The organism is Merdimonas faecis (assembly GCF_001754075.1).
GTDB lineage: Bacteria > Bacillota > Clostridia > Lachnospirales > Lachnospiraceae > Merdimonas > Merdimonas faecis.
The window spans coordinates 1-57,671 of sequence record NZ_MIEH01000009.1 but is presented as its reverse complement, the minus strand read 5'-3'; the positions used below and the strand labels follow the sequence as shown (position 1 = coordinate 57,671).

General features: G+C 47.5%; 56 protein-coding genes, 2 tRNA genes and 3 pseudogenes (1 of these 61 running past the window's edge). 50 read left to right on the top strand and 11 right to left on the bottom strand.

All coding sequences use genetic code 11. From position 1 onward, the window contains the following. From BKD12_RS04540 to BKD12_RS04475, 14 genes are all read left to right on the top strand, one after another. On the top strand, window positions 1–1,484 hold the 3' portion of the coding sequence (locus tag BKD12_RS04540; protein WP_070088142.1) for a penicillin-binding transpeptidase domain-containing protein. The gene continues 589 nt to the left of window position 1, outside the view; 1,484 of the gene's 2,073 nt are visible here — the last part of the coding sequence; its start codon lies beyond the left edge, outside the window; it ends in the stop codon at window positions 1,482–1,484. Continuing rightward, window positions 1,465–2,655 carry a DUF6070 family protein gene (locus BKD12_RS04535; protein ID WP_070088141.1) on the top strand — a complete coding sequence of 397 codons (1,191 nt, stop codon included), beginning with the start codon at window positions 1,465–1,467 and terminating at the stop codon, window positions 2,653–2,655. The genes BKD12_RS04540 and BKD12_RS04535 overlap by 20 nt, the downstream gene beginning before the upstream one ends. A 122-nt stretch (window positions 2,656–2,777) precedes the next feature. Further along, window positions 2,778–4,283 carry an amino acid adenylation domain-containing protein gene (locus BKD12_RS04530; protein WP_242872705.1) on the top strand — a complete coding sequence of 502 codons (1,506 nt, stop codon included), beginning with the start codon at window positions 2,778–2,780 and terminating at the stop codon, window positions 4,281–4,283. Then, entirely contained in the window at window positions 4,280–5,482 is a 1,203-nt protein-coding gene (locus tag BKD12_RS04525; protein WP_070088139.1) for a diaminopimelate decarboxylase family protein, read from the top strand. Before BKD12_RS04530 ends, BKD12_RS04525 begins: the two co-directional genes overlap by 4 nt. Next, the gene (locus BKD12_RS04520) at window positions 5,482–5,721 is read left to right on the top strand and encodes an acyl carrier protein (protein ID WP_070088138.1); all 240 of its coding nucleotides are present in this window, start codon (window positions 5,482–5,484) and stop codon (window positions 5,719–5,721) included. The genes BKD12_RS04525 and BKD12_RS04520 overlap by 1 nt, the downstream gene beginning before the upstream one ends. 1 nt (window position 5,722) lies before the next feature. Next, window positions 5,723–7,231, top strand: a complete 1,509-nt coding sequence (locus tag BKD12_RS04515; RefSeq protein ID WP_070088137.1) for an MBOAT family O-acyltransferase — start codon at window positions 5,723–5,725, stop codon at window positions 7,229–7,231. Window positions 7,232–7,265: 34 nt separating this feature from the next. Next, window positions 7,266–8,180, top strand: a complete 915-nt coding sequence (locus BKD12_RS04510; RefSeq protein WP_242872704.1) for an SGNH/GDSL hydrolase family protein — start codon at window positions 7,266–7,268, stop codon at window positions 8,178–8,180. Window positions 8,181–8,246: 66 nt separating this feature from the next. Continuing rightward, on the top strand, window positions 8,247–9,203 hold the full coding sequence (locus BKD12_RS04505) for a serine hydrolase (RefSeq protein ID WP_070088135.1): 957 nt from the start codon (window positions 8,247–8,249) through the stop codon (window positions 9,201–9,203). A gap of 130 nt (window positions 9,204–9,333) precedes the next feature. Further along, window positions 9,334–10,203, top strand: a complete 870-nt coding sequence (locus BKD12_RS04500) for a MurR/RpiR family transcriptional regulator (protein ID WP_070088134.1) — start codon at window positions 9,334–9,336, stop codon at window positions 10,201–10,203. Between the two features lie 170 nt (window positions 10,204–10,373). Continuing rightward, on the top strand, window positions 10,374–11,144 hold the full coding sequence (locus tag BKD12_RS04495) for an ABC transporter ATP-binding protein (protein ID WP_070088133.1): 771 nt from the start codon (window positions 10,374–10,376) through the stop codon (window positions 11,142–11,144). A gap of 12 nt (window positions 11,145–11,156) precedes the next feature. Continuing rightward, window positions 11,157–13,808: an extracellular solute-binding protein gene (locus tag BKD12_RS04490; RefSeq protein ID WP_070088132.1), complete on the top strand. Its 2,652-nt coding sequence runs from the start codon at window positions 11,157–11,159 to the stop codon at window positions 13,806–13,808. A 50-nt stretch (window positions 13,809–13,858) separates the two neighbouring features. After that, window positions 13,859–14,971: a 2-aminoethylphosphonate--pyruvate transaminase gene (locus BKD12_RS04485; protein ID WP_070088131.1), complete on the top strand. Its 1,113-nt coding sequence runs from the start codon at window positions 13,859–13,861 to the stop codon at window positions 14,969–14,971. Beyond that, a complete protein-coding gene (gene phnX, locus BKD12_RS04480) occupies window positions 14,952–15,737 on the top strand; it encodes a phosphonoacetaldehyde hydrolase (protein WP_070088130.1) in 786 nt (261 codons plus the stop codon). The genes BKD12_RS04485 and phnX overlap by 20 nt, the downstream gene beginning before the upstream one ends. Before the next feature lie 150 nt (window positions 15,738–15,887). Beyond that, entirely contained in the window at window positions 15,888–16,676 is a 789-nt protein-coding gene (locus BKD12_RS04475; protein WP_070088129.1) for a Uma2 family endonuclease, read from the top strand. Between the two features lie 42 nt (window positions 16,677–16,718). On the opposite strand, the gene BKD12_RS04470 is transcribed toward BKD12_RS04475, so the two are convergent. From BKD12_RS04470 to BKD12_RS04450, 5 genes are all read right to left on the bottom strand, one after another. Beyond that, window positions 16,719–16,806: transfer RNA gene (locus tag BKD12_RS04470), tRNA-Ser, on the bottom strand. A 301-nt stretch (window positions 16,807–17,107) separates the two neighbouring features. Then, window positions 17,108–18,505 (bottom strand): CotH kinase family protein, encoded by a 1,398-nt coding sequence (locus BKD12_RS04465; protein ID WP_070088128.1) that lies wholly within the window; start codon window positions 18,503–18,505, stop codon window positions 17,108–17,110. Window positions 18,506–18,510: 5 nt separating this feature from the next. Then, window positions 18,511–19,182 carry a DUF4956 domain-containing protein gene (locus tag BKD12_RS04460; protein WP_070088127.1) on the bottom strand — a complete coding sequence of 224 codons (672 nt, stop codon included), beginning with the start codon at window positions 19,180–19,182 and terminating at the stop codon, window positions 18,511–18,513. A gap of 48 nt (window positions 19,183–19,230) precedes the next feature. Beyond that, the gene (locus BKD12_RS04455; RefSeq protein WP_070088126.1) at window positions 19,231–19,926 is read right to left on the bottom strand and encodes a polyphosphate polymerase domain-containing protein; all 696 of its coding nucleotides are present in this window, start codon (window positions 19,924–19,926) and stop codon (window positions 19,231–19,233) included. Beyond that, window positions 19,916–20,662, bottom strand: coding sequence for an anti-sigma-I factor RsgI family protein (locus tag BKD12_RS04450; RefSeq protein WP_070088125.1), 747 nt, complete (start codon window positions 20,660–20,662; stop codon window positions 19,916–19,918). The genes BKD12_RS04455 and BKD12_RS04450 overlap by 11 nt, the downstream gene beginning before the upstream one ends. Before the next feature lie 255 nt (window positions 20,663–20,917). On the opposite strand from BKD12_RS04450, the gene BKD12_RS04445 reads away from it, so the two are divergent. The 3 genes from BKD12_RS04445 (at window position 20,918) to BKD12_RS04435 (ending at window position 22,640) form a co-directional block, all read left to right on the top strand. After that, on the top strand, window positions 20,918–21,703 hold the full coding sequence (locus BKD12_RS04445) for a sigma factor (protein WP_070088124.1): 786 nt from the start codon (window positions 20,918–20,920) through the stop codon (window positions 21,701–21,703). Continuing rightward, window positions 21,703–22,500, top strand: a complete 798-nt coding sequence (locus tag BKD12_RS04440) for an anti-sigma-I factor RsgI family protein (RefSeq protein WP_070088123.1) — start codon at window positions 21,703–21,705, stop codon at window positions 22,498–22,500. Before BKD12_RS04445 ends, BKD12_RS04440 begins: the two co-directional genes overlap by 1 nt. 66 nt (window positions 22,501–22,566) lie before the next feature. Continuing rightward, window positions 22,567–22,640: transfer RNA gene (locus BKD12_RS04435), tRNA-Arg, on the top strand. 128 nt (window positions 22,641–22,768) lie between these two features. Here BKD12_RS04435 and BKD12_RS04430 read toward each other — a convergent pair. Beyond that, the gene (locus BKD12_RS04430) at window positions 22,769–23,644 is read right to left on the bottom strand and encodes a DegV family protein (RefSeq protein WP_070088122.1); all 876 of its coding nucleotides are present in this window, start codon (window positions 23,642–23,644) and stop codon (window positions 22,769–22,771) included. 191 nt (window positions 23,645–23,835) lie between these two features. Between BKD12_RS04430 and BKD12_RS04425 the strand changes: the two genes are divergently transcribed. The 12 genes and pseudogenes from BKD12_RS04425 to BKD12_RS04375 all read left to right on the top strand — a co-directional run bounded on the left by BKD12_RS04425 (window position 23,836) and on the right by BKD12_RS04375 (window position 36,276). Further along, entirely contained in the window at window positions 23,836–24,393 is a 558-nt protein-coding gene (locus tag BKD12_RS04425; RefSeq protein WP_330385536.1) for a TetR/AcrR family transcriptional regulator, read from the top strand. Between the two features lie 78 nt (window positions 24,394–24,471). Continuing rightward, window positions 24,472–27,183, top strand: a complete 2,712-nt coding sequence (locus tag BKD12_RS04420) for a translation factor GTPase family protein (protein ID WP_070088120.1) — start codon at window positions 24,472–24,474, stop codon at window positions 27,181–27,183. A gap of 82 nt (window positions 27,184–27,265) precedes the next feature. Continuing rightward, window positions 27,266–28,501 carry an MFS transporter gene (locus tag BKD12_RS04415; protein ID WP_070088150.1) on the top strand — a complete coding sequence of 412 codons (1,236 nt, stop codon included), beginning with the start codon at window positions 27,266–27,268 and terminating at the stop codon, window positions 28,499–28,501. A gap of 37 nt (window positions 28,502–28,538) precedes the next feature. After that, window positions 28,539–29,330 (top strand): zinc dependent phospholipase C family protein, encoded by a 792-nt coding sequence (locus tag BKD12_RS04410; RefSeq protein ID WP_070088119.1) that lies wholly within the window; start codon window positions 28,539–28,541, stop codon window positions 29,328–29,330. Beyond that, the gene (locus BKD12_RS04405) at window positions 29,302–30,243 is read left to right on the top strand and encodes a DNA/RNA non-specific endonuclease (RefSeq protein WP_070088118.1); all 942 of its coding nucleotides are present in this window, start codon (window positions 29,302–29,304) and stop codon (window positions 30,241–30,243) included. The genes BKD12_RS04410 and BKD12_RS04405 overlap by 29 nt, the downstream gene beginning before the upstream one ends. A gap of 364 nt (window positions 30,244–30,607) precedes the next feature. Next, window positions 30,608–30,946 carry a TIGR04076 family protein gene (locus BKD12_RS04400; RefSeq protein ID WP_070088149.1) on the top strand — a complete coding sequence of 113 codons (339 nt, stop codon included), beginning with the start codon at window positions 30,608–30,610 and terminating at the stop codon, window positions 30,944–30,946. 15 nt (window positions 30,947–30,961) lie between these two features. After that, a complete protein-coding gene (locus BKD12_RS04395) occupies window positions 30,962–32,011 on the top strand; it encodes an aldo/keto reductase (protein ID WP_070088117.1) in 1,050 nt (349 codons plus the stop codon). A 45-nt stretch (window positions 32,012–32,056) separates the two neighbouring features. Next, complete coding sequence (locus BKD12_RS04390; RefSeq protein WP_070088116.1) at window positions 32,057–33,505, top strand: Na+/H+ antiporter NhaC family protein; 1,449 nt, start codon at window positions 32,057–32,059, stop codon at window positions 33,503–33,505. Between the two features lie 12 nt (window positions 33,506–33,517). Next, window positions 33,518–34,000 (top strand): annotated as a pseudogene (locus tag BKD12_RS17545) (methylated-DNA--[protein]-cysteine S-methyltransferase); the annotation flags it as partial. Then, window positions 34,001–34,579, top strand: coding sequence for a DNA-3-methyladenine glycosylase I (locus BKD12_RS17540; protein WP_070088148.1), 579 nt, complete (start codon window positions 34,001–34,003; stop codon window positions 34,577–34,579). A 19-nt stretch (window positions 34,580–34,598) separates the two neighbouring features. Then, a complete protein-coding gene (locus BKD12_RS04380; protein WP_070088115.1) occupies window positions 34,599–35,465 on the top strand; it encodes a LysR family transcriptional regulator in 867 nt (288 codons plus the stop codon). 112 nt (window positions 35,466–35,577) lie between these two features. Continuing rightward, complete coding sequence (locus BKD12_RS04375) at window positions 35,578–36,276, top strand: carboxymuconolactone decarboxylase family protein (RefSeq protein ID WP_070088114.1); 699 nt, start codon at window positions 35,578–35,580, stop codon at window positions 36,274–36,276. 19 nt (window positions 36,277–36,295) lie between these two features. Here BKD12_RS04375 and BKD12_RS17100 read toward each other — a convergent pair whose 3' ends face one another. Together BKD12_RS17100 and BKD12_RS17095 are read right to left on the bottom strand one after the other, a co-directional pair. Further along, a complete protein-coding gene (locus BKD12_RS17100; protein WP_070088113.1) occupies window positions 36,296–36,583 on the bottom strand; it encodes a hypothetical protein in 288 nt (95 codons plus the stop codon). Window positions 36,584–36,591: 8 nt separating this feature from the next. Then, window positions 36,592–37,044 carry an MFS transporter gene (locus BKD12_RS17095; protein ID WP_278308586.1) on the bottom strand — a complete coding sequence of 151 codons (453 nt, stop codon included), beginning with the start codon at window positions 37,042–37,044 and terminating at the stop codon, window positions 36,592–36,594. A gap of 63 nt (window positions 37,045–37,107) precedes the next feature. Between BKD12_RS17095 and BKD12_RS16850 the strand changes: the two genes are divergently transcribed. Beyond that, window positions 37,108–37,263, top strand: coding sequence for a hypothetical protein (locus tag BKD12_RS16850; protein ID WP_176730925.1), 156 nt, complete (start codon window positions 37,108–37,110; stop codon window positions 37,261–37,263). A 37-nt stretch (window positions 37,264–37,300) separates the two neighbouring features. Here the strand turns inward: BKD12_RS16850 and fliB are convergent, their stop codons facing one another. Beyond that, window positions 37,301–38,461: a flagellin lysine-N-methylase gene (fliB, locus tag BKD12_RS04360; protein ID WP_070088111.1), complete on the bottom strand. Its 1,161-nt coding sequence runs from the start codon at window positions 38,459–38,461 to the stop codon at window positions 37,301–37,303. Window positions 38,462–38,632: 171 nt separating this feature from the next. Here fliB and BKD12_RS04355 point away from each other — a divergent pair, with 171 nt between their 5' ends. The 3 genes from BKD12_RS04355 to BKD12_RS04345 are packed head-to-tail and all read left to right on the top strand — an operon-like array spanning window position 38,633 to window position 40,464. After that, window positions 38,633–39,139: an O-acetyl-ADP-ribose deacetylase gene (locus BKD12_RS04355; RefSeq protein ID WP_070088147.1), complete on the top strand. Its 507-nt coding sequence runs from the start codon at window positions 38,633–38,635 to the stop codon at window positions 39,137–39,139. Window positions 39,140–39,171: 32 nt separating this feature from the next. Further along, window positions 39,172–39,456, top strand: a complete 285-nt coding sequence (locus BKD12_RS04350) for a hypothetical protein (protein WP_070088110.1) — start codon at window positions 39,172–39,174, stop codon at window positions 39,454–39,456. 30 nt (window positions 39,457–39,486) lie between these two features. After that, window positions 39,487–40,464: a P1 family peptidase gene (locus tag BKD12_RS04345; RefSeq protein ID WP_070088109.1), complete on the top strand. Its 978-nt coding sequence runs from the start codon at window positions 39,487–39,489 to the stop codon at window positions 40,462–40,464. A gap of 62 nt (window positions 40,465–40,526) precedes the next feature. Here BKD12_RS04345 and BKD12_RS04340 read toward each other — a convergent pair whose 3' ends face one another. Continuing rightward, complete coding sequence (locus tag BKD12_RS04340; RefSeq protein WP_070088108.1) at window positions 40,527–42,665, bottom strand: CocE/NonD family hydrolase; 2,139 nt, start codon at window positions 42,663–42,665, stop codon at window positions 40,527–40,529. Window positions 42,666–42,968: 303 nt separating this feature from the next. Here BKD12_RS04340 and BKD12_RS04335 point away from each other — a divergent pair, with 303 nt between their 5' ends. The 9 genes from BKD12_RS04335 to BKD12_RS04295 all read left to right on the top strand — a co-directional run bounded on the left by BKD12_RS04335 (window position 42,969) and on the right by BKD12_RS04295 (window position 51,826). After that, a complete protein-coding gene (locus BKD12_RS04335) occupies window positions 42,969–44,018 on the top strand; it encodes a glycosyltransferase family 2 protein (protein WP_070088107.1) in 1,050 nt (349 codons plus the stop codon). Continuing rightward, window positions 43,909–46,470: a YfhO family protein gene (locus BKD12_RS04330; protein ID WP_083262830.1), complete on the top strand. Its 2,562-nt coding sequence runs from the start codon at window positions 43,909–43,911 to the stop codon at window positions 46,468–46,470. The genes BKD12_RS04335 and BKD12_RS04330 overlap by 110 nt, the downstream gene beginning before the upstream one ends. A gap of 65 nt (window positions 46,471–46,535) precedes the next feature. Beyond that, complete coding sequence (locus BKD12_RS04325) at window positions 46,536–48,020, top strand: AAA family ATPase (RefSeq protein WP_070088105.1); 1,485 nt, start codon at window positions 46,536–46,538, stop codon at window positions 48,018–48,020. Window positions 48,021–48,077: 57 nt separating this feature from the next. Next, a complete protein-coding gene (locus BKD12_RS04320) occupies window positions 48,078–48,335 on the top strand; it encodes a DUF1294 domain-containing protein (RefSeq protein ID WP_070088104.1) in 258 nt (85 codons plus the stop codon). A 20-nt stretch (window positions 48,336–48,355) separates the two neighbouring features. Continuing rightward, on the top strand, window positions 48,356–49,210 hold the full coding sequence (locus BKD12_RS04315; RefSeq protein WP_070088103.1) for a TrmH family RNA methyltransferase: 855 nt from the start codon (window positions 48,356–48,358) through the stop codon (window positions 49,208–49,210). Window positions 49,211–49,215: 5 nt separating this feature from the next. Further along, window positions 49,216–49,821 carry a class I SAM-dependent methyltransferase gene (locus BKD12_RS04310; RefSeq protein ID WP_070088102.1) on the top strand — a complete coding sequence of 202 codons (606 nt, stop codon included), beginning with the start codon at window positions 49,216–49,218 and terminating at the stop codon, window positions 49,819–49,821. A 3-nt stretch (window positions 49,822–49,824) separates the two neighbouring features. Then, on the top strand, window positions 49,825–50,097 hold the full coding sequence (locus BKD12_RS04305) for a hypothetical protein (protein ID WP_070088101.1): 273 nt from the start codon (window positions 49,825–49,827) through the stop codon (window positions 50,095–50,097). 14 nt (window positions 50,098–50,111) lie between these two features. Further along, complete coding sequence (locus BKD12_RS04300) at window positions 50,112–50,852, top strand: metallophosphoesterase (protein ID WP_070088100.1); 741 nt, start codon at window positions 50,112–50,114, stop codon at window positions 50,850–50,852. Window positions 50,853–50,938: 86 nt separating this feature from the next. Beyond that, a complete protein-coding gene (locus tag BKD12_RS04295; RefSeq protein ID WP_070088099.1) occupies window positions 50,939–51,826 on the top strand; it encodes a NifB/NifX family molybdenum-iron cluster-binding protein in 888 nt (295 codons plus the stop codon). Window positions 51,827–51,915: 89 nt separating this feature from the next. Here BKD12_RS04295 and BKD12_RS04290 read toward each other — a convergent pair whose 3' ends face one another. Beyond that, on the bottom strand, window positions 51,916–52,806 hold the full coding sequence (locus BKD12_RS04290) for a carbon-nitrogen hydrolase family protein (protein WP_070088098.1): 891 nt from the start codon (window positions 52,804–52,806) through the stop codon (window positions 51,916–51,918). Window positions 52,807–53,258: 452 nt separating this feature from the next. Between BKD12_RS04290 and BKD12_RS04285 the strand changes: the two genes are divergently transcribed. From BKD12_RS04285 to BKD12_RS04255, 8 genes and pseudogenes are all read left to right on the top strand, one after another. Next, window positions 53,259–53,864, top strand: a complete 606-nt coding sequence (locus tag BKD12_RS04285; protein ID WP_070088097.1) for a type IV toxin-antitoxin system AbiEi family antitoxin domain-containing protein — start codon at window positions 53,259–53,261, stop codon at window positions 53,862–53,864. Continuing rightward, window positions 53,857–54,774 (top strand): nucleotidyl transferase AbiEii/AbiGii toxin family protein, encoded by a 918-nt coding sequence (locus BKD12_RS04280; RefSeq protein WP_070088096.1) that lies wholly within the window; start codon window positions 53,857–53,859, stop codon window positions 54,772–54,774. Before BKD12_RS04285 ends, BKD12_RS04280 begins: the two co-directional genes overlap by 8 nt. After that, window positions 54,767–54,969 (top strand): annotated as a pseudogene (locus tag BKD12_RS04275) (cell filamentation protein Fic); the annotation flags it as partial. The gene BKD12_RS04280 and the pseudogene BKD12_RS04275, both read left to right, overlap by 8 nt. Beyond that, window positions 54,965–55,624, top strand: a complete 660-nt coding sequence (locus BKD12_RS04270; protein WP_070088095.1) for a GIY-YIG nuclease family protein — start codon at window positions 54,965–54,967, stop codon at window positions 55,622–55,624. The pseudogene BKD12_RS04275 and the gene BKD12_RS04270, both read left to right, overlap by 5 nt. 90 nt (window positions 55,625–55,714) lie before the next feature. Further along, on the top strand, window positions 55,715–55,897 hold the full coding sequence (locus BKD12_RS17650; RefSeq protein WP_070088094.1) for a DUF7695 domain-containing protein: 183 nt from the start codon (window positions 55,715–55,717) through the stop codon (window positions 55,895–55,897). Between the two features lie 53 nt (window positions 55,898–55,950). Further along, entirely contained in the window at window positions 55,951–56,100 is a 150-nt protein-coding gene (locus BKD12_RS17090) for a hypothetical protein (protein WP_207645171.1), read from the top strand. Between the two features lie 69 nt (window positions 56,101–56,169). Then, window positions 56,170–56,535, top strand: a pseudogene (locus BKD12_RS04260) (TnpV protein). Window positions 56,536–56,690: 155 nt separating this feature from the next. Continuing rightward, the gene (locus BKD12_RS04255) at window positions 56,691–57,659 is read left to right on the top strand and encodes an Abi family protein (RefSeq protein ID WP_070088093.1); all 969 of its coding nucleotides are present in this window, start codon (window positions 56,691–56,693) and stop codon (window positions 57,657–57,659) included. Window positions 57,660–57,671: the final 12 nt, after the last annotated feature.

Below are 57,671 nucleotides of genomic sequence, written 5' to 3'. Positions count from 1 at the left end.
TTGAAATGGACCAGGAGCAGATAGAAGAAATGTTGGCGGAGGACTGGGTGACAGAGGCCACCTTTGTTCCCCTGAAGACGCTTCCCAAGGTCCAGGAGCTTGAGCTTGGAGCTCTGGAGCCGGAGGAAGATGTGGTAAGAGAAAAGGGCCGGCAGCAGCGCCTGCTGGAAATTCCGGGAGTCATGATCTCGGACAAGGAAGCCCGGACGTACCCGCTGGGAGAAGCGGCCGCGCATCTGGTAGGGTATGTGCAGAGCGTAACAGCGGAGGATTTAGAAGAACATGAAGGAGAGGGATACCGTACGGACAGCGTGATCGGAAAGATCGGAATAGAAGCCCTCTATGAGAAGGAGTTAAAAGGCCGGGACGGATGCCGTATCTGCGTGGTGGATGACCAGGGAAATGAAAAAACAGTTTTGGCGCAGACTCCAAAGGAGGCCGGGACGGATATCCGGCTGACGATTGATGCCGGACTGCAGAAGTCCTGTTATGAACAGTTTCAGCAGGATCCGGGATGCTCCGTGGCGATGGATCCAATGACGGGAGAAGTGCTGGCGCTGGTGAGCACCCCCTCCTATGACAGCAATGATTTTATCCTGGGGCTTACAGATGAACAGTGGACTGCATTAAATGAGGATACAGGGAAGCCATTATACAACCGGTTCCGGGAGGCCTGGTGTCCGGGATCTTCCATCAAACCGATCATTGCGGCAGTCGGGCTGAAAACGGGAACGCTGGATCCGGCGGAGGATTTTGGAAATGTGGGGCTGTCCTGGCAAAAGGACGCCTCCTGGGGAGACTTTTATGTAACGACGCTGCATGCCTATGAGCCGGTGACAATGAAAAATGCGCTGATTTATTCGGATAATATTTATTTTGCCAAGGCAGCCCTGAAAATTGGTGCGGAAAATCTGGAAAATTCCCTGGATGAGCTGGGATTCGGGCAGGAGATTCCGTTTGAGATCCTTATGACGCCCTCCAGCTATTCGAATACCGGGAAGATCGAGTCCGAAGTCCAGCTGGCGGACAGTGGATACGGACAGGGAGAGCTTCTTATGAATCCGCTGCATCTGGCAAGTCTGTACACTGCTTTTCTGAATGATGGGAATGTGCTCCGGCCTCGTCTTCAATATGAGGAGAAAGCGGAAGGGGAGATCTGGCTGGAGGGGGCATTTTCACCGGAACATGTGGCACAGGTACTGGAAGGCATGGATGGGGTAGTCAACGATCCGAACGGAACCGGCTACGGCGCGCACCGGACGGATATCCGCCTGGCCGGCAAGACCGGGACTGCAGAGCTTAAGGAATCCCAGGAAGACACCTCCGGGACAGAGATCGGATGGTTTGCCGTATTTACAGAAGAAGTGGAAGCAGAGCGGCCGCTCCTTTTAGTCAGCATGGTGGAGGATGTGAAACAGATGGGCGGAAGCGGCTATGTAGTTGCAAAGGATAAGGTGATATTAGATGAATATCTTGGAAGGTAATCGAAAGAAGATGCTGCTCCTTTTTCTGTGTCTTCTCCTTATTTTCGCCGGATGCAGCCAGAAGGGGCAAAAGGGAGAAGAAATGGCAGAAGAAAGGACACAGGAGACAGAAATCGAAAAAGAGTCCGAAAAACTGGCGGAAGGATACCGGGAGATCTACGAAGCAGCAGCAGAAGAAGGAACTCTGGATACATTGGAAACAAAACAGCAGATCCTGAGTTGCCTGGAAAAGGAGGGATATGCGGCTGTAGACCGGGAGGACCAGCTGGATATGGTAAATAGTGACAAGATGGAGGCCTTTTGTCTGGATGCACAGGCCGGGAAACAGGCAGAAGTGGTGCTGTTATCCCTCATCGAAGAGGGTGGTTTTGTGCGTTATGATCTGACAGCGGAGGATGGAAAGATCCAGGTGCACTTAAGCACACTGGGCTGGAAGAACCAGGAACCGAAAGTTTATTATCACCATGCGTTTACCGCTCATTCCTGGAAGTACACGGACAAGGGCTATTTTTTCCTGGAAGAATATCAGCCTTCCGGCTATGATAGTGCACCGGGCCAGATTGGTTTTCGGGTAAAGCCGCTTGATGAGACTTGCCGCGAGTTGAACCGAAAATATGTCTGCCCTGTGGGATACGAGGGAAATAACCTGCTGATCACAGACTGGAGTGAGCAGGATTATACAGGAGTGGACTTCTATGATCTGTATGAGGACCTGTACTACGAAAAATATGGGGAAAGTGTGCCCTACGAACGGGGAGAAGGCGTGGAATATCAAGTGCCGGCGGAAGAGATAGAGGATGTGCTTAAGGATTATTTTCGGATCAGCAGTGAGCAGATCCGGGTAAATATGGTGTACGATCCGCAGCAGCAGACATACCGATACCGTCCCAGGGGCATGAATGACGGAACGCTGCCTTATGGGCCTTATCCGGAGGTGACGGGCTATGAAGAACAGGAGGATGGAACGCTGAAGCTTTATGTGGAAGCAGTCTGGGAAAGGAAGATGAATGACCGGGTTGTTTCCAGTGAATTAGTGGTGCGCCTGCTGGCGGACGGAAGCTTTCAGTATGTGTCCAATCATGTGACCTCTTTTGATGAAGCACTGGCATTTTCCTGGTATGAACCAAGGCTTACGGAAGAGGAGTGGCAGTACTATTACGGGGACAGTTAAGAAGAATTAAGCTATCATTTATATCTGTGTAAGATTTTGCTTTCAGAATAATACCTGTAAGATCAAAGGTCCCGTGGGGATCGAAAAGAAAGTGCAGGTGTAGAATGAAAGAGAAAAATATATTGGAATTTTTAGAGAGGACGGTGGACAGATATCCGGATCAGGTGGCTGTAGATGACGGGCAGATCATTCTGACCTGGAAAGAGCTAAAGGAGCTTTCCATGAGATTTGGAACTGCGTTTTCCAGGACTGTGAAAGAGGGAAAGCCAATCGTGTTTTTAATGGAAAAAAGCGGACCTGTCCTTGCGGCAATGTATGGAGCGGTATATGCAGGATGCTTTTATGTGATCATAGATCCGTCCCAGCCGGCTGCCCGGATCCGGGACATCCTTCAGGTATTGGAACCGTCGCTGGTGGTAACGGAGGAAGGAAATCTTCCGCTGCTTAACGAAGCAGGATACGGAGGCGGCTGTGAGCTTTTGAAGGATTTGTTCCAGGAAAAGATCCAGGAGGAGAAGCTTAGGCGTATAAGGGAGAACAGCTGTGGAAGTGATCTTTTGTATGGAATTTTTACCTCAGGGTCTACGGGAAAGCCAAAAGGAATTACCGTAAGCCATCAGGCGGTGATTCGGTTTATTACACATTTTACCAGAATGTTTGAGATCATGGATCAGGATCGGATTGCGAATCAGGCGCCTTTTGATTTTGATGTATCTGTAAAGGATATTTATTCCAGTATGATGACCGGAGCCAGACTGGTGCTGATCCCAAGAAAAATGTTTATGACTCCGTCAGTACTGCTGGATCACCTCTGCGAGAAAAAGATTACAATCATGACTTGGGCGGTATCCGCACTCTGTCTTTTGTCTTCGCTGAAAGGACTGGATTACAAGAAACCGGAGACCGTGAGAAAAATCCTGTTTAGTGGAGAGGTTATGCCTGAAGGACAGCTGAAACGATGGATGGAGGCACTGCCGGACACGGAATTTATCAACCTGTACGGCCCCTCAGAGATTACCTGTAACTGTACTTATTACCGGATACCGGGGCAGAGACAGCAGGAAGGGAAACTTCCGATCGGGCATCCGTTCCCGGGCAGAGAGGTGTTTCTGCTGGATGAGAAGGGGAAAGAAATCAGGGAAACGAAAGCAATGGGAGAAATCTGCGTTGCGGGAGAATCATTGTCAGAGGGCTATTATCATAATCAGGAAGAGACGGATAAACGATTTTTTATTTATACGGCAAAGAACGGTGAAAAAAAGCGCTGTTACAGGACCGGAGATCTGGGCTGTTACGGAGAAGAAGGAGAACTGTATTTTGGAGGCAGAAAGGACTTCCAGATCAAGCATATGGGACACCGTATAGAATTGGAAGAAATAGAAAGGAGACTGGAAAAAATACGGGGACTTGTAAGGAGTTGCTGTGTTTTAGATGAAAAAAAGAGCCGGATCGTGGCATTCTACGTGGGAAATGTAGAACCGGCAGATATCCGGCGCGGTGTTAAGACAGAACTGCCGGTCTACATGTCTCCGGGACGGATCGTCCGGGTAAGAGAGATTCCGCTGAATAAAAACGGTAAGCTGAACCGGGAGTATTTCCGGAACTGGATCAGGGAGGAACGGGCATGAAAAAAGAATTATTAGAATCCTGCGCGGCAATGTACCGGACGCCGGCCTATATCTTCGATACAGATTGTTTCAGGCAGACGATCAGAAATCTCAGAGACTCTTTTGGAAAAGACGTGGGGCTTTGCTATGCGATGAAAGCCAATCCCTTTCTGGCAGACCGGGCGGAGAAAGAAGCGGACCGGATCGAGATATGTTCCATGGGAGAATTTCAGATTTGCCGCGAGAAACGGATCGAGCCGAAGAAGATGCTGATCTCCGGGGTGATGAAAAGCCCGGAGGACCTGGCTGAGATCCTGGGATACTGTGGAGAAGACAGTCTTTATACGGTAGAATCCATGCGGCAGGCCGATTACCTGGAATCCTGGAGCAGACAGAGGGAAAAAAAGATCCGGATTTTACTGAGGCTTAGCAGTGGGAATCAGTTTGGCATGGATGAGGATACGCTTATACATCTCCTGCAGAAGATTCAGAATCATCCTTACCTGAAGATCCAGGGAATCCATTATTTTTCCGGGACGCAGAAGCAGATTGCAAAAACGGTGGGAGAACTGAGAAAGCTGGATGATCTGTTAAAGAGATTGGAAAAAGAGTATGGGATACAGCTAGAGGAACTGGAGTTTGGCCCCGGTCTTGCCGTTGCCTACTTTGACGGGCAAAAAGATTGTATCCGGGAAGAGATCCGGGAATTGTCCCGGGCTATCGGAGAGCTTCGCTGGAAGGGAAAGGTGACCCTGGAAATGGGAAGAGCCATGGCGGCCTCCTGTGGAACCTACCTGACTACCGTGAAAGATACGAAACAAAACGGAGGAAGAAACTACTGTATCGTGGACGGCGGGATTCATCAGATCCATTACGACGGCCAGATCCGGGGCATGTATCCTCCGAGCCTGCAGGTGCTGGGCGAAATGAACGGGCACCGGCAGGCGGAAGATGGAGAAGATCCTGCAAAAGAGTGGTGCGTCTGCGGGGCATTGTGTACAGTCAATGATATTCTGGTACAAAAGATAAAACTCAGGAATTTGAAAGAAGGAAGTATCCTGGCTTTTGAAAAAACCGGTGCCTATGCTATGACAGAAGGAATGGGGCTGTTTTTGAGCCATGCGCTTCCAAGGATCATTTTTTACAGCAAAAAAGAAGGCTATACGCTGGCAAGAGATAGTCAGCCGACTTATATATGGAATATGGAGAGGAGATTATAATGAACACAAAAGATACATTGTTAGATATTTTAAATGACATTGATGACAGCATAGACTGGAAGGAGCAAAAAGGGCTTGTGGATGAACGTATCCTGGATTCTTTCTGTGTGATCACGCTGATCAGTGACCTGGAAGATGCATACGGGGTAGAAATCGAAGCAGCAGAGATGATCCCGGAGAATTTTAACAGCGTAGATGCAATCTGGGATATGATAACCAGGCTGCAGGAGAAACTGTAAGATGGCATACCATAAACCTACATACCTGTTTCTGTTTCTGCCGATCCTCCTTTTGATCTATCAGATCGCGCCAAGGAAATTCCGGCGGGGAGTACTCTTAGGGGCCGGATATCTTTTTTTCTGGTCTATCAGCGGGAAGCTTGTGCTCTATTTGATCGGAACCACGATATTTACTCATTATATCGGGATCTGTCTGGAACTTCAGGAAAGCAGAAAGAAAAAGCGTCTGGTGCTGGCTGGCGGAGTCCTGCTGCTTCTGGGAGTCCTGGGATATCTGAAATACTATAACTTTTTTGCAGAGAATATAAGCCGTATGCTGGAGGCAGCAGGAAGTGGAATGATAATCCCGGCACGGCATCTGCTGCTCCCGATAGGAATATCATTTTATACGCTGCAGGCAATAAGCTATATAGCCGACGTATACTGGAAAAAAATCCCGGCAGAGAAGAATCTGATGAAACTTGCATTATTTCTGGGCTTTTTTCCACAGATCATGGAAGGACCGATCAGCACTTATGGACAGACAGCAGAGGCAATCTTTAGATGCGATCCTCTGAGGCTTGAGAATCTGTCATCTGGCGCTGTAAGAATCCTCTGGGGACTATTTAAGAAGATTGTCATTGCAGACCGTCTGTATACATTGGTGCAGGCTGTGTTTGATAACCACGAAAATTTCGGAGGCGTGATCGTGTTCATAGCGGCAACAGCATATACAGCACAGCTGTATATGGAATTTTCAGGATGTATTGATATTGTGATCGGAAGCGCCAGAATGTTTGGAGTAAAGCTTCCGGAAAACTTCCGTCAGCCCTTTGCCTCCAGAAATGCCGCCGAGTTCTGGCGGCGGTGGCACATTACGCTTGGAGAATGGTTCAAGGCGTATGTGTTTTTCCCGGTATCTGTATCCGGACCCGTTAAAAAGTGGAACCGGTACGGCAGGAAAAAATTCGGGAAATATATCACAAAAGCAGGTGCCTCTGCGATGGCATTATTTCCGGTATGGCTGGGAAATGGATTATGGCATGGCGCAAGGTGGAGTTATATCTTCTTTGGCATGTATTATTTTGCGGTCCTGATGGCCGGTATTATGGCAGAGCCAGTAAGAAATAAGATCATAAAGACACTCCACATTAACGAAGATGCCAGTTGGTTCAAAGCCCTGCAGATTGGAAAAACATGGATCATCATTATCATCGGCGAGATGTTTTTCCGTGCAAATGGACTGCGGGCGGGCATACAGATGTTCCAGAGTATGTTTGGCAGGCCGTCGGGCAATCTTATGACCCTGGGGCTTGACACGGCGGACTATGTAGTGATTTTGTACGGCTGTGCCGTCGTAGGACTGGTGGGAATTTTAAGAGAAAGGAATCTGCTGGATGGACACATGCTTCGGAACTTAAAGCTTCCGGTCAGATGGGCTATTTATTACGGCCTGATCCTGGCGGTGCTTATCTTTGGCGCTTATGGCGTGGGCTATCAGCAGGTGGATTTGATATATGCGGGCTTTTAGAAGATGTGTGTTGTTTTTTGTTATACTGATATTGATGCTTTATGGTTTGTCCCAGATCGTGAATGTGCTTGTAAAATCCGGGAGCGACCTGATCCAGAGCAGGAACAAAAGTATTGCCGGAATCCAGAATGAGAAGGAGGATTCGGTTGATGTTCTGGTGCTTGGAGACAGTGAGAGCTATACTTCTGTCTCTACCGTAAAACTGTGGAACCAGTACGGAACAGCGGCATACATCGGAGGACAGGCAGGTCAGAACATCCAGGAGACTTACTATATGCTGCGGACCGCACTTCAGAACCAGTCGCCAAAGATCGTAGTATTGGAGACCAATGTATTGTTTCGGGAGCAGAAAGGAGTGAAGGGAATACAGGAAGGCCTGATCCAGAAAGCAAACTATTATTTTCCGATCTTCCGGTACCATGATTTCTGGAAGCCGGTATTGTTTGGAAAAGAATATGCCGAAGAGAGCTTTAAAGGATTTATGCTTCGGGAGACGGTGGAGTCCTATAAGGGCGGAGAATATATGAAGGAAACCAAGGAAAAAGACAGGATTTCAGAAATGGTGAAGCATTATATGGACGAAATCCTGGAACTGTGCAAGGAAAAGGAGGTATCATTTTTCTTATACAGTGCCCCGTCTCCGGTAAATTATAATTATCGACGGCATAATGCATTGAAGGAGTATGCCCGAGAAATTGGGGTTCCCTATGAAGATCTGAACCTGAAGGCAAAAAAGATAGGGATTGACTGGGAGATGGATACGATGGACCGGGGGGATCATCTGAACCTCGCAGGAGCGGATAAGGTGACAGAGTACCTGGGCAGAATCTGGAAGGAGACGTTTGATCTGCCGGACCGGCGGGAGGATCCGGAATATTCACAGTGGCAGAAGGAGGCCCGGGAATATACGCAGAGAGCAGAATATAAGCTGCAAAGGATGCATAAGTAAGCGGGACTTGTTTGAAAATAGAAAAAATAGTATAATAGTCAGCAGTGATTTTACAGGAGGAAAGCCATGTCAAAGTCTGCTGACAGATACAATGGAGACAGTCTGATATCGCTGCAGAAACGTTTGGTTTCTGCAGCTTTCATACTGCTGCTCTTTTTTTTATGCCTTGCACAGGCGTTAACAGAAGAAGATCCGAAGGCGAGGGCAGAGGTTCAGAAGGTGATAGAATATCCCGGGGATTCGGGGATGACGGAGGAACTCTATCCTTTGAGGATCATGCTGGAACAACTGCTTTATGGACAGGAGGGGACCTGGAGCATTTACATAAAGGATCTGGAAACAGATGAGGAGCTCTCCATGAATCATCAGGAGATGTATGCGGCCAGCCTGATCAAGCTGTTCGTCATGGAGAAAACTTATGAAGATTATGACACGGTCCTGGAAAATGATATGCGGTATACCGGAGATCTGGCACAGAGTCAGGAGAAGATTGTAGATGTGCTGACAGATATGATCCAGGTGTCGGATAATGAAGCCTTTAATGAGCTGGTACGCATTCAGAATGAAGGACGATCTTTTTCAGAAGGCTGTGTGGATCTCAATGACTGGCTGGAGGAGGAAGGATATGAGGATACCGGTATCTATCATACGCTGGAACCTTCGCCGACAGAGGAAGAAAGAATTTCAGAGGAGAAGAACCATACATCCGCCAGAGACTGCGGGCAGCTTCTGGAAGCTATTTATCGGGGCGAGGCTGTGTCGGAGACAGCATCCCAGGATATGCTCATGCTGCTGCTGGGGCAGGAACGGGATTATAAAATTCCGGCCGGAGTACCGGAACATGTAACCGTGGCAAATAAGACCGGGGAGACGGACACCTGTCAGCATGATGCGGCTATCGTGTTCGGAGAGTCGGGCGACTATATCCTGTGTGTAATGTCAGAAGGACTTACGGATACAGAGGCGGCCGCGGCACTGATCCAGGAGATATCAGCCGGGGTCTACGCCTGGATGGAGCAGTAAAAGGAGCTGCTTTTACAAAGATTTAACAAAAACCAGGGGAGACGGACGGAAGCGTTTTCTGCTAGAATGAAGGAAGAAGGACGAAGGTCCAAAAGCAGAAAATGTGTAGAAAATCTACAAGGAGTTTGTTATGCAGAAGACGATAGAACAGAGGATCCGCAGCGGCTACGGAGACATGCGGAAATCGGAGCAGAGGGCGGCGGATTATATTCTGGATCATCTGAATCACGTGCGGGAGCTGTCGCTGGACCGCCTGGCAAATGAGGCTGAGGTCAGCCAGCCTACGGTAATCCGCATGTTAAAGGCACTGGGGTTTAAAGGATACCGGGAGTTCCGCGACCAGTTGTTAAGAGAGTATGCCAGGGATGAAGAAGGAGAGGGGAGAACTACACCTCTTTACGGTTATCCGCTGCACAAGGGTGAAAGACTGGAGGATATTCCGCGGAATATGACGGCTATGACAGAGCGGATGCTTCAGGAGACGCTGAAAAATTTTTCGGTAAAGACATATAAGCAGATCGTAGAAGTGCTCAAGCATGCCCGGATCATTGATATTTACAGTGTGGAAAATTCTGAGGTCACGGCTCAGGATTTTGTGGCCAAGCTGCTCTATCTGGGATTCTCCTGCCGGCATTTTGGAGATCATTACTACCAGAGGATTGCAGCAGGAAGCCTTACCAGTGAAGACGTGGCGGTGGGAATCTCCTATTCCGGGTCATCAAAGGATACGGTGGACGTGATGAAAACGGCAAAAAAAGCGGGGGCTACCACGATCGTGCTGACAAATTTCAAGGATTCCCCCATCAGCAGATATGCAGATTATCTGATCTGTACCAGCCAGGAGCAGCTGTTCTATGGAGATGCCATATTTTCCAGAGCCAGCCAGCTCTTGATCGTAGATATGATCTATATGGGGATCATTGCATCGGACTATGACTATTATGTCCGGCAGCTGGATTCCTGCGAGAAGGTAGTGCGGGAGCATGCGTACGAGACGTAGAATTTCTACAAATAACAGAATGTTAAGCCTGTGTAAAGTTTACAATCTCTTTACACAGGCTTTCTTTTTTTATGATGGAAAAGACGAAAATCAGATTGCTATAATCCGGGGTGTCCAGACGAGAGAAACTGTGAATGATGTATTGTGAAAAAGGAGAAGGAGATTAGATCATGCTTGAACTTAAAGATGTGAAAAAGAGTTTTGACGGTGTAACAGTTCTGGAAAATATGAGTCTGGAGATCGAAGACGGAGAGATCGTTTCAATCTTAGGACCATCCGGATGTGGAAAGACTACTTTATTAAATCTGATCCTGGGAATCCTTGATGCGGATTCAGGCTCCATTATCTACAATGGAGAGGACATGACCAGAGTTCCGATGGAGAAAAGAGGGTTTAACATTGTGTTCCAGGACTATGCATTATTTCCGAACTTAAATGTTTACCAGAATATTACATACGGCCTGCGGAACAATCCGAAGATTTCCACAGAAGAAGAGGTAAAAGACCTGATTCATCTGCTGGGGCTGGAGGAGCATCTAAATAAGAGGATCGGCCAGCTGTCCGGAGGACAGAAGCAGAGAGTGGCGCTGGCAAGGACCATGGTGATGAAGCCGAAGATCCTGCTGCTCGACGAGCCTTTAAGCGCTCTCGACGGAGTGATCAAAGAGTCTATTAAAGACCGGATCAAGACAATCGCCAAGGAATTTCACCTGACTACGATTATCGTAACCCATGATCCGGAAGAGGCGCTGACTCTTTCTGACCGGGTCATGATTATTAATGAAGGAAAGATCGCACAGTTTGGAAAGCCGGAAGAAATCATTAATACACCGGAAGATAATTTTGTAAAGAAATTTATCTTAAATCAGCTGGAAATTAAGAAAAATAACATTTATACCCTGTTTGCCTCCCAGTTTCAGGAGCAGGTCCAGGTATCATAGAGGAGAAGAGCCATGCCAAGAAGAAATAGAGAGATCAAACTGATATTTACTGTGCTGGCAGTTTTCTTTGTGGCCTTCCTCGCGGTGCCGATGATCCAGGTACTGATGAAATCTGTCATGACAGACAGCGGGGCGGGGATGACGCTGGCAAACTATGCAGAAGTCCTTACCGGAGAAGATTTTTTAAAGGCACTGGGAAACAGCTTTGTGATCTCCACATGCAGTGCGGTGCTGACAACAACCCTGGCATTTATCCTGGCATACACGGTGCATTACACCAATACCGGAAAGGGTTATAAAGGACTGATCACAAGAGCGGCTGTAATTCCGATGCTGATCCCGACGATCACTTATGGATTTGCGATCATTTATACATTTGGGAAGCAGGGACTGCTGACCCGGCTTGTGGGGACGCAGTTTTTTGATATCTACGGATTCAATGGACTTCTGATCGGATATGTGATCTATACACTTCCCATATCCTTTATGCTGATCCACAATACCATGGGATACATAGATAAGAAGTTTATGATCGTGTCCAGACTGATGGGGGATTCGCCTTTCCAGACCTTTAAGATCACGATCCTGAGGCCGCTGCTCGGGACCCTGGCAACTTCCTTTATCCAGACATTCTTCCTGTGCTTTACTGATTTCGGTATCCCGGCGTCGGTAGGGGGAAGCTATGAGGTTGTAGCAAGCGTTCTGTATACGGAAATGCTGGGAAGCGTACCGGATTTTGGAAACGGGGCCGTGGTAGCGTTAGTAATGCTGGTGCCTTCTATTGTCAGCATAACGGTGCTCACGATCCTGGAGCGTTACAATGTGCGCTATAACAAGATCTCCCAGATCGAACTGAAGAAAAGCCCGGCAAGAGACTGGATCTTCAGTATCGTAAGCGGAGGTATCCTGGTCAGTGTGCTGTCAGTGTTCGTAGTAATCTTTGTAGTGCCTTTTGTGGACGAGTGGCCCTACCGTATGAACTTTACAACAGAGCATCTTGGAGAAGTGTTCTCAGATTATACATTATCCAGCGTCTATACCAACTCTTTGCTGGTGGCACTGGTAACGGCGCTTGTCGGAACGCTGATGTCTTATGGAGCAGCCCTGGTTACCGCAAGAAGTACAGTAAACGCAAAGCTGAAGGGTGTGATTGAGAGTATTGCTCTGGTTACGAATACAATTCCGGGTATGGTGATCGGTCTTGCATATTTGTTCTGCTTTTCCGGTACCTCCCTTCAGAATACATTTGCGATTCTGATCATCTGTAATATGGTGCATTTCTTCTCGACGCCATATCTGATGATGAAGAATTCGCTGTCTAAGATGAATGCCTCCTGGGAGACGACAGCCATGCTCATGGGAGACAACTGGGCAAAAACTATCGTTCGTGTGGTAACGCCAAATGCGATGGCTACACTGATCGAAGTGTTCAGCTATTACTTTGTAAATGCTATGGTAACGGTCAGTGCCGTGATCTTCCTGGCAGGAACCCGGACCATGGTTATCACAACAAAGATCAAAGAGCTTCAGTATTTCAATAAGTATAACGAGATTTTCATCTTGTCGCTTTTGATCTTATTTACGAATGTAATCGCAAAATTTGTATTTCAGAAATTGGCCAATAGAAGCCAGAGGAAGGAGAATTTAGTAGACATGAAAAAAATCAGAAAAATGGGATTAAAGAGAGTAGCAGCATTTTCACTTGCGGCAGTAACAGGCATCAGCGCACTGGGACTGACCGGATGCGGCGGCGGAGCTTCCGCGGAGGATCAGGTGATCATTTACTCCAATGCGGACGATGAGGCCGTAGAAGCGATGAAGAATACGCTGGATGAGAATGGATATGAGGGACAGTATGTGTTCCAGACCTTTGGAACCTCTGAACTTGGAGGAAAGCTTCTGGCAGAAGGAACGAATATCGAGGCAGATATGGTAACTATGAGTACCTTCTATGTAGACAGCGCTCAGGAGCAGAACGAAATGTTTAAGGATCTGGAATTCGATGTAGATACGATTGATGAATTCCCGTCCTACTGTGCACCGATCACGGCACAGGAAGGAACGATCATTGTAAATACGGAAGTTCTGGAGGAGAATGGCCTTCCGATGCCTGCGTCCTTGAAGGATCTGGCAAATCCGGAATATGAAGGGTTCATCTCCGTTACTGATATAGCTTCTTCTTCTACAGCATGGCTGTTGATCCAGGGTCTGATCTCCGAGTATGGAGAGGACGGAGCAAAAGAAGTCCTGACCGGCATTTACAAAAATGCAGGCGACCACATTGAGGACTCTGGATCTACGCCGCTGGAAAAAGTCCGTGCAGGAGAAGTGGCGCTTGGATTTGGTTTGAGACAGCAGGCAGTAGCCGATAAAGCGGATGGACTGCCGATCGACTATGTGGATCCGGCAGAAGGAACCTTTAGTTTAACGGAATCTGTAGCAGTAGTAGATAAGGGTGATGAGAGCAAAGATAAGGCCATGGAAATGGCACAGTGCATCATCGAAAACGGAAGAGAAGAGCTTCAGTCCTACTATCCGCTGGCACTTTACAACGGAGAAGAGACAGATGCGGAAAACAAATCTGCAAATCCGAAGGTATTCTCAGAGCCTCTGACGGTAGATCTTCTGGAGCAGCATCAGGCACTGTCTGAGGAATGTAAGTAAAAATACAATTTTCGATACAAGAAAATAATAGAGAGGAAGTAAGTAACAAAATGAAAAATTATAAACTGTTGACACCGGGACCTCTGACCACAACGGACACGGTAAAAAAAGAAATGATGTTTGACCACTGTACCTGGGATGATGATTACAAAAAGATCACTCAGGAGATCCGGAAAGGCCTTCTGGAGCTGGCCCACGTATCAGAGGAAGATTATACGGTTGTCCTGATGCAGGGCAGCGGAACATTTGGGGTAGAGTCTGTACTGACCAGCATCCCGGGAGAAAATGACAAGGTACTGATCTGTGCAAACGGTGCATACGGAGAGCGTATGGAGGATATGGTCAGGCATGCGAAAATGTCCTATGCGATCTATCATGAGCCGTGTAATAAGATCCCGGATCCGGCAAAGGTAAAGGAAATCCTCGAACAGGATCCTGCAATCACTCATGTGGCGATGGTACACAGCGAGACTACGTCTGGAATTCTGAATGATATCCAGTCTGTGGCCAAAGTAGCAAAGGAAGCAGGCAAGGTATTTATCGTAGATGCCATGAGCAGCTTTGCAGGCGTAGATATTCCCGTAGGGGACTGGGGCATTGATTTCCTGGTGAGCAGCGCCAACAAATGTATCCAGGGCGTTCCGGGATTTACCTTTATCATTGCAAGGAAGGATCTTCTGATCGCGAGCGCCGGAAATGCAAGAAGCCTGTCTCTGGATCTCTATGACCAGTGGAAGACTATGGATGTAGACGGCAAATGGCGTTTTACTTCTCCGACTCACGTGGTACTGGCATTTTATCAGGCTATGAAGGAGCTGGAGGAAGAAGGCGGCATTGAAGCAAGAAGCAGAAGATATTATGAGAATAATCGCCTGCTGATTCAGAGGATGGAAGAAATGGGAATCCATTCCTATGTGGATAAAGAATGGCAGGGACCGATCATTACCACCTTCTTCTATCCGGAAAACTGCCACTTTACATTCTCACAGATGTATGAGTACATCAAAGAGAGAGGCTATGCCATCTACCCGGGCAAGCTGACAGAGGGCGAGACCTTCCGGATCGGAAATATCGGTGAGATTTATGAGGAAGATATTGAGAAGGTGTGCAGTATTATTAAAGAATTTTTGGAGGCGTATAATCATGAATCATCTGTCGCTTAAGCAGATTGAAGCAGTCGTATTTGACTGGGCAGGCACCACAGTTGATTTCGGATGTTTTGCACCGGTGCAGGCATTCGTAGAAGTGTTTAAACAGTATGGCGTGGAGCCTACAATGGAAGAAGTCAGGGAACCTATGGGTATGCTGAAGATCGATCATATCCGTACCATGCTGAAGATGCCCCGCATCCATCAGTGCTGGGTGGAAAAATATGGGAAAGAGCCGGGAGAGGAAGAAGCACAGCAGCTGTTCTCCATCTTTGAAGAGAAGCTTTTAAGCATCCTTCACCTGTATGCGGATCCGAAGCCGGGCGTAGTAGAGACGGTAAATGCACTGAAGGAAAAGGGAATCCGCATTGGTTCTACCACCGGATATACGGATAAGATGATGGAGATCATCATTCCGATCGCCAGAGAAAAGGGCTACGAACCGGAATGCTGGTTCAGTCCGGACTCCACCGGACAGAAAGGACGTCCTTATCCTTATATGATATTCCGGAATATGGAGACTCTTGGAATTGATGATGTTAGAAAGGTGCTGAAAGTAGGCGATACCGCGTCCGATATCAAAGAAGGAAAGCATGCAGGCGTGTGGTCTGCAGGCGTTATCGTGGGAAGCTCTGAGATGGGACTGACAGAAGAGGAGTACGAAGTACTTTCGCCGGAAGAAAAAGAGGCGAAATGTAAAGAGACAGAAGAAAAGTTCCGGAAAGCCGGAGCAGACATTGTCTTCCGCACATTAGAGGAACTGAAAGAGGCTCTGATATAGATACGTTGCTGAAATATCCAGAATTTATCTGTTTTTCATGTGTATACATGAAACGGATAAAATCTGGATATTTTTTGCGTTATAATCAAATGATAAGGTTGAAAAATGGGTAAAATCAGGATATAATATGGATAGAAAGGGGATGGGGATATGACAATTCAAGAGATGCAGGAGAGAAAAAGAGAACTGGGATATACCTATGCACAGATCGCGGATCTGTCGGGGCTGCCCCTTGGAACCGTGCAGAAGGTCCTGGGAGGTATTACGCTGACGCCAAGGTATGAGACCATCATGGCGCTGGAGCGGGTGCTGGGGGAACAGCCATCCACCATGCGGGAATCAGCGGCACCCTATTTTGTCAAGAAGCAGGGGGAATATACCCTGGAGGATTATTATAAGATTCCGGATGATATTCGTGTGGAACTGATCGATGGGGTCATCTACGATATGTCATCCCCGACCTCTGCACACCAGATTATCGGAGGATTTATACATAGCAAAATGCTGCAGCATGTACTGGATAAAAAAGGAACATGCCTGCCAATGATCGCACCTATTGATGTACAGCTGGACGGCGATGACAAGACCATGGTGGAGCCGGACGTGGTCATTGTCTGCGACAGGGACAAGATTATCAACCGATGTATCTATGGGGCCCCGGATTTTATCATTGAGGTGCTGTCGAAGTCCACAAAAAAGAAAGATTCTGTGATCAAGCTCAATAAGTATCTGAATGCAGGGGTGCGGGAATATTGGATGATAGATCCCATGAAAAAGAAGGTCATCGTCTATGATTTTGAACATGAGGAATATCCGGTGATCTATGGCTTTGATGCGAAGATTCCGGTAGGGATATGGGACGGAGAGCTTGTAATTGATTTTGCAGAGGTCTATGAGCATGTGAGATTTCTTTATGAGAGAGGAATAGCGGACATATGAAAAACTCCCGGGACAGTCAAAGCCCCGGGAGTTTTATATAAGCGGAGACGGTGGGATTCGAACCCACGTGCCGGTTACCCGACAACTTGATTTCGAGTCAAGCTCGTTATGACCACTTCGATACGTCTCCAAGCCACGCATTTCATTATAGCACAGACCTGGAGGAAAAGGGAAGTACCAATTTGCGAAAAAAAGCCGGTGCAAACAAGCACCGGCTGGAAGAGGGATGAAAAAATAAATCTATATAAATGTTAGTTATTGTTAGGCGAAGTCCGGTAATCATACAAAAGTTTTAATGGTTAAGTACGACTACCGTCTTCTGTAATTGATGATTTTATTATAGCGGAGAATTGTGGCGGAAGTATGTCAGAATCTGGAAGAGTTTCTAAAATTTCTTAAGAAAATCTGTACTTCTTGAAAAGATTTTTGATTTAATCTGCCAGATCCGCTATTTCTCCCATATCGGGAAGCCATATGTTCTGTGGATCGATATATTCACCGCTAAAGCTTTCCTGCTCCAGATGTGTGGACGGGAGTGTGCCGTCCAGCTGCCCGCGGATGCTCTGGGCACGCAGCAAGCAGAAATTACGGAAGGTTTCTGCACCTTTCTGGAAGTCTTCATAAGAGCAGAAGGCAGAGGGGTCTTTTTTGACGTAAGGCGCAATCATTTTTATAGCCCGGGCGGTTTTTTCTTCGAACATCCCGCTTTCGAAATATTCACGGATCAGCTTATCAAAGTAAGCATGATACTGATTAAAATATTGTTCATTTTGCATCAGGTTATGGTAAAGGGGCCGCTTGACCATGACGTCCCGGGAGGAGGGGGTGTCAATGGGATAGTTGATATATAGCCCGGCGTCATTGATTGGTTCGGGCATGCCCAGCGAGTAGGTGGCAAAGGCCAGGTTGTAATCCCAGGGAAGGATCTGCAGAAGCCCGTTTTCTTCGTAAAGGAAGTAATTGTGCCCGGTACGTCCCAGATAGCTGTCCAGATTCACACAAAAGACCTGGACAGTGAAGTAGCGGAGTACCTCATCTGTGCAGATGGCAGTTCCCAGATCTTCCCCGGTGTCAAGGATTTTCAGCGCCTGTATAAGCCGGGACTTGTCACGGTCGTCGGGCTGGAATTTGGCATTGCGGAAGATATTGTCATAATCGGCAGGATCCTCCGAAATGTATTGGAGAGCCACATCGGCATTTTCATCGCTCAATGATTTATAGTCCGGCTTGTAGAGCTGGCCGTATCCGGGACCGAAATTTCTTTTGGCAAAGGCTTCTTCCGGTTCTTCGACAGCAAGAAACAGCCCATGCGGCTTTCCATTTACCGTAACCCATGCGTAACTGCAGAGAGGGGACGGCACCTCCATGTATTCCATCATATCGTATGCAATATAATTTTTCAGGTAGCTGTTGTCCTGAAAGGAGGCGTCCAGAGACAATTTGTCCAGTCCATAATAGGAATTGCCTTTCTGAAAATGGTCAAACTCCAGCTTCAGGCTGTATCTTTCCAGTCCATATTCCTCTACCAGACGCCGGGAATTATTTCCCTTTGCACGGAGACCTGTATCAGGAAACCATTCTCCGTCTATGACAACATCACATTGAAAGTAAGTTTCCAAGGGAGCAGCTTCAAGAAATGTATTCCAGTCATCAATCTGCAGGTCAATGGTATGTACCCTGCTGTCGTCAAAAAGGCGGCTCTCATATTCGGGAGAGGAACTCACAGGCTGTATGCCAAGTGATTCACCCTGCATAAACAGGGCCGTCAGTATGACAGCCGCAATCATGGCAGATATGCAGATTTTATGGATATATCTGTGACGGATCATAGTATTTACCCCATATAATCGCCGTTATAGGAAACAAGTACCGCATGGCTGACGCCTTCCATACGGGCAAGGTCGTTGACAAAAGAGGCGGCGCCTTCAGTCAGGCGGATTTCATAGTTCAGTTCAATACAGCCAGAAGATACGCTCTTGCTTTTGAGAACGCAGGCTTTCGTTTGTTCCTTGATCATTGAGAGCGCCTGCCCTTCTGCTTCATCGCTGGCACAGTGTACCACAAGAATATAGGGAGTGTCTGTGTCCTTCCTGCTGGAAAAAACCAGAAGAACCAGACCGATAAACATGCTGCCAAATACTGCAAGAGGAAGAAATCCGGCCGCAAGGACGATTCCGGCTGCAATACTCCAGAAGAGAAAGGCAATATCCATAGGCTCCTTAATGGCTGTACGGAACCGTACGATGGACAGGGCTCCAACCATACCAAGCGACAGGATAATATTGCTTGTAACAGCCAGGATCAGGAGAGTTGTGATCAGGGTAAGGGCGATCAGAGTGACTCCAAATCCGGCAGAATACATGATCCCGCAATAAGTTTTTTTATAAATATAGAAGATAAAAAGCCCCAGGGCAAAAGCCAGCAGTATGGAAAGTGCCATATCCAAAACAGAAATGGCGCTTACATTTTCCAGAAAACTGGATCTGAAGATATCCTGAAATGTCATAGTGTACTCCGTTCCGCCGCCTGCCGGGCGGCATTTTTAAACAATTCGTTAATCACAGCGGCGGCACGCTGCATATTTTGAGTAGGCGCCGGCGGCACGCCCCGGAACCTGTACTGCCATTCGGACGATATCCGGAAGGAAAGCATCGTATTTGACCTCCAATATGGTATGTCCGGGATCGGCGGGGATTTCCCGGCTTTGGGGAAAGAGGAATCTTTCCGGGGACAGCCCTCTGCGGATATGGCGGTCCAGTGTGACCCGTACATTTCCGGGAGGATATACAAAAGCTTCTCTTTCGTAGCTGACCACTGTACGGGGAGTCAGAAGCTGGCCCTTCAGTTTGCTGTAAAACTCAACAAGCAGTCCATTCGGGCTTTCCAGAAGAAAATCATGCCTCCCCTCGAGGATCATCTGCACCTCTTCTTCGGTGAGGCTCGCAGATCGTTTGGCACATAAGGTGTTTTTCTTTATTTTCTTCTCCAGCCGGAAAAAATCTGCAGAATCTCCATAATATCTGATCCGGAACTTTTCCCGGTTGTCTGTGCCGTTAAGTTTTTGGCGCAGCGCGCGGTCATCGGGAGTATCAAAATACAGGCTGCATACCCGGTAAGTGCCGGAGGGCCCGGCATGGCTGTCCCTGGGGAAAAGCCTGCCGAGCCTGCCGGAGAGGACTGCGTCTTCAGAAGGGGAGATCAAATGCTTATATTCATGTCGGAATCTAAGGGGAGGCCTGTTAATCGTCATAGCCGGAGTCCCCGTCGTATCCTGAGTCTGAGTCGGAATCATAGCCAGAATCCCCCCCGGAGGGAGCTGCCGGCGCTGATGTCTGGGGAGCTGCCGGTGTTTGGGAAGCTGCCGGTGCAGAATAATCGGTAACGCCATCATTATTGGTTCCATAGTCTGTGTCGTTGTAGTCGGTGTCATTGTAATCGGTGACGCCGTCATTGTCCGGGCCGTAGTCCGTATCGCCGTAGTCTGACCATCCGTAGTTGCTCTCGCCATTAACATTTACCGGGGAGGTCAAATTTTGTGCGGAGGTGTACTCCTGTATACCGGCTACGATGTTTTTAAGAAAGTTTTCTTCCGGCAGTACAGAACCTGCTTCTATCTCCAGGGTGATTTCCCTTGCCGAGCCATCGGTCTCTTCAACGAAATATCCGGCCTCATTGATCTTGGCTACCAGGTCGCTGACTACCTGACGGCAATCCTTTCCGCTATAATCTGCATATTCTGCAACAATCGTATTTCCATCATCATTTTTACCTTCCACCTTTGTGACAAGTCCTTCGTCGTCATAGGAAATGTCAATCTCTGGATTAACCTTTAAGGTAAGAACTCCGCCGTCTGCCTGCTGTGAGTTTTCAGTGGATGTGCCGGTGCTGGCAGAGGCCTGCTTTGTGCTGCATCCTGTGAGGATACCGCCGATGAGGCTGATTGATAATAAGGCTGCTAAGGTCAGGGTTATACTTTTTTTCTTCATAATCATTCGCTCCTTTAGAATTTTTTTGTTTGGTTATGGTGGAGAATACGGAGGCAGGGATGAAAAAAACGGGGTCTGAGCAAAAAAATTAAGATATTTTTTCACGAATAGCTAGGATGAGATAATTTACGCCGTTTTTACAAAGACATAATGCAGATTTAACAAGAAAACGATATATTTACAAATAATTGTGCATTTTAACCCCGAAAAGAAGAACATGCTTTTCGTATTCTATATAATGAGGAGGGCAAACGAATGAGGGAAGGGCATGAGATCATAGACAAGGTATATGCAGCTAAATCTGATCCTGATGCAGCGGACAGCCTGATACGGCAGTATATGGGCTTTATACGGTCGGAGACGGCAAAATTTCTTCATCGTCCGCCGGAAGAAGGCAGAGATGAGGAGTTCAGTATAGCGATGCTGGCTTTTTATGAATCTATTCTTGGATACGAAAAAGGAAGAGGGGTATTTTTATCCTATGCAGCAAGAGGAATCAGGAACCGTCTGATAGACCATTACCGGAAAGAGAAAAGACATGCGAATCTGTCCTCTCTGCATGAACCGGTGGAAGACGATGCGGAAACATTGAAGATCGACCGGCTGGAAGATTCAAAAAACCATATCCAGGATCTGCACGACAGAAATGCAGCCAGGGAAGAGATTGATGAGTTTGAAAAAAAGCTGTTGGAGTTTGGCCTTTCTTTTTCTGATGTGGCAGACAACTGTCCGCGTCAGTCCAGAACCTTTGCCGCCTGTCAGAAAGTGCTGGCAGCTGCCAGATTGGAACCGGAGCTTTTGCAGGAAATGATAAACAGCAAAAAGCTTCCGATGACAGCGCTGGCAGCGGCATCCGGAGTGGAGAAAAAGACGTTAGAAAGACATCGGAAGTATCTGGTGGCGGTGCTGCTGGCCTTTACGAACGGATATGAGATCATCAGAGGTCATTTATATCAGATGTCATCCTCTGAGGGGGCAGACAAAAGAGAAGGAAACCGCCGTGGGAAATCGAAACAGGGCAGAAAGAATGGTGAAGAATAATGGAAAAGAAGACAACCTATTTAGTTATGGAAACACATCCTGCCTACGCGATTCTCTTAGATAATGAAGGAAGGTTTGTGAAGGCGGCTAATTGTGGATATGAAAGAGGTGACCGGCTGGAGTCGGCGGTACTGCTCCGGTACCCGCAGGATGCAAGAGCAAAAAGAAGGCGTAGGATCCGGATGGCAGTCAGTCTGGCAGCCTGCATTTGTCTGGCCATCTTTGGGGTGGAACAGTACAGGTATGTGTTTGTTCCCTATGGTAAAATACAGATGGAGATTAATCCCGGGGTGGAGATGGAAGTCAGCAGATCTGGCCGGGTTGTGGAACTGAACGGGACAAATGCCGATGGGAAAAGCTTGATAGATGGATATGAATATGAGGGAAAAGACAGATATGAAGTAGCGGATGAACTGGCGGACCGGGCGATTGAGATGGACTATTTGGCAAACGGAGGAGAGATTGTTATTACGGCTGATGCACAGAGTGCCAAGTGGGTGCAGGTTTCCGAACGGGAAATACAGGAGGAACTGGAAGGACACCTGGCAGAGTATGATATCAGTATCGTAATTTCTACGGCCTCGGAAAAGATGATACAAGAAGAAACGGAATCTATTACAATCCCAGGGCCGGCTCAGGAAACACAGCAAAGCGTACAGCCGTCCGGAGAAGTCGATGATGGCGACAGCGGCTATGGAGATGACAGCTATGGGGATAATGGGTACAGCGGCGATTCGGGTTATAGCGACGGAGATGACGCTGGAGACAGTGGTTATGATGATGACGGAGATGATTAAAAAAGTTGTTGACAAATAGAGAAAATTGGAATATAATTTATTTTGCTGTGAATGAGTCACAGCTTTGTGGGCGTAGCTCAGCTGGATAGAGCGTTTGGCTACGGACCAAAAGGTCGGGGGTTCGAATCCTCTCGCCCACGTATAGAAGAGACTGTCCTGAATAATATTCAGAGGCAGTCTTTTTTTTGTGTAAAATTGGATAGAAAGTTAAAGCGCCCCTGCACTTCCACGCTGGAAGAACAGGGGCGTTAACTGTACTTTATTTAATTTACACATGCGCCCGGAATACTCCGATTCCAAGGGCTCCAGGGCCGGTGTGGCACCCGATGCTCATAGTCAGTGGAGCGGAAAGAAGCTCCATATCCGGGAAATGATTTCGCATTTCTTCCTGGAAGTAGGAAAGCTTTTCCGGATCTGTAAAGGTAGTAGCGATACCCGTTTTCAGCAGCCCCTGGCTGTGAAGATCCGCAAAACGGGTCTGGATGTCTTTTTCAACAGCCTTGCACATGGCTTTGAAGGCGGCCTTCATTCCACGGGTTTTGGTACAGGCATCCAGCTTGTCTCCCTGGATGGTGAGGACCGGCTTTAAGTTCAGGACGGTACCTACAGCAGCGGCGGCAGGAGTGATACGTCCGCCTTTCTTTAAATATTCCAGGGTATCTACCGCAATATAGATGCTGGCATCCAGGCTTTCTTTTTCGAGAATTTCTTTGATTTCTCTACCGTTCTCGATGGTTTCAGCAAGAACCTTTGCATCATAGACGGACTGTGCCTGCGGGACAGAGATCCGGTGGTTGTCTACTACATGAACTTTTCCGGCAAATTCATCCTCCTGTGAAAGCATGACAGCCGTCTGGCAGGTATTGCTAAGGCCGCTGGACATCGGAATGTACAGGACTTCATTGTAGGATTTCAGGAGAGTTTTCCATGCTTCAATGATAATGCCTGGAGACGGCTGGGAAGTGGTTGCCGAAACTCCCTGAGAAAGTCTTTCATAAAATTCTTCCGGAGTAATATCCTGACCCTCATAATAAGTTTGCTCGTCTATCAGGATCGGCATAGGGATTACATGGATTCCAGCCTCTTTTCCGGCGGCAGGCATAATCCCGCTGTTGCTGTCGGTCATAATCGCAATTTTTGACATTTCAATTTCCCCTTCTGTGCAAAATATCGCAATTTTTCTTACATGTTGATTGTTATTTTAACAGGTGTTAAAATTATAGCAAACGTATACATGAATAACAAGAAACAATAAATGGAATGTGTAAGTTAATTATACAAAGAAGGAAAAATGTAAAAATGGAAGACAAGCGTATTCGCAAAACAAAGAAAAATTTGAAATCAACGTTAATCAAAATGCTTTCCGAACTGTCTTTTTCGCAGATTTCGATCACAGAATTATGCAAAAGGGCAGATACAAGCCGTATTACCTTCTATTCTCATTACAGCGATAAATATGCATTGGTAGATGAGATTTTCGAAGATATGCTGGAGATCGGTACAAAAGACTATTATCGGAGACAGAAGGAAAATAACCCACAGGGAGGACTGGTACAGGGATATGTGAATATGCTGGACAGTATTCTGGCTGTATATTATGATCAGTTTGAGTTTTTCCGGCATACGGATCCGGATAAAAATCCCTATCTGGCATTTGCTTTCTATAATATTGTATTGGATACGGTAGAGCAGCATACGAGCCATATTCAGAAAGGGAGCCTGAAGCTGAAGTATTCCGCCAGAAAAATTGCCGGCTTTGTTTGTTTTGGACTGCTGGGATTTATTAATGAGTGCCATCAGGAAAAGACGCCGCTGGAGCAGCTGAAGAAGGAGTGTAAGAATCTGTTGACGGATATTTTGAGGTCAGATGTAGTGGTGGAGCAGAAAGGGTAATCAGAAATCCTTCATCGACTTCTCCCCCTTTCTGTGATATGATAAAAATTGTATTATCGAACAGAAAGGGGTATTTTCATGGAAAATACGTCTGAAAATAAAGAAATTACAAATGGAAAAGAGCGGGTAAAAAGGATTTCTCTTGGCGTCCTGGCCCATGTGGATGCCGGGAAAACGACCCTTTCCGAGGCGCTTCTCTACTTAAGCGGAGCCATTCGTAAGGCCGGCAGGGTGGACAGCCAGGATGCGTTCCTGGACACCTACGAGCTGGAAAAGAAGCGTGGGATCACCATCTTTTCCAAGCAGGCACAGATGGAGTGGAAGGACAGTAAGATTACGCTTCTGGATACTCCGGGGCATGTGGACTTTTCAGCAGAGATGGAGCGTGTCCTGCAGGTACTGGACTATGCGGTTCTGGTAATCAGCGGGGCGGATGGCGTGCAGGGGCATACCAGGACGCTTTGGAAGCTGCTGGAGCGCTACAATATCCCGGCTTTTTTATTTGTCAATAAGATGGATCAGGCCGGAACGGACCGGGAGAAGCTGATGAACGGACTAAAAAACCAGCTTGGTGAAGGCTTCGTGGACTTTGGCCGGGATCAGGACCGGGAAACGTTTTTGGAGGAGCTGGCCGTCTGCGATGAAAATGTGCTGGAGCATTATCTGCAGGAAGGAGAGGTCAGATCAGAAGAGATCCGGCGGATGATCCGGGAGCGGAAGGTGTTCCCCTGCTATTTCGGCTCAGCGCTTAAGATCAATGGAGTGGAAGCGCTGCTGGATGGAATAGCGGCCTATACGGAAGAAAAAGAGTACCCGGGGGATTTCCGGGCGAAGGTATATAAAATTTCCAGGGATAGCCAGGGAACCCGGCTGACTCACATCAAAGTTACCGGCGGAAAGCTGAAGGTCAAGGATCTTTTGGACGGCATGGATCAAAAGGAAGAGCCATGGGAAGAAAAAGTAGATCAGATCCGCCTGTATTCCGGAGAAAAGTATGAGATGCTCCAGGAGGCGCAGGCGGGAATGGTCTGTGCGCTTACAGGGCTTACTCATACCTGGCCGGGGGAAGGCCTGAGCGGGGAGGAAGATGCGGAAGATCCGGCTCTGGAGCCGGTGCTGGAATATAAGGTACAGCTTCCGTACGGGTGTGATGTTCACCAGATGCTTCAGAACCTAAGAAGGCTGGAGGAAGAAGAGCCCATGCTCCGGGTAGTCTGGGAAGAAGAGCTAGGTGAAATCTACGTACGACTGATGGGAGAAGTCCAGATTGAGATCCTGAAAAGCCTGATTCAGGAGCGATTTGGCGTAAATGTCACCTTTGATGCCGGGCGTGTGGTGTATAAAGAGACCATCCAGAATACGGTGGAGGGCGTGGGGCATTTCGAGCCGCTGCGTCACTATGCGGAAGTCCATCTGTTGATGGAGCCGGGAGAGAGGGGCAGTGGTCTGGTGCTTGAAAGCGCCTGCAGTGAGGATGAACTGAACCTGAACTGGCAGCGGCTGATCCTGACCCATCTGGGAGAGAAGGTTCACCGGGGTGTACTGACCGGATCCGCGGTTACAGATATGAAGATCACGCTGATGTCCGGCAAGGCCCACCTGAAGCATACGGAAGGCGGGGACTTCAGACAGGCGACCTACCGGGCGGTCCGGCAGGGACTGATGCAGGCGGAGAGTATCCTGCTGGAGCCTTACTATGAATTTTTGCTGGAGGTGCCAACGGAAATGACCGGACGAGCCCTGACCGATATCCAGAATATGGGCGGTGAATGTGGACTGCCGGAACAGGAGCAGGAGATGACAGTTTTAAAAGGCCGGGCTCCGGTGGCGGCCATGCGGGAGTATCCCCGGGAAGTGGCGGCTTACACCAGAGGAATGGGGCACCTGACCTGTACCTTCTGGGGATATGATCAGTGTCAGAGCCAGGAAGAAGTAATCAAGGCGGCAGCCTATGATCCGGACCGGGATGAGGAAAATCCGTCCGGTTCTGTCTTCTGCTCTCATGGTGCAGGATACTACGTGCCATGGCAGGAGGTACCGGAGCATATGCATCTGCCAAGCTGTCTTGGGAGGGAACCGAAGGGGCCGGAAGAAGGCCGGACGATAGAGAGACGAAAGACCGCTGCCTGGGGTGCGGAAGAAAAAGAGCTGGAAGAAATCTTTATCCGTACCTACGGAAAAGTGGAGCGTAAACGGCAGGATGGCTGGAAACGGCAGGTTCGGAGCCTGGATGATGGAGAAAAGAAAAAGAAGGATCCGGCGGAGACAGAATATCTGCTGGTCGATGGTTATAATGTAATTTTTGCCTGGGAAGACTTAAAAGAACTGGCAAAGGTTAATATCGAGGGGGCCAGGCACAAGCTGATGGATGTGCTCTGCAACTATCAGGGATACCGGGGCTGCCAGGTGATCCTGGTGTATGATGCCTATCAGGTGGAAGGAGAACACCTGGAGATCATGAAATACCACAATATCCATGTGGTCTATACGAAAGAGGCGGAGACGGCGGACCAGTACATTGAGAAGGTGGTCCATCAGATCGGGCGGAAATACCATGTTACGGTTGTGACCTCTGATGGTGTGGAGCAGGTGGTCACTCTGGGGCAGGGGGGAACCCTGATCTCGGCAAGGGAGTTCCGGGAGGATGTAAAGATCATGGAACAGCAGCTGCGGGAAGAGTATCTGGAGCGGCATGGCAGCAGCCGTAATTTCCTGTTCGACCATCTGGATGAGGAGCTTGCAGCCCATATGGAGGATGTACGGCTGGGGAGAAAGGATCTGGAAAATTAACTCGTATTTTACAAGAAAATGATCCTGCATTTACAGGACAGAGGTATGATTGGAAAAAAGTCTGAAGGAAGAGGAAGTATCTATGGGAAATGATAAATTGACAAAAATGGAAAAATACTGGATTTTGTATGATGTGGGAAATTCAGCATTTACGCTGCTGGTCTCCACCATTATCCCTATCTATTTTAATGCACTGGCGGGAAATGCAGGGATTTCTGAAGTGGATTATCTGGCATACTGGGGGTATGCGGCGTCTATTTCTACAGTGATCGTAGCCATTTTGGGCCCGACCATGGGAACGGTGGCAGATACCAGGAATTATAAGAAGCCATTGTTTGTATTTTTCATGATGATCGGCGTAATTGGCTGTGCGGCGCTCTCTGTTCCCACGTCATGGATCGTATTTTTAGTAGTCTTTGTGATCGCGAAGGTGGGGTATAATGCCAGCCTGATCTTCTATGATTCGATGCTGGTGGATGTGACAACGCCGGAGCGGATGGATAAGGTGTCTTCCCACGGTTATGCGTGGGGATACATCGGAAGCTGTATTCCTTTTATCATTTCTCTGGTGTTTGTGTTGATGTATGAGAGTATTGGGATTACAATGAATACAGCGATGATGCTGGCGTTCCTGATCAATGCGGTGTGGTGGGTCTTAATGACTTTGCCGCTTCTTAAAAACTACAGGCAGAAAAATTTTGCGGCGCCGCCGGAGCATCCGATTAAGGACAGCTTTATAAGGCTGGGTCATACACTGCGGGATATCAAAAAGGAGAAAAAGATATTTTTATATCTGCTTGCGTTTTTCTTCTTTATTGACGGTGTATACACGATCATCGAGATGGCAACCGCATACGGAAGCGCCCTGGGACTGGATACGACAGGGCTTCTGCTGGCGCTTCTGGTAACACAGATCGTAGCATTTCCGTGTGCGCTGATCTTTTCCAGGTTTTCCAAACGGTATGAGACCACGAAACTGATCAAGGTCTGTATCGCAGCCTACACTTTGATCGCTTTATTTGCCATTCAGCTGGATAAACAGTGGGAGTTCTGGTTCCTGGCTGTGATGGTGGGGATGTTCCAGGGAGCGATCCAGGCGCTGGCAAGATCCTATTTTGCCAAGATCATTCCGGCAGAAAAGTCAGGAGAATATTTTGGGATCTACGATATCTGCGGGAAAGGAGCATCCTTTATGGGGACGACCTTAGTGGGTATCGTGGCACAGATCACGAACGTAGCCAATGCCGGCGTGGCGATCATCGCGGTAATGTTCGTGATCGGCTTTGTATTATTTAACAAAGCAGCAGCAGTCAAATAATAGATAAGGGTTCAGATTAAGAAAGGGGATTATAAATATGCCTGCATTTTATGCACATGACAGATTTGGGAAGAAAGTGGCGGAGCGTCTGCCAAAGACGCTGCAGCAGACGGTGAAAAGACATTACCGGCAGTACAGGATCGGACTGCAGGGGCCGGATCTGTTTTTCTTTTACCAGCCATACAGGCCAAACCGGGTGACAAAATATGGAAATCATCTCCATGATATTTCCGCAATGCCCTTTTTCGAGCACGCCCAGAAAGTGGTGCGTAAGAGGGGAGAGAGCAGCCGGGAGTATGCCTATCTGATGGGCTTTGTATGCCATTTTATCCTGGACAGCGAGTGTCATCCGTATGTGGAGGAATATATTGAGAAAAGCGGTGTACAGCATCTGGAGATCGAAGAAGAGTTTGAAAAAAAGCTGATGCGTAAGGACGGGAAGGATCCCTTTTCCTATCCGCTGGCCCGTCTGGTGCCGGTGGATATCGCTACGGCGGACGCTATCTGGCCTTTCTATGAGAATATCAGCCGGAAGATCGTACTTAAGTCCCTGAAGTGGCTGCGTCTGATAAAGCGCCTGTTTACGGCGCCCGGAAAGGCTAAGTATCACCTGGTCAATACCGGACTGCGGATGACCGGGCATTATGCTGGCATGAAAGGCCTGCTGAATCAGAGAAAAGATAATTCGAAGTGCAGGGTAAGCAACGAAGAGCTGATGAAGCGGTTTGACTCGGCTGTAGATCTGGCAGTACGGATGATCGTAAGTCTGGATGAGAGCATCTGGACCAGAAAGGAGCTGGATGAACGGTTTGACAGGACATTTTCGTAAATATCTGACGCTTCTTGTCTGTACTCTTCTGCTGAATGTCTGTACGGCCTGCGGTATCGAACAGGCATTTACAGAGGAAGTGCCGGAGGAATCCGTATCCGTCACCCAGGTAGAACTGGGAGAAATCCCGGAGTATCAGGGTTCTCCTTACATAGAAGTAGAGGAAAACGAACCGGACTTTACAGAGGAAGAGCTGACAGAGGTTTCTTATGAAAGCTATGGGGAGCTTGACGAGCTGGGGCGGTGTACTACGGTTGAGGCCTGTATCGGGACAGATCTGATGCCAAAGGAAGAACGGGGGAACATCAGCGAGGTGAAGCCTACCGGATGGCAGTCTGTCCAGTACGATAATGTAGAAGGCGGTTCCCTTTACAACCGGTGCCATCTCATCGGCTATCAGCTGACCGGAGAAAATGCAAATGAGCAGAATCTGATCACTGGAACCCGGTATATGAATACAGAAGGGATGCTTCCCTTCGAAAATGAAGTGGCAGAATATGTGGAAGAGACGGATTACCATGTGATGTATCGGGTGACCCCGGTGTTCGAGGGGGACAATCTTGTGGCTTCCGGTGTCTGGATGGAAGCGGAGTCCGTAGAAGACGGAGGCGAAGGCGTGTCCTTTAATGTTTATGTCTATAACGTACAGCCCGGGATTGAGATTGATTATACCCAGGGCAACAGCAGTGAGGCTGACGATGCCAGGAGCGGCAGCAGCGGGGACGAAGATGTACAGGCGGACAGTGGCGAAGAGACACAGACGTATATTCTGAATACCAATACGCACAAATTTCATAAACCAGACTGCAGCAGTGTGGGAGATATGAAGCCTCAGAACCGGCAGGAATTTGAAGGTACCCGGGGGGAAGCGATCAGCCAGGGCTATGATCCCTGCGGGAGCTGTAATCCGTAAAGCGGTGCGACAGTTTTGAAATCAGGAAAAAATAGTTTGACAATTGCGTTGCTGTGATGCTATACTACAAAAGTAAACCGAAGACGGGGAAGTTAGGCAGTCAAACGGTCTAAAGCGAATCCGGGAGGGTGGAAGCCGGAAAGACGACAGTGGCGGCAAGTGGGCCCCGGAGGGCGAGGTGAAGGGTAGGAAGCCTGGTAGCCAAGACGCATAAGACCAGCGTTATCCGGTCAGGAATGTGATGGCATTCTGGAATGAGAGGGTACGGAGTATCGTGCCAAACAAGGTGGTACCGCAGGTTTTATACCTGTCCTTGAAGAGATTCAGGGGCAGGTTTTTTGTTTTTCGGAGAAAGGAGAAAAAGATGGGCGACAGTTTTACATTATATGATCTGAAGGTGGAAGTGATTGGCTCTGAAAGGCCAATGGTGTGCAGTCATAAAGAAGGAGATTATTTTCTGGTGATCGGCGAAAACCTGGTGTTTCCGCAGACCCATTCCTTTTCCATGTATTCACTGGCGGCGCTTCTTCCTTTGCTTCCGGCCAAACAAAGACCGCTGGATGGAAATGACTGGATGCTGTCAGACAGTGTGATTGCCTGTCCGGATCCAAATTGCGGGGCAAAATTTAAAATCACACGGATTGGGAAAAGGACATTCCGGCATGGCGAATGTACCGTGGAAAAAATCGCAGTTCGAGAATAAAAGGAGACGAGAAAAATGGAGCAGAAACTGAACTTAGGAGAGAACTATCAGATTAACAGAGTGATCAACGGATGCTGGCAGCTTTCGGAAGGGCACAGCATTAAAAATGACCTGGATTTTGATGATGTGATGCGGGCATTTCATATGCTGGCGGAAAGAGGATTTACCACCTTTGACTGTGGCGATATCTATACCGGGGTGGAAGAGTTCCTTGGAAAATTTGTCCGGGAATTGAAACACGGAAGCGGACTCTCGCCGGATCAGATCCAGATCCATACGAAATATGTGCCTGATCTCGATCTGTTAAGCCAGGTAGACTTTGCATATACAGAAAAAATTATTGACCGGAGCCTGAAACGTCTGAATCGGGAGATCCTGGATATGGTGCAGTTTCACTGGTGGGACTACGAGGTGCCGGGCTGCATTGAGACGGCAGAATACCTGGTGAGGCTGAAGGAAAAAGGAAAGATCAGGAATATCAGCGTAACGAACTTTGACACCAGACATCTGAAAGAACTGGTGGATGCAGGAATTCCGGTAACTACTACTCAGACGCAGTATTCTGTTTTTGACCGCAGACCGGAGAAAGGATATCTGGAATATTGTAAAGGCCAGGGGATCCCTATGCTGTGTTATGGTACTTTGTCGGGAGGATTTCTGGCAGAACGGTGGATCGGAAAGAGGATGGAAGAGCCGGAGACCAGATCCCAGGTTAAGTATCTGCAGGTTATTGAGGATTCGCTGGGATGGGACGGTTATCAGAAGCTGTTGAAGCTTTTGCAGGGAATTGCAGAGAAATATCAGGTAGGAATTTCACAGGTGGCATCCAAATATATATTAAGTCAGGAAGGTGTGGGTGCTGCGATTATCGGCATACGAAACAGCCGTCATGTGGAAGATAATCTGAAGATTTTCTCTTTCGAGCTTGAACAGGAAGAAATCATGGAAATCCGCAGGTTTCTGGAGGCATATCCAACGGTAGAAGGAGAGCCTTTTGAACAGGAACGGACGATCGGGTCAAAATACAGAAATATTATGTGGATGAATTTGAACGAAGAAGAATAGAGATAAACGTAAAAAAGCAGCACAGATAAAAAGGAGGAAACGTATATGGATGAGCAGCGCAGAACAGAACAAAAAGAAAGACTGGAGTTTCGTGGCGGCTGGGGAATGTCCTTTCTGCCGGCTGTGATTTTCTTGTTTTTTTGTGTCTTGTACTTTGTTATTTTTAAGGCCTTTGAGATGTATGCATTGGCAATGGGAGCATTTGTGGGGCTGCTGGCCGGCGGGCTCTTTGTAAAGAAGGGGCACTATGACAGGTTCTGGGATGCTGTCCATAAAGGGGCTGACGAGGCGGTTCCGATCGGTATCCTGCTTTTAATCATCGGCATGTTTGCGGAAATGATCAAGACGGCGAACCTGTCTTCCGGGTTTGTATGGCTTGCAGACTCATTTCATGTAAAAGGCGGCCTGTTTACAGCATTTACCTTCTTTGCTGTCTGTGTTATCGCTACCGCTACGGGGTCGTCTCTTGGCACGATGTTTACCTGTTTTCCGATTTTTTATCCGGCAGGGATCCTGTTGGGAAGCAGTGCGCCGGTACTGGCGGGAGCAATTGTAGGCGGGGCGATTTTTGGAGATAACCTGGCGCCGATTTCTGATACTACCATTATTTCGGCAGGGACCCAGGAGTACACAAAGAAACCCGGGACTGCGGATGTGGGAGGCTGCGTGGCTACAAGGCTCAAATATTCTCTGACTGCGGGCTCTATTTCCTTTGTTTTGTTCTGGGTGTTCGGAGGCGGCGGCACGGGAGGAAACGGAGGCGAAAAGCTGCTGGCGGAAAATATGGATCCTTCTACGCTGATCATGTTGATCCCGGTTGTAGTCATGCTGGCAGTGGCAGTGAAAAGCCGGAATATTTATAAGGCTATTACGGTTGGCCTTGTCCTTGGAAGTGTGCTTGGCGTGGCGTCCGGAATACTGAAGTTTTCAGATATTCTGTCTATTTCGGACGGAGCACCGGCCGGCTTTTTGACTTCGGGAATCAGCGGTATGATGGCAACGGTAGTGCTGGTACTTTCGGTATATGGAATCATGGGAGTCCTGACAGCAGCAGGAGTTATGGACCGGATTGCAGACGGCATTTTGAGAAGCCGCCTTGGAAAGACGGTCAGGGGTGCGGAGATCGCGATGATGCTTGGGATATCCCTGACAACATTGATCTTTGGGGGTGTGACAAGCGCTTCCATGGCTACTTTTGGTAAGATACAGAATGAAATCGGAAAAAGGGTAGGACTTCACCCGTACAGACGTGCAAATCTGCTGGATGGGTTTGCGAATGCTATCGTGCTGGTGATGCCTTTCCTGAGTGTCTTTGTATTTATAGGAACATCTCTGACGGAAGGCTATGATATGGCCGAACCGCTTACGGTGACACAGGTGGGCGGCAGTATGTTCTATAGTATGATGTTGTTCCTGGTTCTGTTATTTTCAGTAGTCACAGGCTGGGGAAGACAATACGAGGGGGAGAATGGAGAGCCATTGAATCGAAAATAAAAGGAGGATACTATGTATTATTCTACGACTTACCGGTCGCCGGTAGGGATACTTACCCTTGCCAGTGACGGAGAAGCACTGGCGGGTCTTTGGATTTCCGGACAGAAATATTACGGCGGTTCCCTTTCCGGCAAAATGACGGAAAGGGACGGCCTTTCTGTGTTTACAGAGACAAAGGACTGGCTGGACCGGTATTTTGCAGGGGAGAAGCCGGCAATCTGTGAGCTTGAGCTTGCTCCCGCAGGAACAGCTTTCCAACAGACAATCTGGAAATTGTTGTGCCGGATTCCGTACGGACAGGTGACTACTTACGGAGCGCTGGCGCGTCAGGCGGCAGAAGTACTGGGAAAACCTTCCATGTCCGGCCAGGCAGTAGGCGGGGCGGTCGGCCACAATCCGATCTCTATCATCATTCCCTGCCACCGGGTCATTGGGAGCGATGGAAGCTTGACAGGCTATGCGGGGGGAACCCATGTAAAGGCCAGACTTCTTAAACTGGAGGGGGCAGAGCTTCCGGAGCTTTGGAGTCATCGGTGCCGATGGGCAAATCCCCAAAATGAGCGTTATCTTCAGTATCATGATGAGGAATGGGGCGTTCCGGTCTATGAGGATCAGAAGCTGTTTGAAATGCTGGTGCTGGAGTCCTTTCAGGCCGGACTTTCCTGGGAATGTGTGCTGAACAAACAGGAGGCGTTCCGAAAGGCCTTCGATGGATTCGATCTTGAAATTGTATGCGGCTATGGGAAGGAGAAGATGGAAGAGCTGAAACGGAATTCTGGAATTATACGAAATGGACGAAAGATCCAGGCAGCGGTGGAAAATGCCCGGATCTTCCGGAAAATTCAGGAAGAGTATGGAAGCTTTTCGAACTATCTGTGGCACTGGACAGATGGAGCTGTTATTTATGAAAAAGGATGTTCCCGGTCAGAGCTTTCAGATACGATATCCGGGGATCTGAAGAAAAGAGGTATGAAGTTTGTGGGGACGACTATTATTTATGCCTATCTTCAGGCGGTAGGCGTGATATATTCTCATGAAGCAGGATGCTATCTGGAATATAAAAAGCAAGGATAAGGAGAGGAGGAGTAAGGAAATGGAACTTCGGGTTTTAAAGTATTTTCTGATGGTAGCGAGGGAAGAAAATATTACGAAGGCAGCCAGTCTCCTTCACATTACACAGCCCACGCTTTCCCGGCAGCTGATCCAGTTGGAGGAAGAACTGGGAGTTCAGCTTTTTCACCGTGGAAAATACCATGTGACGCTGACAAATGACGGCATGCTTTTGAAGCGGCGGGCACAGGAGATTGTGGCTTTGACGGAAAAAACACAGAAGGAATTTCAAAATAGGGATGAAGAACTGGCTGGTGAGATAGCTATTGGCTGTGGAGAAACCTGGAATATGACCTGTCTTTCCAAGGAAATGGCAGAATTTCGGGAAATCCATCCACTGGTGCAGTTTCAGATATACAGCGCCAATGCGGACGACATCAAAGAGAGGATGGAGAAAGGGCTTCTGGATCTGGGCCTTTTGATGGAGCCTGTGGACATTGGACGGTATGAATTTATCCGGATGCCAAAGAAAGAGCACTGGGAGCTGCTGGTGAGAGAGGATTCCCCGCTGGCCCGCCTGGATGCGGTGACTCCGGCAGACCTGAAGGGGACGCCTCTGATCATGGCAAGCCGCGAGAATGTAAAAAATGTACTGACGAATTGGTTTGGTGATGATTACGAGGAAGTGGAGGTGGCGGCATCCTTTAACTTGCTGCTCAACGCTGCCAATATGGTAAAAAACGGTGTTGGGGCGGCATTCTGCTTCCATCTTGACATGGAGTATGACGGCCTTCGTTTTGTACCGCTTGCACCCCGCCTTGAGACGGGGGCGGTGCTGGCCTGGAAGAAAAACCAGATTTTTTCCAGTGCAGCCACCCGTTTTATTGAAACGCTGAAACATTCTATTTAGGCATTTTTCACTATTGGAAACAAGTATTAGACAATGGGTTTGATTCCTTATAAAATGTAGGTGTTAAAAAGAACACCTACATTTTTTCTGGAATAAAGAGGAGGAATCTTTTATGAAAGCAGAACAGAAGCTTTATGAGACCGATCCGGAGTTTATGGAGAGGTTTGAACATTTTGCATATGAGGAAGTGGTGAAGGAAGAGGGGCAGACCCTGGATGAGAAGACCAGATATCTGGCTATCCTGGCAACGCTTCTTGGATGTCAGGGCCTGGATGTATTTAAGGCTACACTGCCGGAGGCACTGGATGCAGGTCTTTCTCCGGTGATGATCAAAGAGACTGTCTACCAGGCAGTAGACTATCTGGGGATCGGGAGGATGTACCCCTTCCTTGGCGCAGTAAATGAAGTGCTGGAGGAAAGAGGAGTGCAGCTCCCTCTTGAAGGACAGGCAACCACTACCATGGAAAACCGTCTGGAAAAAGGCGCTGCACTTCAGCTTGAGATGTTCGGGGAAGGTATGAGAGACGCCTGGAAAAAGGGGCATATCAACCGGTGGCTGGCGGCTAACTGTTTTGGAGACTACTATACCAGGACCGGACTTGACTTAGCTCAAAGAGAGATGATCACATTCTGTTTCCTGGCGGCTCAGGGAGGCTGCGAGCCTCAGCTTACCTCTCACGCAAAAGGCAATATGAATATGGGAAATGACGCGGCTTTCCTGACAAAGGTAGTATCCCAGTGCCTGCCGTATATTGGCTATCCCCGCAGCCTGAATGCCATTGCCTGCATTAATAAGGCTGCAGAGAACTAAAAGATAATGCCTATTTGATTTATTGCACATGGGCTATGTCAATTTTCTCGCTGCTGCGTATAGAGAGAAAGACGCCGCAGGAGCAGATGAGTATCAAGATAGTGATAGCAGCCAAAAGACAGAAGGCATCTTGGCTTCCCTGTTGTGTGGCAAGTGCCGTGTCGCCCGGAAGAGAAGCCTGGGAAGCCGCTACGATGGTGGTGACTACAGAAGTGCCGATGGCTCCGGCCAGCTGCTGCAGGGTGTTGATCACGGCATTTCCATCTGCATTCAGTTCCTGGGGAAGCTGGCGCAGACCGTTAGTCATGGTATTGCCTACGGAACATCCTTGTCCCAGTGCAAAGAAGATGTAAAAGCCGATACAGGGAAACAGTTCGAGCCTGCGTGTAAACAGAGTAAAATGAAGACTATTCTCCAGCCAAAATGATTAACGATAAATCCGCCAAGAGAGGGGCCGACTGCCGGCGCCATGGCAGTGATGAGAGATGCCGTTCCCATCATAACCCCCAGCTTTTCCTCCGGCACCTGCTCCATTGTGATGTTAAACATCAGCGGAAGGGCAATACCGGTACCAACACCCTGGATCAGACGGCCCAGAAGCAGCAAAGAGAATACAGGTGTTACAGCTGCCAGGACTGTTCCAATGATGAACAGGATGATTGCTGTCATAAATAGTGATTTCATACGGAAACGTTTTTTTAGAGAGGAATCAGAAAAATCATATACCGCAGACAGCAAAGTGACTGCGTAGAAGAGAGCATAGAGCAGTGTACCGCCTGAATGGGCGGTACTTTTTTTCTGTCCGATTGAAGCAAGTTTGACGAAAATGCAGTGACCGGTTTCCTGTGTCTGGGACTTATACTGGTGATCGTACTGACCTGGTTTCTGAGAAAACGGCTGGAAAGAGGATGGCTTTTCTTACACCGTGGAACAGCCGTGCTGGTGTGGGTCATGCTTGCTGTACATATCTGGATGCAGGCAGGTTAAATAAAGGTAACGATCTCGTCTGGCGGTATGCTTTCCCCTAAAAAAGAAGAGAAAGCATGTGCCTCAGATGAAAGAGACGCTCATTTCCCAGCCGTTTTTCCATCAGCTCTTTATTCGGATCCGAGTGTTCCAGCTCCCGGGCAAACCGCCAGGCGGTCTGAAGAAGTCTTTCGTGATCTGCTTCCGCCGGGTTCATCAGACATTCGGCGCGGAACAGTTCCCGGATCAGGATCACAGATACAAAGGAAAACTTCATCTTTCCCCAGGCATCCTGATCGTAGACTGCTCCGGCAAAATAAGTAAAGAGAAAATAGACCATCAGCTGCTCTGTGACCACATCAGAGAATACCTCCTGGAAAACAGGAGCGCCCGCCGTCGCATAGGACGAAATGCTTTTCGTGTTTTTCTGCATGGCAAAGCGAAGGATGGATTCAGCCTGCTTGCGGTAAGGAGGCCAGTCCGGGCGCAGAACCTCCAGCTGATCCAGGATGTCAAACAGATTCTGCAGTGTACGCTCTGCGGAATCCTTTGTAAACTCCATGCCAGAGAGCTTTCGGTCGAACCATTCCCAGACGGTGGGGGCTTCGTAGCGGGCCAGAAGAGCATCGGTCTTAAAAAGGGTACCGCGGGCGATATGGACCTGCAGGTCGTGAGCCAGGGCCAGAACGATGGCAAGCCGCAGCTTCATAGGACGGGACCGGTCCTGAAGGATCCGGAAGCATAAGTTACGGGCGTCCATCAGCTTGGTAAATAAGAAGAAATCAAAATCCGGGTAGGTCTCTTCTTTATCGGTTTCCCCGTGGAGAAACTTAACCGGCGCCTCTGATTCCAGGATTAGTCTGGCAGCAGCCGGACAGGAGAGGGACAGGGAGATTTCCCGCAGGCCCTCAAATTCCTCGATGTGGCGCGGATAGGTCCGGCAGGTCCTGCAAAATGCATGCTCTCCGCCGCCTTCCAGATAAAGGTCACATAGGTTTTCGTCATTTAAAAAGGCACAGCGGCCCTCATATTGGCGGAAACTTCTTTCTTTCCAGTCAATCTCATTGTGAAGGCGTGCACCCAGCGCGCCTTTTGCTTTGCGGTATTTTTTCAGAGAAGCCGGATCAATCTGGATCTGCCAGCCGGCGCAGCAGGTATCCGGACATTTGCCGCCGATACAGTGAAAGCTTTTAAAATAATGTGGAATTGTATATTGCATAGACTCATCATCCTCGTATATTTTTTTCAACACTCACTATTATAACCAGTTGTAAGGAGAGACACAATGGGGTCGATTTTCATTTTTATGGAAATATGATAGAATAAAAAGGACTTTTCAGTTGAGATACCTGTAAAACAGAAAAGGAGGCTTTTAGTAATGAATGAAACGATGTTCCGCACCATCCGCGGAGATATTACGAAGGTTACAGATGTAGATGCTATTGTTAATGCGGCCAATACCAGCCTCCTTGGCGGAGGCGGAGTGGACGGAGCGATCCACCGGGCGGCAGGGCCGAAGCTTTTGGAAGAGTGCCGCACACTTCACGGCTGTAAGACCGGGAAAGCAAAAATCACAGGAGCTTATGAGCTTCCCTGCAGCTATGTGATTCATACGCCGGGGCCTGTCTGGCAGGGCGGACATAAAAAAGAACGGGAACTTCTGGCGTCCTGTTATCAGTCCTGCCTGGAGCTTGCCATACAGCACGGCGCACGCAGGATTGCGTTTCCATCGATTTCCACAGGCGTCTATCATTTCCCGGTGGAAGAGGCTGCCGGGATTGCGGTCCGTACAGCAAAGCGATTTGTACAGGAACATCCGGGAGAACTGGAACTGATCGAATGGGTATTGTTTGATGACCATACCTGGAAGGTTTATGAAAAGGCCCTTCAAGGGTAGAAGGGAACGGATTCAAAAGAAAGGAGATCCCTATGGCAAATATTGTGGAGATGTTAGACGAACTGCAGACCAGAGCCCTGCGTGAAGAGGATATCAGGGAAAAGCTGCTGGCGACCAGAGACGACATTGATCCCCTGGGGACCTTCTGCCGCGTATGCAGGGAACTGGGATATGAGATCTATGAGATGGAACTGGTGTGTGCGGGAGAAGAGTTTCATGCGGCTATGAAGCGCAGCACCAACGGCGGCGGGGAGAACTCGCCCAAGCTTGCAGGGGAAGATGATTTTTATGAGCTGTTTATGGCGAGTATCGAGTGATAAAGGCGAAGGGAGAAGAAGCGAAAGGATATGAAGCAGGAGATCAGTATCAGCAGGATCAAAGGGGTTCAGATCGGACAGGCAGAGAACGCGGCGGCAGGTACAGGCTGCACGGTATTTCTTGCCAGGAACGGGATGAAGGCAGGTTTAGACGTGCGGGGAGGCGGACCGGCATCCCGGGAATCAGAGCTGTTAAAGCCGATGGCGGCAGCCCAGGAGATTCATGGGATTGTACTGGCAGGCGGAAGCGCGTTTGGCCTTGGAGCGGCAGACGGTGTTATGAAGTATCTGGAAGAAAAAGGGATTGGCTTTGACGTAGGCGTAACCAGGGTGCCTCTGGTATGCCAGTCGGATCTTTTTGATCTGACCGTTGGAGATCCCTTTACAAGGCCGGATGGGGCGATGGGCTATGAGGCCTGTAAAAACGCCGAAAAGGGCAATTATAGAGACGGGAACTTCGGTGCAGGCTGCGGCGCCACCGTAGGAAAGTTTGCCGGTATGGAATTTTGTATGAAGTCCGGGATCGGAAGCTATGCCGTGGAGATCGGCGCCCTTCAGGTGGGAGCTGTAGTGGCGGTCAATGCCCTGGGAGATATTTATGACTGGAAAACAGGAGGGAAGATTGCCGGACTCCTTTCTGAAGACAAGAAGTCTTTCCGGCAGACGGAAGAGCTGCTGTATGCGAGTACGCAGGTGGTGGAGAATAAGTTTACGGGAAATACGACGATCGGTGTGATCCTGACCAATGCGGAATTTGGCAAGGCTTCTTTATGTAAGATCGCAGGCATGGCTCAGGACGGATATGCCAGATCTATCCGTCCTGTACACACGACGGCAGACGGAGACAGTATCTATGCGGTTTCTCTGGGAACAGTGCAGGCAGACCAGGATCTGGTGGGAACTCTGGCGGCAGAGGTGATGAGCGAGGCCATTGTCCGGGCGGTCACCAGTGCGGACAGTGCATACGGATATCCGGCATATCAGGATCTGGCCGGGAAACAAGAATAGGCAGAAAGCGTTGCTTAACAAAAAGGAGAACGGTTGTCATTGCCGTTCTCCTTTTGCTTACATTAACCGATAGAGCTGTCTGGTTTTACAGAGCGGTCTTTTGTTTCCTTTGTTACAGGAACAACCGCATTTACAGAAGCGTTGTCGATCTCGATAGAATATGTTTTATGGATCATACAGTTGACAGGATCTTCCGTAGCAATCACCAGGGCAAGGCTGTGGCCTGGCTCTACGGTATATCTTGTCGCGCATAAGTATACGTGATAATCGTGATACTCGCCTTTTTTCAGTTCAATACTGTTTGCAGCTGTTTCCGGCTCATAGCCTGCTTCCGGATTGCAAAGATCTGCGAAAGCACGTGTGATGACACGGTACTTTTTGTGGACTGTAGAGAATTCAGCCTCATTAAATGCCGGAAGATCCCCGCCGTTTATGATGCCGCCTTCTTTTACCGTTTCCACCGGGATGATATTTCTCTCAGGATCCACCGTCTGGATACTGTCAAATTCTTTATCGCATACATCGCAGAGAAGAACTGCAATCTCCACGTCATCCATTCTTCCGGAAACTTTAGAAGAACCAAGCTGCATGGTCAGGGTATCTACATCATTTCTGTTTTCCGGGTTGAAATCATTTTCGATATCGCCGTCCTTTAACGCTGCTTTCAGATTCAGGCATACGGTTCCCTGGATCGTTACAGCTTCTTCAAATGGAGCTGTCACATAGCGCTGTGCCATATTGGTGGACTTTACGCCCATGACATCATCGAAGTTTTCGGCGCTGACGCCTGCCGCTTCCCAGTCAGTATCGATGACGGTAGTGCCGGTGCCTTCGCTTTCAAGCTTCATGGAGTGTCCGGTATCCCAGGAATCTGCAGTTTCCCATTTCTTCTGATCATAGTTTGTCTGTACGAGAACTTCCGGCATTGCCTCTGCGCCATTTTTTACGCCGTACAGATAATGGGAGATCCATTCGTTGACGATATCATCATAGAATCTGCCATTGATCAGAATTCCATAGTTTTTGTTTGGCATGGTAGGCGTGATATGCGGTCCCTGATGAAGGATTGTCTTAAAGGTCTGTCCGGACTGCTGGAATGCTTTCAGCATCATTTCGAACTGCTTTGTGGATACGTTTTCATCATTTAATCCCTGGACGATCAAAGCGCTGCATTTGATCCTGTCTGCATGTAAACGATAGTTTCCGCTTCCCCAGAAGTCAGCATCATAATCGAATCCGCATTTCAGCTGCTGAAGGCTCAGCTCATGATGAAATGCAGCAATATCATCCAGCTGCTTTTCTGACAACGTCTCATCGTTGTAGCGGCTGGAACAGTAGTATGCAAGATAGCTGTTCAGCATTTCCTTTGGCCAGTAGCGCTGTGCGCCCTGCATGTTCTGCTGGCTGTACCAGTCAGAAATTCCTGCAACAGGAACGATGGTCTTCAGGCCCTCGACACCGGTTGTTGCCACGGCAAAGGGCATGGTTCCTGCGTAAGATCTTCCAGTCATGGCGACATTGCCGTTTGACCAGTCTGCCTTCGTGGCGATCGTGCCTTCTCTGTCTGCGTAGGCTGTACGGTCGCCGTGCAGCCATTCTACGACAAATTTGAAAGCGTCTCTCTCGTAATCGGAACCGACAAAGTTGAAGCCGTCAGAACCCAGGGCTCCGAAGCCGGCGCTTACGATCACGGCAAAGCCGCGTACGAGATAATAGTTAAAATTATCAAGGTTTTCGTAAACCATGCTGTTATGATTTCCCTTATCCGGATAATACCAGTCGGAAGGATCTGCTTTCAGTGCAAGCTCCATCGGGCTGATGGAGCCGGTGGGAACACGTGGCGCTACCTTGTGATCCAGGTCGGCAAAATCAAATTTGCGGTATTCTTTATCCGCTACTTCTTTCATATGATCATAGCCATCGTCCTGAACACCGGCACAGTACGGTCTGGCCTCGAATAAGGATGCTGCTTTATAGTTCCCTTCGACCGCGCTTCTGGGAACCTGCACGAGCACCTTGATCAGGTCGCGCTTGCCATCCCCGTCCATGTCATAGTCTGATTCCACGTACACACAGTATCTTACGATATCCGATGTGGATGGATCATAGTTTTCACCTGTTTTTCCGTCTGTAAATGGGAAAACAGGCTGTGCCAGTCCGTTTTCAAATACCGGCACCTTGCTGTACTGCTTGTCTTTCATGATAAACCTCCAAAATTGTATGATATGTGTTCTGGTTGAACTCCTGACAAATAGTATAGATTTTCTTTTGAATATAGTCAATCATTCTGAGCAGTGAAAAATATTTCAACAAAAAAGGTATAGCCTTGCGGCGGACTGTTTTTGTTTAAGGTTTGTTTATCTTTTCCTGAATATTTATTTAAACTCAGGCTCCATAATAATTCCCAATAGAATCTTTAGAAATCTTTAAGATTGTTTTTCACAAAAATATAACAATTGAGGTGTAGAGTAATGGACAGTTTGATAATGGAAAGGAGTTATGATATGAACAGGGATAGGAAAACACTGGTGAGCATCGTCGTCCCCTGCTTTAATGAAGAGGAAGTACTTCCGATCTATATCCATGCAATGGAGAGAATTATCAAAGAGATGAAAACTGCGGAGGTGGAGATTATTTTTGTGGATGATGGCTCCACGGACCGGACGGCGGAGATCCTCGGCCAGTTCCATAAAAAGAGGAACAGCTATCGTTACCTGTCGTTTTCGCGGAATTTTGGGAAAGAGGCGGCTATGTATGCAGGGATGCAGGCGGCCAGAGGAGAGTATGTGGCCGTGATGGACGCAGATCTCCAGGATCCGCCGGAATATATTCCGCTGATGCTGCAGACATTGAAGAAAGGGGAGTATGACTGCGTGGCTACCCGGCGGGAAGACCGGGACGGAGAGGCGAGGATCCGTTCATTCCTTTCCGGCGCTTTTTATAAATGTATCAACCGGCTTTCGAAGGTGAAGATTGAAGAAGGAGCAAGAGACTTCCGGATGATGAACCGGAAGATGACGGACGCCATTTTATCTTTGGGAGAACGCAACCGGTTTTCCAAAGGCTTGTTTGGGTGGGTAGGATTTAAAACAAAATGGCTGCCCTACCATAATGTAGAGAGAGCGGCAGGCGATACCAAGTGGTCGATCGGAAAGCTGTTCCGGTATTCCCTGGACGGGATTCTGGGCTTTTCCACGATCCCTCTGTCCGTTGCGTCCTATGGCGGGATTTTTTTCTGCGGCGCGGCATTTGTCATGATGCTGTTTTTGGTGATCAAAAACATCTTCTGGCACGATCCGGTGGCAGGCTGGCCGTCCATGATGTGCGTCATCTTTTTTATCGGCGGTATCCAGCTTTTGTGTCTTGGCATTATGGGCCAGTATCTTGCCAGGGCTTATACCGAGATCAAAGACAGGCCAATCTATATTTTGAGGAGTTCCAGTGATGAAGAAGATCAGATTCAGCAGGAAACATTTGTTTCCGTTCATTCTCATGGTGATACCGATACTGTTTTTTCTGATGAAGATAAGCGGAGGATATCTGGCGGGTTTTGAGACAGACTGGCTGTCCCAGCATATTGTATTTCCGGAATATTTCCGGCAGCGCTTTTATGAAACGGGAAATCTTTTCCCGGATTTTGCCATGGAGATCGGAGGAGGGCAGAATATCTACAATTTTGGATACTATGGACTCTATAATCCATTGTATCTTCTTTCTTATCTGCTCCCTTTCGTGGATATGGCAGTTTATGTGCAGGGTATGATGCTTGCGACATGGATCGCAGACGGTCTGCTTTGTTATCTGTGGCTTCTCAGGGAAGATTTTCGGGAGGAAGAAAGCTTTTTTGCGTCTTTCATCATGATCATGGCGGGGCCGGTCGTATTCCATACCTCCATGCAGATTATGTTTGTCAGCTATCTGCCATTCCTCCTGCTGACGCTGATCGGATATGACCGGTACTGCCGCACCGGCAAATATGCCCTGTTGACTCTGGGTGTGTTTTGTATGGTGCTGACCAGCTTTTATTTTGCGGTGGGCGGGGTGGCCGCTCTTCTGATCTATGGACTGTGCGGATGGAAAAAGGAATGGGCATCGTCCCCGGCAGTATTGATACGCTCTCTTTGGAAGCAGTTTTATCCGGCCTTTTTTGGCGGCCTGTTGTCCTTTTTTTACCTGGTTCCTGTGTTCTTTGCTATGTTGGGTGGAAGAAGTGAAGGAAGCAGTTATGGCCTGAAGGAGCTTCTGACGCCTCAGATCAGCCTGTGGAATGTTCTTTATACTTCCTATGGCATGGGGCTTACGGCTATGGCAGTGGTGATCCTTGCGGTCAGCCTGTTTTACCGCCGGGGTAAGGAAAAATATCTGGCGGTCTGTATCGTGCTCCTTTTGGTGTTCCCGGCAGCAGAATTTCTGTTGAACGGAGGGCTTTATCTGCGGACAAAGGCATATATTCCCTTCCTGCCCCTGATTGCCTGGCTGGCAGCGGCGTTCCTGAAAAGAATACGGGAAAAGAGCCTGGAAAACCGGAGACTTTTGGCAGGTTACTTATTGGCGGCTATTGTCCTGGTCTATGGAAGCAAGGATGAAGGGATCACGGATCTGGAGCGGTATGTTGTGTATGCGGATCTGGTTTTGTGCGGATTATTTATCCTGATCGGTGTCCGCCTGTGGAAAAGGGCTGTGTGTGCAGGACTTCTGGCCTGTATGGCCGTTTCTTCGGTATGCCAGGTCCGGATGGCGAGAGAGTATCTGGTAGAAGCGGACTGGATGGAGGAGTTTCAGGACAGTGACCTGACGGAAGCCATGCAGCAGATCCGAAAGGAGGATACGGGACTGTACCGGACGGAGGTCCGGGGTACAAGAGCCCAGGAAAAGGCGGCGGATAATCAGTCGCTGGTATCAGGACAGAACGTGACTACGGTCTATTCTTCCATCAGTAATACGGATTATGAGACATTTCGGGAGGAGGTTTTACATCTGAATCGTCCGGCCAGAAATACTTTGATGCAGGAATCCTCAGATAATCCGATCTTTCTGGATCTGATGGGTGTAAAATACCTTCTGGTCAGGGAAGACAGTGGGGAAGTAGCGCCGGAAGGATATGAAAAGATTGGAGAAAAGGGGAATATAGACATTTATAAAAATGAAAGCACAACCCCGGTGGGTTATGTGACAGATCAGATCATCTCAGATCAGACTTTTGAGAGCCTCTCCTGGCCGGAAAGGCAGCTGGCTCTGTCAAGTTTTTCTGTGGCCGGGGACCGTGACAACGTGTCTTTGTCGTCTGAAATACGGGAAACAGATCTGACATCTCTGGAGCAGACATACGACATTTCGAAAGGCGGGGAAACACAGACGATCACACTGGAAGACCGGCAGGACGGCGATCAGTATCTCTTTCTGTGCTTTGATGTGGAAAATCATCACAAGTCTTCGGACGTATCTATTACGGTGAACGGCGAGACCAACAAGCAGAGCGCTACCAGGGGTTACGCCTATCCAAACGGAAACAAGACCTTTTATTATGTATGCAGTCTGGAAAACGCAGATGAACTGGAGATCACCTTCGGAGAAGGATCCTATGAAATTTCTCATGTGAAAGCCTGGTATGGAAGCACCGGAAGTGAAGGGACAGACAGCACAGCTACGGATAGCAGGGAGCAGATTGTAGACGCAAATCTTTCTTTGCGTGCGGATGGAGATAGCCTTGCGGGCAGCTTTACTACAGACACAGACGGATATCTCATCACTTCCATTCCCTACGACGACGGCTTCACTGTGCTGGTGGACGGGCAAGAGGAAAAAGCAGAGAAGGTGAACGGAGGATTCCTGGGGGTTCCGGTAGATGCGGGTAAACATGAGGTAGAGATCCAGTACCATGCGCAGGGGAAAACGGCCGGACTGGCGGTTACAGCCATAGCAGTTTTTTTGCTGGTGGCGGACTGGATGAAAAAAGATGGATATCAGCGGAAAAAACGGATTGCCTGTCCTGCCCGAATCAGATAGAATGTTCCATAGAAGATATTTTATGGAAAATACATCATAGATGAGTAGGGAAAGGAACAGATCGTATGCCAGTTTTTGATTTTAATAATTCACCAGAGGAGTCGCAGGCTCCAGAATGTACGTATGAAATATTTTATTCCAGCAATCCGGAGGCCTCCGCAGATCATCCCATGCTGGTGCTGGATAACAGGGAAGGACAGCTTAAACATCATTCCAACGGGACCTTTACCAATCCTATCCGGAAGACAGCCTTTGAATTTAAAGGCGAGGCGGGAACTGTCAGTGCAGATATCCTGAAGATCGACGCCAGATTCGTTAGCCTTCTGAAATGGCTGGGAGAAAATCATATCAATGTGCGCCTCTCAGGGGCATCCCGGGAGGATGGATACGCTGTTTATAAGATCCGGGAGATTGCGTTTGGAGGCGGTTCTAAGCTCTCGGCAGAGGATGGATTTTTGCAGTTTATGATTGAACGTCTGCTGTCCAGCGACGCTCCGTCAGAGGAACTGCCGGATGAGGATGAGGAAGAAAGCGGCGACAGCATGAAGCTGACCAGCATCCAGAGCATTACGGACTTCATGAACTGTGCGGGAAGGACATTGCCGGATAACATCCGCCTCTGGGCCAGGAGAAACCTTGCGGTGGCCCGGTCGAATGAGGTGTCCCAGGAAGAGAGGCGGCATGCGCAGCGGGCCCTCTCTATCATGATGAATATCCACTGGAAGAGTGACTATTTCCAGTCCATTGATCCGAAAGAAGCACGAAGGATCCTGGATGAAGAACTCTATGGCATGGAACAGGTGAAACAAAGGATTATCGAGACCATCATCCAGATCAACCGGACCCATACGCTGCCGGCCTATGGCCTTCTTTTGGTGGGGCCGGCGGGAACCGGAAAGTCTCAGATTGCCTATGCGGTAGCCAGGATCCTGAAACTGCCCTGGACCACGCTGGATATGAGCTCCATCAACGATCCGGAGCAGCTGACGGGAAGTTCCAGGATCTATGCCAATGCGAAACCGGGAATCATTATGGATGCCTTTTCCATGGCAGGAGAATCGAATCTGGTATTTATTATCAATGAGCTGGACAAGGCGGCGGCCGGAAAAGGCAACGGGAACCCGGCGGACGTTCTCTTAACCCTGCTTGATAACCTGGGATTTACAGACAATTATATCGAGTGCATGATTCCCACCGTAGGTGTATACCCCATTGCGACTGCAAATGATAAGGATCAGATCAGTGCGCCTTTGATGTCACGGTTTGCTGTGATTGAGATTCCGGACTATACGCCGGAGGAAAAGAAGGTGATCTTCTCGCAGTATGCGCTTCCTAAAGTCCTGAAAAGGATCGGTATGCAGGAAAACGAATGTACGCTTACGAAGGACGGGCTGGATGCGGTGATCGAATTGCATAAACATACCAGTGGAATCCGTGATCTGGAGCAGGCCGCGGAGCATCTGGCCGCCAATGCCTTATATCAGATCGAGGTGGATCATGTGCAGTCAGTCAAGTTTGATGCCGATATGGTGAAGGCGCTTCTTGGCTAGAGAAGTGATCTGGCTGTATGATATGGAAGAACCAGAGGAAGGAGCAGATGACGGGGCATGGGACTTGAATGGACTGCGTATTATCTTATCTTTGTAAATCTGGCGGCGTTTGCGGCCTTTGGCATTGATAAGCGAAGAGCCAGAAAGCATCAGTACCGGATCAGCGAGGAGGCGCTTCTGGGGCTGGCCCTTATCGGCGGGGCGGCCGGGGCTCTGGCAGGAATGTATTTCTTTCACCATAAGACAAAAAAGCTTTTGTTCCGGGCGGTCCCGGTGCTATTTGCGGCGCAGGCGGTGCTTCTTATTTTCTTTTAGTGAAAAGGGAGACAGCAAACATGGAAAATATTATAGGAATCACAGACTTTTCAGCAAAAGAACTGGATATCTATGCCAGGCTGACGGAAGCTCAGCTTTTAAATAAAGACTGCCCGCAGGACGGACTATTCATTGCTGAAAGTCCCAAGGTAGTCCTGCGAGCTCTGGATGCGGGCTATGAGCCTGTTTCCATCCTGGCAGAAGAAGGGCATATTTGCGGAGAGTCACGGGAGAGTACAGCAACCCGGGAGGTGATCGAAAGGTGTCCGGAGATTCCGGTTTATACGGCTCCTTTTGAAGTTTTGACGCAGCTTACCGGTTATCAGCTGACCAGAGGTCTTCTGTGTGCCATGCGCCGGAAATCGCTGCCGCAGGTACGGGATATCTGTAAGGGCACAAGGCGCGTGGCTGTCCTGGAAAATGTCATGAATCCTACTAACGTAGGCGCTGTCATTCGTTCGGCGGCAGCATTGAACATGGATGCGGTTCTTCTGACACCCGGATGCAGTAATCCTTTGTATCGCAGAGCTATCCGGGTCAGTATGGGGACGGTGTTCCAGACTCCCTGGACGTTTATGTCAGAAGAGGAAACAGGCGGCTGGCCGAAAGATGGGATGCGTTACCTGAAGAGCCTGGGATTTTCCATTGCTTCTATGGCGCTGCATGATGAGTCGGTGGACATAGATGACAGCCGTCTGAGAAATGAAGAGAAGCTGGCAGTCATCCTGGGAACAGAGGGTGACGGGCTTATGGATGAGACGATCAAGGCTTCCGATTACACGATCAAGATTCCCATGGCTCATGGCGTGGATTCATTGAATGTGGCGGCAGCCAGTGCGGTGGCGTTCTGGGAGCTGGGAAGAGCGGAGAGATAGGAAGCATGAATAAAAACGAAGATAAATGGGACCGTCTCCTGCAGATCCGGACGACGGGTAGGGATGATACCGGCGCAGACCAGTACCGGTATCCCTATGAGCCTACGCCTTATCCTGTACTGGAGAGGCTGGCGAATAGCGGATATACCCGGAAAGGAAATACGCTTTTAGATTACGGCTGCGGCAAAGGCCGGGTAGATTTCTTTCTATCCTGGCAATTAAGGTGCCGTACCATTGGAGTTGAATATGATGAGCGGATCTACGATAAAGCAGTGGAAAATCAGAAGACGGCTGTCTCGGCTGAAAGAACAACTTTTAAGCTGACAGATGCAGAACATTTTGCAGTGCCGGAGTCTGTGGACAGGATTTATTTTTTCAATCCCTTTTCTCTGGAACTGCTCCGGAAGGTTTTGGGTCGTATTTTAGAATCCTGGTATGGGGCGCCAAGGAAAATATTATTCTTTTTCTATTATCCGTCAGATGAATATATTTCTTATCTGATGACGGTAGATGAACTGGATTTTCTGGATGAGATTGACTGCAGGGACTTGTTCCCGGGAGATGACCCGCGTGAGCGGATCGTTATTTTTGCGTGCGGAGGAGAGGTATAGCTTATGGCATCAGAAAGAACAGAGGAACTTTATAAACTTCTGCTAAGTAAAGGGTATCCGAAGGAGCTTTGCAGGGAGATTGCATATCAGCATATGAATACAGATTATACGGCAACCAGGATGCTGGGGTATTTGTACAGGGTAAGCAATCCCCGGGTGGAAGATCTGGTGGATGAGATGCTGGCGATTTTAAGCGACAGGCAGCAGATCATTCAGAAGAAGGAGATGGAACAGGCCCAGGCAGTGATGAACGATGTTTACCGGAATGGGCTTTAAAAGGAGAAAAGGTTATGGCGCTGTATGCATTGGGAGACCTGCATCTAAGTTTCCAGTCAGATAAATCCATGGATAAGTTTGGGAAGGTCTGGAAGAATCATGAACATAAGATTGAAAAATACGTCAGTAAGATTGTAAAGCCGGAGGATACACTGGTGCTGACAGGAGACCATTCCTGGGGAAAGAGATTATCCGAATGCCTTGAAGATCTGGCGTTTATAGAGAAGCTGCCGGGGCGTAAGGTCCTGCTCAGAGGCAACCACGATATGTTCTGGGATGCGAAAAAGACAGACCGGTTAAACGAGGAATTTAAAGACAGACTCTTCTTTCTGCAAAATAATTTTTTTGCCTATCAAGATTATGCGCTGGTAGGAACAAAGGGATATACCTTTGAAGGCCCCTTCTATCTGGATTTCCGGGGACGAGTGGTCGGATGGGACGAGGAAAAGGAGGCCCGGGCCAGAAAGCTTGTAAAAAGGGAAACGGCACGCCTCAGGGAATCTTTCCGGCAGGCAAAGGAAGCGGGGTATGAGAAATATATCATGTTTCTGCACTATCCGCCGACCAGTATCCTGGAGGAAACATCGCCGTTTACAGAGATCGCGGAAGAATACGGGGTCACCGCAGTTGTATATTCCCACTGCCATGGAGAAAGCCGGTTCGGGGACAGCTTGAGGGGAGAATTTCACGGCGTCAGATATATGCTGGTCTCAGGAGATTACCTGAACTTTCATCCGGAGCTGGTGATGAAATAAGGGGCAGAATAAAAATAAAGCGTTGTATTCAAAAAGTTTCCTGTATGTGTTAAAATAAGCAGGAAAATATTTGGGAGGTTTCAGATATGAAAATAGCAGTGACTTATGATAATGGAAACATATTTCAGCATTTTGGAAGAACCGAGTCTTTCAAGGTATATGAAGTGGAAAATAATCAGGTCATTTCCAGTGAAGTGATCGGTTCTAATGGCGTAGGACATGGCGCATTGGCAGGACTCCTGGCGGAGCAGAAAGTAGATGTGCTGATCTGCGGCGGCATCGGCGGTGGAGCCCAGGCTGCTCTTGCAGAGGCAGGTGTGGAATTATGTTCCGGAGCAGAAGGAGATACAGATCAGGCAGTAGAAGCTTATCTGAATGGAGAACTGGTGTCTACAGGAGCGAACTGTGACCATCATCACGGAGAAGGCCACAGCTGTGGAGACCATGAGGAAGGCCACTCCTGTGGAGATCATGAAGAGGGCCATTCCTGCGGAGGCGGCTGTGGAAGCAGCTGCGGCGGAGGATGCGGCGCACAGCCGACACTGACCGGACGCAACGTAGGAAAGACCTGCCGTACCCACTATAAGGGAACCTTTAACGATGGAACCCAGTTTAACTCTTCTTATGACCGTGGGGAACCGCTGGAGTTTGTCTGCGGCGCCGGACAGATGATCCCAGGATTTGACGCTGCCGTTGCAGATATGGAAGTGGGACAGATTGTGGATGTGCATTTGATGCCGGAGGAAGCCTACGGTATGCCGGATCCAAACGCAGTATTTACTGCCCAGATCGCACAGCTTCCGGGATCCGAAGAAGCACAGGTTGGGCAGCAGGTTTATCTGACCAATCAGTATGGACAGCCCTTCCCGGTGAAAGTGGTGGCAAAGGAAGAGACGACGATCACTTTTGATGCAAACCATGAGATGGCCGGAAAAGAATTAAACTTCCGGATTGAGCTGGTTGAGGTAAAATAGTCTGATCAAAGAACATAGGATTTATAAAGGGGAATACAGGCAGGCGCCGGTATTCCCCTTTTGTACGTCTGGGTATCTATGCCAGTATCTTATTCCCGGTAGTCATTTCTGATAAACGGATCACTAATCTTGGTGTCTGTTAAAAGTCCGTATTTTTTCGGATGCCGGTAGGCATTGCCGTGTACTTCATTTTTTCGATAACTGCGAAGCTGTTCCAGATTCAGTTCTGCAATATATATCCCTTCCTGTCCATCCGCCTGCAAAATGCAGGTATCCCGTGAAGCGTCTGACTCGGGAAGATAGGCGATTCCATCAAAAACACTGGAATGTCCATTACAGTCGGGGACTGTTTCTGGATAATTACAGGTGGCGATCGCCGTCATATTTTCATAGGCCCTGGCACGGAGCTGGGAAAGCCGGTTAATCTCCATCGGACAGGCATTAGGAACCAGGATCAGCTCTGCTCCTTTGAGCATCAAAATCCTTGCGCTTTCAGGAAATTCCCTGTCATAGCAGATCATAGCGCCAACTTCCAACGGACCGCACGCTGTATCAAGGGTTGAGACATAAAAATCCTCGCCGGGTGTAAGATCATGCTCGGCTCCAAAGTCGCAGGTATGCACTTTGGCATATACAAATTTCCGCTCTCCGAATCTGTCAAAGAGAACAACTGTATTGCGGGGCGCGGTTTCGCATTTTTCAAGTAGGGTGATGCCAATAGCCATGTCGAGCTCCCTGGCTAAACGTCCGAAAGCATTCACAAAGTCGCTGTCTACAGAGAGTGCTTCTGCCTGCCATTCACTTACAGGACGCCCATAAATATGGTATCCATTACTCCACATTTCAGGGAACAGGGCGATATCAGCTTCCTTTCGTTTGGCTTCTTTGCAGCAGCGGAGACCTTTTTCAAGGTTCGCTTCCAGCGTGCTTTCGGGGGCAATCTGTAACAGGGCAATTTTTATCTTATGATCTTGGCTCAAGATAGTTTCCTCCTTTTTGAACACAAAGAAATTTGCAGCAGGTATGGGGGTCTATGCCATCATGATAACAGAGTCGGATTTAAGGAGCAATAATATATCAGGAACTTACAATTTCTACGGCGTTGTGGGAATCGTGAAGAGTGGGAAGAGTTGAGTGAATACTTTGACCGACGCATAAGCGGCACATAAGAAAAATGCTGTTTGCTATTCTTCGATAAGTAGTATCAAGTCTTTTCTTTGCTTTTCGGTTGCTATCACATAATAATTGATGATTTCGTGATTGTAATCATTTTATTCTTTGTTTTTAGATGTCAAACGACAATAATTCCACACACACAAGCATAAATTTGTGTGTAAAAATATTGAATATTTAAATCTAAATGTTATAATAAATACGGATACAAAAACAAATTAAGTGTGCGTGATTTTTAATATCGAAAGTTGGTGAATATGTGGATAATAGAAGGCTTGCAAAACAGATTATTATAGAAAAGGGAGGTATTGCCAAATCAGCAGATTTTGTTGCCGCAGGAATCTGTGCCGTCGATGTTGTGAATATGTGTAACGCCGGATACCTTGCTCGTATTCGACACGGATATTATCAACTTGCCGAGGAGGATATACCTTCAGAAGAACGACTACTTGCAACACTGATTCCAAAGGCAATTGTTTGTGTGGAATCAGCCCTTTTCCATTATGGCTATAGTGACTTTGCTCCTCGGAAATGGTCTATTGCGGTACCGAGATCTATGTCTCGAACAAAACTCGACGTAGATGTGTTGGCATTGCAAACTTACTATGTACAACCAGAGATATATGAACTGGGCAAAACAACTGACGACTTTAGCGGAATTATACTTCCTATATATGATCGGGAGCGTACAATTTGTGATTGTTTCAAATATCGTTCAAGACTGGACAATGAAACCTTTAATAAGGCATTGAACGCCTATGCAAATGATTCTAAAAAAAATCTACAAAACCTTTCAGGATACGCAAAGAAACTAAGAGTATACAAAAAAGTTACCGAAATAATGGAGGTGTTGCTGAATGGCTGATACTGCTGCATCTGTGCTTGCACGGCTAAAAAATAAAAGTAAGAAAAATGGAAGAAGCTATCAGCTGTGCCTACAGCTCTTTTGCCAGGAAGAATTCCTGCGTCGCTTGGAGAAATCAAAATATTCCGAAAACCTTGTCCTGAAAGGCGGGCTGTTTATTTACTCGGTTACCGATTTTGATAGTCGAGTGACTGTGGATGTAGATTTCCTGCTCAGGAGAGTTCCAAATACCCCAGAGCAGTTGAAAAAAGTGCTGGAAGATATCATTTCCACACCTACAGGTAATGAGTTTGTTACATTTGAAATTACGGGCATTGCTCCAATCTCCGTTACAAAGGAATACGCTGGAATCGGTGCTTCCTTGGTGGCAAGAATCAAGAACACCAAAACTCCATTCAGTATTGACTTTGGTGTGGGAGATGTCATCGTACCGAATCAGGAGAAACGTAGAATTCCAACTCAGTTGGAGGATTTTGTAGCCCTTACCGTAAATACATACTCTCTCGAAACAACCATTGCTGAAAAAATTGATGCCATTCTCAATCTGATGGAGTTCTCCAGCCGAATGAAGGATTACTATGACATCTATTATCTTGCAAATAAATTTGACTTTGATGGCGCTATCCTAACTGAAGCTTTGAGAAAAACCTTTGAAAATCGTGGCCACATATTTACTATTGAGCAATTTGAACAGGTGATGGCTTTCGATGATGACGAGGCTATGCAGAAAAAGTGGAAGGTATTCTGTCGAAAAATTGATACGAAGACAGATAGTTATAGTACTGTCCTGCGGACAATCAGGGCATTCCTAACCAAGCCAATCGCAGCAGTAATCAACAAGGACTCTTTCGGTGAACAATGGTTTGCGGCTACAAATGTATGGGAGCAAGGGGATAAGTATGATGGCTGAGAAGTTTATTAAGGAGCTTCATTTGACTTTAAAAAGCGGAACCAGCGATTCAAGAAAAGACTGGTTTGCAGCGGGGATTATAAGAAATTACCTAATGAGGTGGGCGGCATGGATACTGCTCTGCCCGAAGAAGTTGCCAGTAAGATGAAAGCATTGCTGACAACGTATAACGTATCGGAGGAAAAAATATATGAGTGACACAAAAGGTGTAATATATATTCTCACAAATCCCTCTTTCCCAGATTATGTGAAAATAGGATATGCAGATGATATTGACAAACGATTGAAACAATTAAACCGTAGTGAATGTATTCCATTCGCTTTCAGGGTATATGCCACATACGAAGTGAATTCCAGGTTGTCAGATTTAAAGCTTCATACAATTATTGATAAGTTGAATCCAGATCTGCGGTCCATAGATGATTTTAATGGACAGAGAAGAGTTCGTGAATTTTATGCTATGCAACCAGAAGAAGCTTATGCAATTTTGGAAGCAATGGCGGAAATTCATGATTGTAAAGAAAATTTGAAATTGGTTGTTCCAAGTGATATCGAAGCACAGGAAGAACAGTTGGCGCAAGAAATTGATACAGAAAGCCACGAAAAAGCAGAGAATTTTTCATTTTCTAAGTGCCAAATTTCAGTAGGAGAAGAAATAGAATACTATAATAATCCAGATATTAAGTGTAAAGTTGTTGGTGATAAAAAAGTGGAATATCAAGGAAAAGAAATGTCGCTGACAGCTGCTGCAAAGCGTATATCAGGGAAGAAATATTCTATTGCCGGCCCGAGGTTCTTTAAATATAAAGGCGAGTGGCTAAATGATATTAGGGCACGGATTGGATTTTAATTTTTATAAATGATGTTCCGATAATGTAAATTATCTTATCGAGAAGTTTAGCAAAGAGAGATAGAAGAAAATTACCTGGAGGTTGATTGCATGGAGAAGATTATTATAAATAAGATCCGATGCAAAAAGTGCGGTGATATAATAGAAAGCGCTCATCGCCATGATTTCAAGTTTTGTAAATGTGGAGCTGTGGCTGTTGATGGCGGCAAGGACTATCTACGGCGTTGTGGGAATCATGAAGAGTGGGAAGAGTTAAGCGAATACTCTGATTAACGCATAAGCAGTACATAAGAAAAAGGATGTATGCTATTTTTCTTTGCTGTTAGATGTCAAATGGCAATAATTCCACACACAAAAAATACAAAATGGAGGTATATAGAGATTATGATAAAATTACTATTCGTGTGCCACAGCAAGTGACGAAAATAGTGCTAAAAACCTTTAAAAATCAAAGATTTTTTCAAAATCTAACCTGAATTTGCGACACTTTTACGACAGATGAAGTCAAGCTATGATAAATACGTTGTGAAAGAGGTCAAAATACGATGAAAGAAAGAATTACGAAAAACGGAATTGATTATGTACTGGTTGGGGATTATTACATACCGGATTTGAAGTTACCGGAGGAAAAGCGTCCTATCGGAAAGTATGGACGTATGCATCGAGAGTATTTAAGAGAGAATAATCCGATACTGTTTAATGATTTGGTGCTTAGTTGCAAGCTCTGGACTTATCTTGCGGATATAAACAATCAGGCACAGGAAAGATTGCAAGTCATCATAAGTCAGATGTAAAAAGCTGAGTCTGTGACTGAGAAAATGAAAGCGGATAATCAGTGGGAATGGATTCAGAGAATGGGTAGCATCCACAATCGTGCAGAAGAAATTGTATTGAGCGAGTTGATATATTAAGTAATAATAGAAAAGAAGCTTATCCTTATCATTGTAATTATATTGAAAAAAACAGAGTTAAGTGATATGCTTATTCTGTCGAAAAATGCGAATTCCTCTCAGTATTTTTTGTGCTGAGAGGTTTTTTAATACGCTAATGTAATAGAGGTAAAATAATGCCAGTCACTAAGGAATTTAAAACAATAGATGAACAGATTTCAGGACTTCTTGGAAGAGGATTGAAATTCAAAAATAGAAAGAAAGCTGCGAAAGTTTTAAGTCAATATAATTATTTTGATGTGATTAATGGGTTTGAATCTATACTTTTAAAAAAGAATGTTCCTAATAAAGAGTATGAAAATGTGTATTTTGAAGATTTTCGAGATTTATTTTTCTTTGATATGAAATTAAAAAAATATACGTTATTTAAAATATTTGATGTGGAGGCCAGACTTCGAACATCAATATCATATAATTTTGCAGCTACATATTGCAAAACACCTGCGGATACTTTAAATTATATAAATCCAGCATGCTATAGTGCTCCGCCAGTAACAGATACCAATTTGACAAATCGATTTAATTCATTTGATTTGTTTAAAACCACACAGTATTGGCCAAATGGAAACGTCAGAAGCAGATCTTTTATTGATGAGTTAAAGCGAGATAAGGATTATGTGAATCAATATACCGATCCTCCGTTTTGGGTTGCGATTAAAGCTTTACCATTAGGGAGCTTGTATTATACATTTGTCTTTTTAGATGATACTGTAAAAGAAAAAGTGTTAAAAGATTTTGGCCTTGCACTGACGGATGCAAAGGCATTTGAGCAGGCATTGTTTATATTGAAAGAGATGAGAAATCAGTGTGCACATCTTGAATTGATTACTCGATTCAAACTAAAAGGAAGAAGCGGTGCATTAAATAATTATAATGATATTAGAACAATGGCTGCATTAGGGCGGGGAGATTTATCATATTTGGATGTATTAAAAATACTCAAAGTTTTTGGTTCAATATTTGATATAAAAAGACAAATCGGGAGATTTTATCTTATTATGTCTTTTAAAGGAAGAAAGTTCATTGCGGACAAGGCTTTGTCAAAGATGGGACGAAAGAAATTGTCTGTTTGGATGAAACGCTGAAGTGAAAAGTTT

Coding starts and splice junctions, on each gene's coding strand:
- BKD12_RS04270 (WP_070088095.1), top strand. CDS start 54,965: ATGAGTGACACAAAAGGTGTAATATATATTCTCACAAATCCCTCTTTC.
- BKD12_RS04455 (WP_070088126.1), bottom strand. CDS start 19,926: ATGACGATTAACAGGCCTCCCCTTAGATTCCGACATGAATATAAGCAT.
- BKD12_RS04490 (WP_070088132.1), top strand. CDS start 11,157: ATGCCAAGAAGAAATAGAGAGATCAAACTGATATTTACTGTGCTGGCA.
- BKD12_RS04515 (WP_070088137.1), top strand. CDS start 5,723: ATGGCATACCATAAACCTACATACCTGTTTCTGTTTCTGCCGATCCTC.
- BKD12_RS04445 (WP_070088124.1), top strand. CDS start 20,918: ATGAGGGAAGGGCATGAGATCATAGACAAGGTATATGCAGCTAAATCT.
- BKD12_RS04450 (WP_070088125.1), bottom strand. CDS start 20,662: ATGAAGAAAAAAAGTATAACCCTGACCTTAGCAGCCTTATTATCAATC.
- BKD12_RS04340 (WP_070088108.1), bottom strand. CDS start 42,665: ATGAAAGACAAGCAGTACAGCAAGGTGCCGGTATTTGAAAACGGACTG.
- BKD12_RS04335 (WP_070088107.1), top strand. CDS start 42,969: ATGAACAGGGATAGGAAAACACTGGTGAGCATCGTCGTCCCCTGCTTT.
- BKD12_RS04405 (WP_070088118.1), top strand. CDS start 29,302: ATGAACGGTTTGACAGGACATTTTCGTAAATATCTGACGCTTCTTGTC.
- BKD12_RS04350 (WP_070088110.1), top strand. CDS start 39,172: ATGGCAAATATTGTGGAGATGTTAGACGAACTGCAGACCAGAGCCCTG.
- BKD12_RS04505 (WP_070088135.1), top strand. CDS start 8,247: ATGTCAAAGTCTGCTGACAGATACAATGGAGACAGTCTGATATCGCTG.
- BKD12_RS04345 (WP_070088109.1), top strand. CDS start 39,487: ATGAAGCAGGAGATCAGTATCAGCAGGATCAAAGGGGTTCAGATCGGA.
- BKD12_RS04465 (WP_070088128.1), bottom strand. CDS start 18,505: ATGATCCGTCACAGATATATCCATAAAATCTGCATATCTGCCATGATT.
- BKD12_RS04325 (WP_070088105.1), top strand. CDS start 46,536: ATGCCAGTTTTTGATTTTAATAATTCACCAGAGGAGTCGCAGGCTCCA.
- BKD12_RS04485 (WP_070088131.1), top strand. CDS start 13,859: ATGAAAAATTATAAACTGTTGACACCGGGACCTCTGACCACAACGGAC.
- BKD12_RS04305 (WP_070088101.1), top strand. CDS start 49,825: ATGGCATCAGAAAGAACAGAGGAACTTTATAAACTTCTGCTAAGTAAA.
- BKD12_RS04315 (WP_070088103.1), top strand. CDS start 48,356: ATGGAAAATATTATAGGAATCACAGACTTTTCAGCAAAAGAACTGGAT.
- BKD12_RS04520 (WP_070088138.1), top strand. CDS start 5,482: ATGAACACAAAAGATACATTGTTAGATATTTTAAATGACATTGATGAC.
- BKD12_RS04495 (WP_070088133.1), top strand. CDS start 10,374: ATGCTTGAACTTAAAGATGTGAAAAAGAGTTTTGACGGTGTAACAGTT.
- BKD12_RS04255 (WP_070088093.1), top strand. CDS start 56,691: ATGCCAGTCACTAAGGAATTTAAAACAATAGATGAACAGATTTCAGGA.
- BKD12_RS04355 (WP_070088147.1), top strand. CDS start 38,633: ATGTTCCGCACCATCCGCGGAGATATTACGAAGGTTACAGATGTAGAT.
- BKD12_RS04510 (WP_242872704.1), top strand. CDS start 7,266: ATGCTTTATGGTTTGTCCCAGATCGTGAATGTGCTTGTAAAATCCGGG.
- BKD12_RS17650 (WP_070088094.1), top strand. CDS start 55,715: ATGGAGAAGATTATTATAAATAAGATCCGATGCAAAAAGTGCGGTGAT.
- phnX (WP_070088130.1), top strand. CDS start 14,952: ATGAATCATCTGTCGCTTAAGCAGATTGAAGCAGTCGTATTTGACTGG.
- BKD12_RS04295 (WP_070088099.1), top strand. CDS start 50,939: ATGAAAATAGCAGTGACTTATGATAATGGAAACATATTTCAGCATTTT.
- BKD12_RS04390 (WP_070088116.1), top strand. CDS start 32,057: ATGGATGAGCAGCGCAGAACAGAACAAAAAGAAAGACTGGAGTTTCGT.
- BKD12_RS04420 (WP_070088120.1), top strand. CDS start 24,472: ATGGAAAATACGTCTGAAAATAAAGAAATTACAAATGGAAAAGAGCGG.
- BKD12_RS04310 (WP_070088102.1), top strand. CDS start 49,216: ATGAATAAAAACGAAGATAAATGGGACCGTCTCCTGCAGATCCGGACG.
- BKD12_RS04300 (WP_070088100.1), top strand. CDS start 50,112: ATGGCGCTGTATGCATTGGGAGACCTGCATCTAAGTTTCCAGTCAGAT.
- BKD12_RS04460 (WP_070088127.1), bottom strand. CDS start 19,182: ATGACATTTCAGGATATCTTCAGATCCAGTTTTCTGGAAAATGTAAGC.
- BKD12_RS17090 (WP_207645171.1), top strand. CDS start 55,951: ATGTCAAATGGCAATAATTCCACACACAAAAAATACAAAATGGAGGTA.
- BKD12_RS04395 (WP_070088117.1), top strand. CDS start 30,962: ATGGAGCAGAAACTGAACTTAGGAGAGAACTATCAGATTAACAGAGTG.
- BKD12_RS04415 (WP_070088150.1), top strand. CDS start 27,266: ATGGGAAATGATAAATTGACAAAAATGGAAAAATACTGGATTTTGTAT.
- fliB (WP_070088111.1), bottom strand. CDS start 38,461: ATGCAATATACAATTCCACATTATTTTAAAAGCTTTCACTGTATCGGC.
- BKD12_RS04320 (WP_070088104.1), top strand. CDS start 48,078: ATGGGACTTGAATGGACTGCGTATTATCTTATCTTTGTAAATCTGGCG.
- BKD12_RS04475 (WP_070088129.1), top strand. CDS start 15,888: ATGACAATTCAAGAGATGCAGGAGAGAAAAAGAGAACTGGGATATACC.
- BKD12_RS04375 (WP_070088114.1), top strand. CDS start 35,578: ATGAAAGCAGAACAGAAGCTTTATGAGACCGATCCGGAGTTTATGGAG.
- BKD12_RS04535 (WP_070088141.1), top strand. CDS start 1,465: ATGAATATCTTGGAAGGTAATCGAAAGAAGATGCTGCTCCTTTTTCTG.
- BKD12_RS04400 (WP_070088149.1), top strand. CDS start 30,608: ATGGGCGACAGTTTTACATTATATGATCTGAAGGTGGAAGTGATTGGC.
- BKD12_RS04410 (WP_070088119.1), top strand. CDS start 28,539: ATGCCTGCATTTTATGCACATGACAGATTTGGGAAGAAAGTGGCGGAG.
- BKD12_RS17100 (WP_070088113.1), bottom strand. CDS start 36,583: ATGACTAACGGTCTGCGCCAGCTTCCCCAGGAACTGAATGCAGATGGA.
- BKD12_RS04330 (WP_083262830.1), top strand. CDS start 43,909: ATGAAGAAGATCAGATTCAGCAGGAAACATTTGTTTCCGTTCATTCTC.
- BKD12_RS04525 (WP_070088139.1), top strand. CDS start 4,280: ATGAAAAAAGAATTATTAGAATCCTGCGCGGCAATGTACCGGACGCCG.
- BKD12_RS04380 (WP_070088115.1), top strand. CDS start 34,599: ATGGAACTTCGGGTTTTAAAGTATTTTCTGATGGTAGCGAGGGAAGAA.
- BKD12_RS04280 (WP_070088096.1), top strand. CDS start 53,857: ATGGCTGATACTGCTGCATCTGTGCTTGCACGGCTAAAAAATAAAAGT.
- BKD12_RS04430 (WP_070088122.1), bottom strand. CDS start 23,644: ATGTCAAAAATTGCGATTATGACCGACAGCAACAGCGGGATTATGCCT.
- BKD12_RS04440 (WP_070088123.1), top strand. CDS start 21,703: ATGGAAAAGAAGACAACCTATTTAGTTATGGAAACACATCCTGCCTAC.
- BKD12_RS04500 (WP_070088134.1), top strand. CDS start 9,334: ATGCAGAAGACGATAGAACAGAGGATCCGCAGCGGCTACGGAGACATG.